Below are 57,671 nucleotides of genomic sequence, written 5' to 3' on the forward strand. Positions count from 1 at the left end.
TTATTTTTTATGTTATAGAAAATGAAGATAAATTTTTGGATTATCATTTAAAAGCAGTCAAAGGAACTCTTATTGTACATAGCGAAAGATGGTTAAATCATTTTGAAGAACTTACACCAAATGAGGCTTTGATTTTACATAAAGTGTTAAATACTTAGTTTTAAAAATCTTAAAATATAAAAATCAAATATGATATAATCAGCAACTTAATTTAAAAAAGGATTTAAAATGTTGGCATTAAATCAAAAACAACTATTAGATGAAGTAGAACTTTTACCAATAGATATAAAAACAAAAATTGTTGATAAAATATTATCTAGCTTAAATCCAACAGATAAAACAATAACTGATTTATGGATAAAAGAGGCAAAAGAGCGAAAAAATCAAATTGAATTAAATCAAACAGAGCTTATAAATGGAGATGAAGTTTTTAGAAAAATTTCTAAAAAGTTTGATAAATGAAATAATTATCTTGGCTATTATGCATCTTAGAAAAAAACCAGATTATTTCTTGAAAAGAAAGCGATAAAAAATTGTCAGTATTTTTGTAAAGAAACCTTAACTACAAAAAACTTTAAAATATAAAAATCAAAATTTATTTACAAATTGCAATATTTCTTTCTATTTTGACTCTCTTTTGCTAAGATTTAAAAAATCTTTCAAGCAAGGAAACAAAATGCAAGATTTAATCATAAATGAAAATAGCATAAAAGATAAAATATACACTATACGAAATATGCAAGTTATGTTAGATAGAGATTTAGCACTTTTTAAATTTGGATGAGATTTTACGTAAGCTAGAGTTATGATTTATGTATCTTTTATGGAGATTTTAGTTAAATCAAGAGAATCTTTAGTTGGAATATCTTTGGGGATGTTTATGATGGCTATAAGCCTTGTATTGTTTAAGTTTATCTAAATAAAAAAAGCCCAATTCCTAGGAACTGGGCTTTTACTTGGAAAATAATAAATCTTATAACCTAGATTCGTATCTTCTAAGCATATATAATTTTTTAAGCATTTTCTTTCTAGCAGAAATTTTTTGTTTTTTTCTAATTTCCGTATTTGGCTCAAAATATCTTCTAGCTCTTGTTTCTGTAACTATAAGGTTTCTGTCGCATTGCTTTTTAAATCTTCTATACGCTTCGTCAAAAGATTCATTATCTCTAACTTTAATGCCTGGCACTAAAATCACCCACTTTCTTTTTAAATTTGAGCTTGGATTATAATTAAATAAACTTAATTCCTATTTAATCTATATTAGAATAGAATATTTTTTTTAAATATTAAGGAAAATGCTATGAATTTAACACATATTGATGATAATAATAGACCAAAAATGGTAGATGTTTCAGGAAAAAATGAGACGCATAGAATTGCAGTTGCAAGTGGAAAGATTACTATGAGTAAAGAAGCTTATGATGCAATTATTGGAAATATTGTGAAAAAAGGTCCAGTTTTGCAAACAGCAGTAATAGCGGCGATTATGGGTACAAAAAAAACAAGTGAATTGATACCTATGTGTCACCCGCTACTTTTGAGTGGAATTAATTGTGATATAGAAGAGTTACCACAAACAAATAGTTTTAAACTTTTTGTTACAGCAAAACTAAATGGACAAACAGGTGTTGAGATGGAAGCTTTAACAGGTGTTAGTGTTGGACTTCTTACAATTTATGATATGGTAAAAGCTATTGATAAAAGTATGATAATTTCAGATATTCAGCTTGAAAGTAAAAGCGGTGGAAAAAGTGGAGATTTTAAAAGATGATAGATTTAAGTGATAAAAAATTAGAGTTAAACTACCCTTGTAGTTGGGAATACAAACTTGTTGTGTTGGAAACTTGCGATATTAAAAAAAGTGTAAAAGAGGTAATTTTTGAGCGAGAACATAATCTAAAGTCATCAAGAACTAGCTCAAAAGGTAAATTCAAAAGTTATAGCTTGGAAATGCTAGTTCATAATGAAGATGATAGAGTTGAACTTTTCAGACTTCTAGGTGAACATAGTGATATAAAAATGGTGTTGTAGATTTTTATAAATCTACCAACTCCCTTTTTAATATCTCTTGATTTAGCTTTTTGATAGCAGTTTTATAGATTTTTTCTACCTCTTTTATATCGTCTTCTTTTAAAAGAGTTTTTATTTCATCTATATTTTTGCCTTCTTCAAAAGCTATGAAAGTTTTGTACTCTCTTTTTGTAAATTTTCTTTTTAATATTTCTTGAAGTTCATCTTCACTTTTTAGAGTTCCTACAAGTTTTGTTATATGTTTTGTAATTGAATTTGTTAAATTCATAGTTTAATCTTTCCTTTTTTTAATTTTTTCTTTTTAGTTTTCTAGCCAATTTTCTAAATTTTGTATATCGCTATGTGATGTCATATCTAGCATTATTGGACTTATTGATACATAGCCATTTTTTATAGCTTCAAAGTCACAAGAGTTATCAAGACTAGGTTTCCAACTTAATGGATGAAGTCCAATCCAGTAGTACTCTTCACCTCTTGGATTTGTATGTCTATGTGCATCATTTCCGTACTCTCTGTATCCAGCTTTTGTGATTTTTACACCTTTGCAATCTTTTGCTTTTAAAGGTGGAATATTAACATTTAAAAACTTTCTTTCAGCTAGTGGGAAAGAGCCACTTTCTATTCTAGATACAAGTTCCAAAATTACATTACAAGCTAGCTCAAAATTCCAATCAACAATAATACTTCTACCCATATCTTCACAAACTTGCGATACAGCAATCGCTGGAACTCCATGAATTACAGCTTCCATTGCAGCACTAGCTGTTCCACTATATGTGATATCTTCTCCCATATTTGCACCGATATTTATACCACTTATTACTAAATCAGGTCGGTAACCATTTTTAAAAAGGTGACCTAAAGATAGGTATATACAATCTGTTGGTGTTGCATCATCTATTTTATAGTATTCATCATCAACACTTATAAGTCTTAATGGCTTATCCAATGTTAAAGAGTGACCACATGCAGATTTATTTTTTGCAGGTGCAACTACCATAACTTTTGCAATAGGACTTAAAGCTTTTATTAAAGCTTTTAAACCAACTGCATCGTATCCATCATCATTTGTTAGAAGAATTTTCATCATCTATTATATATGCTCCTTTTATATTGTGAATTAGTTTTTCAACTGCATTTGATACTTTTATTCCACTTTCAAGTTCTAAGTCGGCTAATTTTGATTTTATGATTATTTTTAACTCTCTTTTTCCTTGATTATTTATTATTAAATCAAATAGGCTGTAAATAGAGTTTTCATCTTCTGAAAATGGAAGAGCAATAGTTAATGGTGGTTCTATTATCTCTTTTGCTTTAATTTTTAATTTCTCTTTTTGAGCGTCGAAAATCGTCTCTATTTTTAAAACATTCATTCTTGTAAATTGGTCGTTTTTTGAAATTCTAACCTTAAAAGCTATTGGTTCATTTAAATCAAAATTCTCTTGAAGATCTTTTAATTTATCTTCAAATAACATAAATTCAACAGTTCCATGAAAATCCAAAATTGATACAATTCCAAATTTAGAACCTTTTTTTGATATTTTTTCAGATATTGTTTCAATCTTTCCAACAATCAAAATCTGGCTACCATCTGCTATCTCATCTATTTGAGAAGATAAAGTATAGTTTATTTTTTCTATTTTATCTTTGTATTCATCAAGAGGATGACCTGAAACATAAAAACCAAGACTAGCTTTTTCAAGCTCTAAAATCTCTTTTTTTGAATATTCAGGTAAATTATCAAGTTCAATTTCTATATTTGTAAGCTCTGTGCTATCGCCAAACAGAGAACCAAGTGACATTTTTTTTGCACTTGAAGCTTTTGAAGCACCATCAACTATTTTTTCTATTTGACTTAATAGTGCATTTCTTGAATATCCAAAACTATCAAAAACACCTGCTTTTGCTAAAGATTCTATAACTCTTTTGTTTACTTTGCTAGCATCTATTCTTGATACAAAGTCTGATAAATTTGCAAAATTACCATCTTCTCTTGCATTTAATATTGAGTTTATAGCAACATCTCCAGCACCTTTAATTGCACCCATTCCAAACATAACAACTTCTCTATCATCGACTACTCTTGCTGCAAATACTAAATCTGATTTATTTATATCAGGTGGAAATAGCTCAAGTCCTAATCTTTTTACTTCATCAACATATCTTACAACTTTATCTGTATTATCTTTTTCAAGTGTTAAAAGTGCTGCCATAAATTCGGCTGTGTAGTAACATTTTAAGTAAGATGTATAAAAAGTAATTAAAGCATATGCTGCTGAGTGAGATTTATTAAATCCATATCCAGCAAATTTTACAATCAAATCAAAAAGCTCTTCTGCATAGGCTTTTGTAAAACCTTTTTCTACAGCACCATCTGCAAATTGACCTTTTAGTTTATCCATCTCTTCTTTGATTTTTTTACCCATAGCCCGTCTAACTAAGTCAGCACCTCCCAAAGAGAAACCTCCAACACTTTGAACAATTTGCATAACTTGCTCTTGATAAACAATAACTCCATAAGTATTTTCCAAAATAGGTTTTAGTGCAATTTCTAGCTCATCATGGAAGTAATCAATCTTTGCTCTTCCATGCTTTCTTTCTATAAAGTCATTTAACATTCCAGATTCCATAGGTCCTGGTCTGTAAAGTGCAAGAACGGCTACAATATCCTCAAAATTTGATGGTTTTAATCTTTTACATAAATCTTGCATACCATCTGATTCTATTTGAAATAGTCCTAAAGTATCACCTGTTTGAATTAAATCATAAACACCTTTATCATTTACATCAACAGTTGCAAAATCTATTTTTCTTCCATGTCTTTGCTCTATTAGTTTTAAAGCTTCATCAATTACTGTTAAAGTTTTAAGACCTAAAAAGTCGAACTTAATCAAATCTACATCTTCAATATATTTTCCATTGTATTGAGTTGCAAGAGTATCAAGTCCGCTTGGTTTAAAAAGTGGAGTTTTATTCCAAAGCGGCTCATTTGAGATAACCACTCCAGCTGCATGTGTTCCTGCATTTCTATTTAATCCCTCAAGTGCAAGAGCATATTCCCAAACTCTAGCTGCAAGTGGGTCTGCTTCGCAAAGCTCTTTTATCTTTGGCTCTTTTTCCCAAGAGTTTTTCAAATCAATTCCCAACTCATCAGGTATTAGTTTTGCCATAGCATCAGCTTTTGCATAAGGCATATCTAAAACTCTTGCAACATCTCTTATAACTCCTTTTGCTAAAAGCTTACCAAAAGTGATAATTTGTGCAACGTTGGCACGTCCGTATTGTTGAACTACATAATCAATAATTTCACCACGACGGCTTTGGCAAAAGTCCATATCAATATCGGGCATTGAAACCCTTTCTGGATTTAAAAATCGCTCAAAAAGTAAACCATAAGGAATTGGATCAATATCTGTGATTTTTAAACTAAATGCAACTAAACTTCCAGCAGCACTTCCTCTTCCTGGACCTACAGGAATTTGCATATCTTTTGCAACTTTAACGAAATCCCAAACTATTAACATATATCCTGGAAACTTCATATTATTAATTATCTCTATTTCTGTTTCTAGTCTATCTTTGTACTCTTGATGTTTATCTTCAGGGACAAGTTTTAATCTATCTATAAGTCCAACTCTACACTCATGGGCAAATAAAATTTTATCATTTTCCAAAGAGTACTCATTTTGTGGTTCTGGAATTTCAATATTGAGCTCTTTTGATTTATCTCTTGTAAATTTAAAGTTTGGTGGAGTTGGATTTCCTAGCTTTATTGTTAAATTACATTTATCTGAAATTTCTTGAGTAGCTTCTATGGCTTCTGGAATATCAGCATAGAGTTTATATATTTGCTCAGGTGATTTTAGATAAAACTCATGAACGCTATGTCTTAATCTATTTGGATCATCATAAAGTTTATTCATAGCAATACACATAAAAGCCTCATGTGCATCTGCATCTTTTTGCTCTAAATAGTGAGTATCATTTGTTGCAACTACTTTTATTCCTGTTTCTTGTGAAATTCTTAAAATCTGGTCATCTACAAAATGCTGGTCACCAATACCATGTCGCATAATTTCTAAATAAAAATCATCACCAAATATCTCTTTGTATTCAAGTGCTATTTTTTTTGCTTCTTCATACCCTTTTGCACCATTTTTTACATTTCGTTCATTTTGAGTATTTAAGTGCCAGTTTACTTCACCTTGTAAACAAGCAGCACTACAAACAAGTCCTTGTGAATGCTTTTTTAAAAGTTCTTTATTTATTCTAGGGTAGTAATAAAAACCATTTATATAAGCTTGGGAACTAAGATACATAAGATTTTTATATCCTATTTCATCTTTTGCATATAAGCATAAGTGAAATCTTTGTCTATTTGTCTTATCGCTTAAATCTTCACTATTATGAATATAAGCTTCCATTCCAATAATGGGCTTTATTCCCTCATTTTTCATTGCATTATAAAAATCTATTGCTCCAAACATATTTCCATGGTCGGTCATTGCAACACTTTTCATGCCAAACTCTTTTAGTTTTTTTGCAAGAGGTTTTATTTTGTTTGCACCATCAAGTAGTGAATATTCTGTGTGTAAGTGTAAATGTGTAAATTGTGGTATTTGTGACATATTTTATAAATCTTCTATTTTATTTTTTAAGTAAAGATTTTATCTAAAATTTTATTGAGAAGATATTAATATCACATAAGCTCTAAGAGAGCTTATATTAATTATGCAAGAAGACCTGTTTTAACTTGATGATAAATATCATCACCTTTTAAAGTTTTTACAATTTCAAGTGCAAAATCAATAGCAGTTGCTGGTCCTCTTGATGTAATTACATTGTTATCAGTAACCACATTTTTATCATCTTGGTAGCCATCATCTTTTATTTTTTTCTCAAAACTAGGATAACAAGTATAATTTTGATTTAAAACTCCTGCTTTGTGAAGAGCATAAGGAGCTGCACAAATAGCTCCAATTTTTTTGTTTTTCTCTTCAAATTCTTTTAAAAGTCTTTGAACATTTTCATCTTCTGCTAAAGTAAAAGCATTTGGAAGACCACCTGGAAGAACTATCATATCAAAATCGCTTGAATATACTTCAGTTATTTTTTTATCCATCTCAATTTTTATATTATGAGCACCTATTAAAACTTTATCTTCAACTCCAGCAGTTACAACTTCTATTCCTGCACGGCGGCAAATATCAATAACTGAAATTGCTTCTATCTCTTCAAATCCATTTGCCATTGGAACTAAAATTTTTGCCATAAATCTATCCTTTTTCAATAGTTCCTACTTAAAAAGGAACTAACATTTTTTAACTATTTTTAACACAATTTATAAAAAATTGTTAAAGTAGCAAATCCTAAAGAGCTTCAATAATGAAGCTTAACTCAAATTTGAAGCTTATTATATTGAATTTTGGTTTATATAAGCTTTTATAAAGGATATATAAGTAAATTTTAAATAAAATCTTAGGAATTTAAAAAGGGGATTGTAAATGTCTAAACAGATTTTAAAATTTGCTATTTTTGTATGTTTTATAACTATTCTTTCAGGTTGTACTCAAAAAAACAAAGAGGTTCAAACTGAATCAGATAAAGTAAATCAGATGAAAGCTGGTATGAATGTTGCGAACTATAAACAAGAGAATATTACAGTTCAAAATAGTTTAGAAGCAACTATAGCTTCTCTTGCAACACAAATGATGATAAATAAAAAACTCGATACAAGCAAGCCATTAATTGTAACTTCTTTTGTAAGATTAGATCAATTCAAAACAACTTCAGAGTTTGGAAGAGTTGTTGGTGAAAGTATGATTGATGAGCTATCAAATAGAGGCTTTAATCTAATTGAGTTTAGAGGTCAAATGGCTATTTCTATAAATGATAAGGGTGAATATTTTTTAAGTAGAAAACCACATGAACTAAAAAAAGAGGTTCCTAGTACTTATGTTGTTGTAGGAACTTACTCAAGACAAAATGGTAAAGTGATTTTAAATGCAAGAGTTATTGATAATATAACTGGAAAAGTAATCACAAGTGCAAGATCTACTTACCTTCATGGTTTAGCTCATGATTGTACAATGTTTGGAGATTGTCCCCCTATGAGAACTATCAAAATTGTAAAAGAGAAATAGTTTTATGACTTTTGAAAAATTAAGAGTATTTAGGTTTTATCTATCTTTAATACTCTTAACACTTTTTTTAGCCTCTTGTGGAGCATATAAAGACCCAATTTCAAAAAATACAAATTTTGATTCAATGATAAACGATATGGTAAAAAAATCGGCTATCAAAATAAAGAGAAATGTATCTTACGATGAGGTTGTTTTGGTATCTGATTTTGTAAATCTTGATAACTTGAAGAATAGATCTCAACTTGGTTTTTTATTATCAAATCTTTTAAAAGATAGGTTATCATCTTTAGATGTTATTGTAAAAGAGATAGAGCTTGGGAAAGAGTTTGAATTTGGACCATCTGGTTTTAATCTTTTAACTAGAGAAAAAAATAGAATTTTAAGTGATAATATTAAATCAAGATATGCAGTTGTTGGAACTTACTCTATTTCTAATAAAAGTTTAAATCTTTTTATAAAATTAATAGATATAAATAGTGGAAATATACTTAGCTCATCTTTTGCAAGAACAGACCTTGATAGCGAAATATTAGATCTTGAAGGAATATCTCAAAATAGAGATACTGAGTTTAGAAATAGTATTAGAAGACCTATGGTCTTATAAAAACTCTTGAATTAAAAAAGATGGAGTAATTACTCCTCTAAACTCATTTTTTGAAATTGATATTATCAAATCCAATTTATTATTTAAGTTTGTATTTGAGTTAAAAAACTTTAAGGCTTCAAACACAAATCCATCACTACTTAAAGTTAATTTTAGATGATTTTTATCTTTACCTATAAGTTCTGATTTTATAAGATTTGCATTTGAAACTCTAAAAAATGGTCGATTATTTTCAAGTCCATAAGGTTCAAAACTTTCAATAATAGAGATAAATTCTAAATCTACACTACTAACATCAAGTTCACCCAAAGTTATAAACTCATTGTGTAATATATCGTCCGATGCTTCAAGCTCTTTGTTTATTATCTCTTTAAACTCATTTAAGTTTTTTTCCAATAAAGATAGACCAGCAGCATTTTTATGTCCACCAAAACCTAAAAGAATATGAGAAGCTTTTGAGATTAAATCATATAAATTTATATTTGAGTTTGCTCTTGCACTACCTTTTGCAATGCCATTTTGTATTGAAAATATAAAGGCAGGTTTTTTTTGACTATTTGATAGCTTTGAAGCAACAATACCAATAATTCCCTCATGCCAATCTTCAGCCCAAACAATTACAGCTCTATCTTCTTTATTTGATTTTTGTTCTGCTTCATTAGAAATTCTTTCTTGAATAGTTTTTCTGTAATTATTTAATTCATCTAAAACAGCTAAACTTTCATATGCGCTAGATTGGTCTTTTGACAATAAAAACTTTAATGCAAGAGTTGCATCATCCATTCTTCCTGCACTATTTAACTTTGGAGCAATTGTAAATCCAATATCATCAGAAACTAAAATATCCTTCTTTAGGTGCAAATTTAAAAGCTTAAAAGCTTCTCTAGAAGAGTTTTTTATCTTTTTTAATCCTTGTCTTACCATAGTGTAGTTAAGGCTAGTCATTGGCATAATATCTGCAATTATTGCTAAACATAAAAGGTCTAAATATGAACTCATATTTATATCATAGTTCATCTCATTTTTTATTGCAGCACAAAAATACCAAGCAACTTGAGCACCACAAATTTCTTTAAATTCAAAATTACAATCTTTTTGTTTTGGGTTAATAATTGCAAGAGCTATTGGAACTTTATCTCCAACAGTATGGTGATCTGTGATTATTAAATCAATGTTTTTCTCTTTTAGTTTTAAAGATGCTTCATATGCAGTTATTCCATTATCAACAGTAATTACTAAACCACTATCAATCATATCAACAATTTTAACAGATAAACCATAACCATGTTCAAATCTATTTGGAATAATATAATCAACTTTTATGCCCAAAGAGTTGAAAAAATCTATCATAATAGTAGTAGACACAATACCATCTACATCATAATCCCCAACAATAGTTATTTTCTCACCATTTAAAATAGCTTGTTTTACTCTTTTTGTAGCAATATTTATATCTTTGAAGTTATTAAAAGATGGAATAGATGCAAGTTTTGAATATGGATTATTCAAATGTCTTGCATTTAAGATTTCAAAAAGTCTATCCTTTGTGATTTTCGACATTATTTAGAAGAATTAGCTTTTCTTACAAAATCCAGAATTATAGGATTTGGTGTCTCTAAATGAGATGTAAATTCAGGATGAAATTGAACTCCTACAAACCAAGGATGATCTTTTAATTCAACCGCTTCAATTAAACCATTTGATTGACCTGAAATAATCATTCCAGCTGTTTCTAATTGTTCTTTATATTTAGGATTAGCTTCATATCTGTGTCTATGTCTTTCAAAATATACATCTTCATTTCCATATGCTTTTTGTAGTTTTGAACCTTTTAATGGCTCAAATGGATACTCTCCTAATCTCATAGTTCCACCCATTGGTGATTTGCTAGTTCTTAGTTGTTTGTTTCCACTTTGATCCATAAATTCATCAATTAAATAGATTAAAGGATTTTTTGTTTCACTATTAAATTCAATAGAGTTTGCATCTTCAATTCCTAAAACATTTCTAGCAAATTCGATTATTGCTAGTTGCATTCCTAGGCAAATCCCTAAAAATACTATTTTATTTTCTCTCGCATATTTGATAGCATCAAGTTTTCCTTTTACACCTCTTGCACCAAATCCACCAGCTACTAAAATAGCATCTACATTTCCAATAACCTCATAAGCTCCTAAATCTTCTATTCTTTCGCTATCACACCAGTGAATATTTATTTTTGTATTTAGATGAGCTCCTGCGTGAATTAAAGATTCCGTTAAAGATTTATATGACTCTTTTAAATCAAGATATTTTCCAACAAAAGCAATAGTAACTTCATCTTGAGGAACTAGAATATTTTTTACAAGTCTATCCCATTTTTCCATATTTGGTTTGATTTTAATATTAAAATGCTCTTGAAGAGGAGTTAAAATTCCCTCTTTTATAAAATGAAGAGGAACTTGATATATAGACTTTGCATCTCCTGCTTCAATAACTGCATTTCTATCAATATCACAAGATAGAGCTAATTTGTCTTTAAGTGCTTTTGGAAGTTCCTGTTCTGTTCTGCAAACAAGCATATGAGGAGTTATTCCAATTCTTCTTAACTCTTGAACTGAGTGTTGAGTTGGTTTTGTTTTAAGCTCACCAGCCGCTTTTATAAAAGGAACTAAGCTAACATGAATATTCATAGTGTTTGATTTTGGAAGTTCGTGTCTAATTGATCTAATAGCTTCTAAGAATGGAAGACTTTCAATATCTCCAACAGTTCCACCAATTTCAATTATTAAAAATTCATTTCCATCCGCAGCTTGATAAATTCTATCTTTTATCTCATCAACAACATGAGGAATTACTTGAATAGTTTTTCCTAGATATCCACCTTCTCTTTCTCTTTTTATTACGCTTTGATACACTTGACCTGTTGTAAAACTATTTATTTTTGTTAAAGTTATATCAATAAATCTTTCATAATTTCCTAAATCAAGGTCAGTTTCAGCTCCATCAGCTGTTACAAAAACTTCTCCATGCTCTAAAGGACTCATAGTTCCTGGATCTACATTTAAGTACGGGTCGATTTTTAACATACTTACTTTAAACCCAGATTGCTTTAATATTGTAGCAATTGAAGCTGATGTAATTCCTTTTCCTAAAGAGCTTAAAACTCCACCTGTTACAAAAATGAATTTTGTCATTAAAATACTCCATAAAAATTATTAAATTTGTAAAATATATAAGCTGTGATTTTATCTAAAAGTTTATAATAAGCAATTTAAACAAGCATCGTGCCGAAGCACTTTGCTTATGTTATTTAAGTTTATCTGATCTTGGGAAGAAAAAAGTAGCTTTTCTAAATACTTTTACTTTTTCTGGATCCTCTTTTGCATAAGCTTTAAGAGTTACTGTAATAGGAGTATCTTTTAGATTATTATCTACTAAAAGTTTATCTGTTTCAAGAATTACAATTTTTTTTGCCATTTTTCCAGGACTTAAAGTAAATGGTTCAAATCTTGTGATTTTTATATCAGGATTATCTACTATTTCTAATTCATAAGTTAAAGTTTTTGACTCAGTATTTTGGAAAAGTAATAAATAGTTATTTGATACAACATTTCCCTCTTTTATTTTATAAAGTTCTGTATCTTTATTCACATTTAGAAGCATATACTCTTTTTCTCCACTCATAACAAAAAGCAGAGCAAAAGTAATAGCAATAGATATAAAATACATAATTGTTGTTTTTCTAAGAAGTTTTGTTGGTTTATTTTCAACAATAGTGTTTGTATTTGACCATTGAACCAAAGAAGGTTTTCCAAGTTTTCCCATAACTGTTGCACAAGCATCTACACACTCAAGACAGTTTATGCACTCAAGCTGCATTCCTTTTCTAATATCAATGTGAGTAGGGCAAACAGTAACACAAGCTTCACAAGCAGTACACTCATTTGCTGGGTCTGGTAAATCTTTTATTTTCCAAACAACTTTTTCTTTTTTTTCATCGTATATTTTTCCACCTCTGTTCGTAGAGTAGATTGCTTGATATGTATTGTCATCATATAAAACAGATTGCACCCTTGAATATGGACAAATATATACACAGAAATCTTCTTTTAAAATAATTACATCGTAGATTAAAAATGCAGTTATACTTAAAACAATTCCTATTAAAAACATATGCTCAAGAGGGTCTTGAATATATGCAAAGAAATCTTGTGGCGGTACGAAATACCACATAAAGTTTGATGCAGCAACTAAAGATAAAATAGACCATAAAATAACACCAATAAATTTTTTGAATTTATTTCCATTTTTACTTAAATCAATATTTTTTTGTTTATTTTTTATTCTTCTAAGTTTTAAAAGTGTAGATTCAATTAAATCTCTGTAAATTACTCTAAAAATTGTTTGAGGACATGCCCAACCACACCAAGCTCTTCCACCAATTGAAGTTATTGCAAAAATTCCTATAAATAACAACATTAATAAAAATGGCATTAAGTATAACTCTTGCATATCAAAAGAAGTTCCCATAAGATGAAACTGTTTTTTATCAAAAGATAATAAGAATAATTGATTTCCATTTACTTTAATAAACGGAATTACTAATGATACTATTGAAACAATAGCATAAACAAAATATCTCTTTTTACGATAAGAAGTTTTTTCTACAAACCCGTCTTTTTCGCTCATTTTAAATCCTTTTACATAAATTTTTTTTAAGATTTCATATAAACACAATTTATTCTTATAGATTTTTATCATAAGATTAAATTATATTTATAGTAAATTTTTTTTTATAAAAAGAATTCTATCATTTTTAGATTAAAGAATTCAAATTTATAGCTTTTTATAATCATAATTTGAATAGAATCAAATTTATTTTAAAATAGGAGAGATTATGAAGTTTGTTTTTAGTCGTTTATTTTTAATTTTTGTTGCAATACTCGTTGCTTCAAATTTAAATGCAAAAGAGGGTAAAGTTATTGGGTCTTCAAGTCATGAAATACCTAGTTGGTTTAAGGATAGTTTTTTAGATATAAGTGAAGATATTGAAGAAGCTAGCGAAAAAAATAAGCATTTTATGATATTTTTGGATTTTGAAGGTTGTCCATATTGTTCAAAAATGCTAAAAGAGAGTTTTGAAGAAGATAACAAAACTAGCCAATTTATCAAAAATAATTTTGATGTTATTGAACTAAATGTTAAAGGAAGTCGTGAATTAACTTGGGTTGATGGAGATGTTTTAACTGAAAAAGATTTAACAGAAAAATTAAAAATTCAATACAGTCCAACACTTATTATTTTTAACTCAAATAAAGAGATAGTAGCTAGAGTAAATGGATATAGAAATAGTACAGATTTTCAATATATTTTGGATTTTATACAAACAAAATCTTATGAAAAAATCGATTTTACAACATACTTAAGTAGTGTAAATAAAAAAGATACATACACTTTTATTCCAAATAAAATGTTTAAAGAGTTAAATGATTTATCAAAAATAAAAACTCCTGTTGCAATTATTTTTGAAGATAAAAGTTGTATTCAATGCGACCATTTTCATAATAAAATCTTAACAAACAAAGATGTAATTGATGAGTTTTCAAAATTTACAATTATTAGAGTTGATGCAAATAGTACAAAAGAGTTAATTTTACCAACAGGTGAAAAAACTACACCAAAATCTTTGGTTGAGAAAATGAATTTAGATTACAGACCAGGAATTTTGCTTTATAATGATAAAAAGTTAATTTCAACAATAGATGCTTTACTTTTTCCTTTTCACTTCAAAGAGGTTTTAAGATATGTTAGTGGAAAACACTATGTACAGTATCCAAAAACTTATTTGGATTATTTAAGAGTTAGACAGGATGAACTTTTAAAGCAAGGTATTGATATAAATGTAGCAGAGTAAAAATTAGCTCCTAATAAAAGTGGGAGCTAATTCAACACCTTTGAGATTAAATCTTCTACTTCATTTTGAAGATGTTTTAAATCTTTTGAGTTGTCTATTATATAAGTACCCAAAGATTTTTTTTCTTCAATATCCATCTGATTTGAAATTTTCAATATAGCCTCTTCTTTGGTAATATTATCTCTATTTTGTAATCTTTTTATTTGTAAATCTTTTGGAGTGTAAATAACAATTGATTTAGAAATAGGGTAGTGCATTTTTTCAAAAAATAGAGGAATATCAACAATATAAGGTTTATTTTGTTCTTCAAAGACTTTTGCCTCTTTTTCAATTTTCTGAAAAATTAGTGGATGAAGTAGTGCTTCAAGTTTTAGTTTATTTTTTTCATTAGAAAATATTATTTTACCTAACTCTTTTCTTAAAACTTTTCCATTTTCAACATATTGTTTTCCAAAAAGTTGTTCTATTTTTTGACTATTTTCATCTAATAGTTTATGAGCTATTTTATCAGCATCTATTATCAAAAAACCATGAAGTTTTAGAAGGTTGCAAACTGTACTTTTACCAGTTGCAATTCCTCCTGTTAGTGCAATTGCATTTTTAAAACTATCTTCTTGTGATTGTTTCATACTATCTTTTTGCAATACCAGTTAAATCTTTATGTTGTTTTGCTGGGAAAACAAAAGAAGCTGTATGAATTTCACTTGAATAATATTCTAAATCATCAAGAAAATCTGCTCTTTGAAGATTTAAGTCAGCCGTTGGGTGATATTTTTTTGAAGCAATTATTGAAGCTTGATGCCCAAATTTATAAGGCATTGCTATCCAAAATTTTTCACCTACTAGCTTTAAATCATCAATTAATCTATTATCATCTCTTGAAAAAACTTTTGAAGCAAAGGCAATAAGTCCATCATCTTTTAAAACATCAAAAAGCTTTCCTACAATTTTTATATCTAGTTTTGTATTTGGTAAAATTACTACGTCGTAAGATTTGTTTTCAATTTTTTCTAAATCGTTTAGTTCTATAAACTTGTAATTAGACTCTTTTTTATGTCTATCAAGCTCATTTATTAAATCACTATTTTCTTGTGATACTACTAAAATATCTTTAGCAAGTTTATGTGTGCAAAGTGGTATATGTACCATCATTTCACTAAATGCAATATTATCTTTCATTTTTGAATTCCTTAAAATTTATAAATAGTCTGCTATAATACCGAAAAATTTTTAATAAATCTTAAGATTTAAGAATATTACGAAAAAAGGTAAAAAATGGCAACAGTTAGTTACAAAGATGCAGGAGTTGATATAGATGCAGGAAATCAATTTGTAGAGAATATCAAACCTTATGTAAAATCTACAATGATTCCTGGAGTTCTTGGAGGAATTGGCTCTTTTGCTGGTGCTTTTGAACTTCCAAGTGGTTACAAAAAACCTGTGATTTTAGCTGGAACAGATGGTGTTGGAACAAAATTAAAATTAGCAATTGATGCTAAAAAATTTGACACTGTTGGGATTGATTTAGTTGCCATGTGTACAAATGATTTGCTTTGTAACTTTGGAGAGCCACTATTTTTTCTTGATTACTATGCAACTGCAAAACTTGAAGTAAATGAAGCAACTCAAGTTGTTAAAGGAATAGCTGAAGGTTGTATTAGAAGTGAGTGCGCACTAATTGGAGGTGAGACAGCTGAGATGCCTGGAATGTACAAAGAGGGAGATTTTGATTTAGCTGGTTTTTGTGTAGGAATTGCTGAAAAAGATGAGCTAGATCGTGTTTCAAAAGTTCAAGCAGGAGATGTTTTAATTGCACTTCCAAGCTCTGGAGTTCACTCAAATGGATTTAGCTTAGTTAGAAAATTACTTCTTGAAAAATTAGGAATGAGTTTAGAAGATGATTTTTTAGGAAAAAAATTAAAAGATGTTTTACTTGAGCCAACAAGAATTTATGTAAAAGAGTTCAAAGCCAACAAAGATAAAATAAATGCTCTAGCTCATATTACAGGTGGTGGAATTACTGAAAATCTTCCTAGAGTTTTACCAGAAAATTTAACAGCAGTTGTGCAAAGAAGTAAAATAAAAGTTCTTCCAATTTTTGAATTTATGGCAAATCATGTAGAGCAGCAAGAGATGTATAGAACATTTAATATGGGTGTTGGAATGATACTTGTAGTAAATCCTTCAAATGTAGATGCGATTTTAGCTTCAACTGATGGTTATGTAATTGGTGAGTTAAAATCTGGAGAGAGAAAAGTAGAGTTTATATAAAAACTCTTTTGTAAAAATTAAAAGGCTAGATTTTTATCTAGCCTTTTTTTATATCTATATATTTTAAAATCTCAACAACTTTAGAGGCATATCCCCACTCATTGTCATACCAAAGTAAAAGTTTTATCATATTTTGTTTAACTTCCAAAAATCTATGATCTATTATAGTTGTAAATTTCTCTTTTTTAAAATCACTTGAAACAAGTGCTTCAAAATTGTTTAAAACTATTGGAAATTTTTGATTTTTCTCAAACTCTAAAAAAAGATTTTTTATCTCATCTTTGCTTGAAATTTCTTTTGTAAAAAGTGTTACATTTATAACTCCAACTGTATCTGTTGGAACTCTTAGAGAATTTGAGCTTATTAAATTTGAATTAAACTTTTCTAAAGCATAAGAACAAGCTTTTATAGTAGTTGTTTGACTTGGAATTATATTTTGAGTTGAGCTTCTTCCAAATTCAAAGTTTAAATCAACATCTCTTGTTGCACTTTGAACAAAACTTCCATCTAAAACTCTTTGATGATTCAAAAGTGGATGAATAGTTACAATATCTCCACAAAGAATCTCTTTTTTATCATCAATTATTTTTAAAGCAGGAAGAAGTGCAGTTGCATTACAAGAGCTTGTAGATATTATTTTGTGATTTTTTATATCTAGGTTCTCTTCATTTACACCCAAAACTATATTTATATCGGCATCTTTTTGAGGATGAGTTAAAATTATTTTATCTACTTTTAAATTTCTTAATATATTTAAATCAGTTTTTTGACCACTTGCATCAATTAAAATATCAACTCCATCTAAATTTAACTCTGATATATCTTTGTAGTTTGTAATTTTGATTTTTTGTCTGCTATTTTGAATATAAGAGTTTTCAATAACTTTAAATTTATCATTTAGTTTTCCATAAGTTGAATCATAGTTTATTGAATAAACTATATTTTCAAGTGATGGATTTATCTCATTTATTGCTACAATTTCAAAATTTTCGTCATTTAAAAGCTGTTTTAAAATTGATTTTCCAATTCTACCAGCTCCATTTAAAACAATTTTTATACTCATAATTTAATCTTTTTTTTAAAGTATTTGCTGAACACGACCAACATCTCCATTTTGCAATCTTACTTTTATTCCATGTGGATGAGTTGGTGAATTTGTTAAAATATCTTTTACAACTCCTTGAGTCAGTTTTCCTGTTCTTTGATCTGCTTTTAATACAATATTTACTTTTAAACCTACTTTTACATCAAACCTTTTTTTTGGATCCATATTTTACTTCTTTCTATTTTAGTAATTTAATTTATAAAAGTTTTAAATTATTTATAAATTTAAAATCTTTTTTATTATAACTTAGTAAATTTATATTATTTTTCATTGCTGTTGCTGCGATTAAACTATCAGGAATATCCAAAGAGTGACTTTTTGCATAGTCGAAAACTAACTTTTTAGATAAATCTGATATTTCCTCATTTATATTTATTATATTAAAGAGTTCTACAAATTTTTTTAGTTTATTTAGTTCTGTTTTATTGAAAGCTCCATAATAAAGCTCCATAGCAGTTATTACACTGATATAATGAGTATCAAATTTTTGTACAAGTTCGATTGTTTCTTTATTATTTTTTAATATCTCTATTAGAATATTTGTATCTAATATTACTTCCAAGCTTTTTCTCTTATATCTTTTAAAGTTATATTTCTATCTTGCCACAAACCTGCAAAATCTTTAAATTTATCTTTTTTGTCTGAGTTATTTTTTTTAATATTTTGTTGAGATTTAATCTCTATATAATCAAGAGTTGCTAAAAAGTTTAAAAAACTATCTTTTTTACTTTCATTTTTTATATTTAATGTAATTAGCATTTTTACTCCTTAAAATTGAATTAGTATATCTATTTTGAGATTAATTTAAAATATATTATTTTTTCATTTCTATAAACAAAATATGGCTTTTTGAAATAGGATTGATTACTATTTTATCTTCATTTGTAATTTTCATTGCATCACCAAAATCCAAAATAGTTCCATTTATATTTGAGCTTCCTTCAATTTGTACAAAATAGATTTGTCTGCCTTCTTTTATTTCAAACTCTAGTTCTTTATCAAATTCACTAACATAAATATTTACATCTTGATATATCTTTATGTCACTATTTCCATCTTGACTTGATACTATATTTAAAAATTTATTATCTCTTTTCTCTTTTGTATATCTTTTTGAGCCATAAAGTCTTGGAAGCCCTTTTTTTGGTGGAATTATCCAAATTTGTAGAAGTCTTAAAATCTTATCGCTCTCATTTCTTTCACTATGGAATATTCCATCTCCAGCACTAAGATACTGAACTTCACCTTTTTTTAAAGTTTCACTATTTCCCATAGAGTCTTTGTGAGTAATCTCTCCATCAACAATATATGAAATAATCTCCATATTATCATGAGGATGAGTATCAAATCCAGTTTTTGCCTGAATTAAATCATCATTTAAAACTCTTAAAACTCCAAAGTGCATATTTGCTGGATTTCTATACTCTGCAAAACTAAAGTGAAAACGACTTTGCAACCAACCAAGATTTGATTTTCCCATATTCTCTTTTGGTAGTTTTTTTATCATTTTTCTATCTCTTTTTTATCAAAAATAAAACTCTCCATTGAGATATTTGAATATAACATCTCACTATTAAATGACTTTCCTTTTTTATTATTAGCACTACCAAATGCAATAAACATTGGTAAAAAGTGTTCAGTTGAGGGGTGATTTTTATAGAAATTTTTATTTTTAGTTATGTTTTTTAACTCTTCAACTTTTCCATTTTCTACAATATCTTTAATATCATCATTAAATTCTTTTGCATAATTTCTTATATTTGGGTTCATACTCATATCACCCAAATTATGGGTAATTCCACCACTACAAATAATCAAAGCTTCATCTTTAAATTGTTGAAGTTTTTCTCCAAGATTAAATAATTGACTTATACTATATGAAGTAGGAATACTTATTTGTAGTACTGGAATTTCAATATGTTCATACATTAATGCTAGAGTATTCCAAACTCCATGATCATAACTTTTTCTATTTTCATCGATTGAGATATCAATATTCTCTTTTTTTAATTTCTCGATTAAATCTAAAGTTAATTTCTCATCACTATTTATCTCATATTTTACTTTATATAATTCATCTTCAAAACCATAAAAATCATACATTATTTTATTTGTTTTTGGAGAAACTATTTTTAAATCCCGTGTTAAATAATGTGCTGAAAATATGATTATATATTTTGGTTTTTCTAAGCTATTTGCTAATTTTCTTATATTTTTTTTAGATTTTATATCACTCAAAATTATATTTGGAGCGCCATGTGAAATAAATAGTGTTGGATTCATAATATTATTTGACTAAAATTAATTAGTCAAATTTCCTTCAATATCAATATTTAATTTCACTTCATCGCTAACAGCAACTCCACCTGTTTCTAAAATTTTATTCCAAGTTACTCCAAAATCACTTCTATTTATCTTTCCAGTTAATGAAAAACCTGATTTTTTACCTAATGCTCCACCATTTTCAAGATTTAGTTTAATATTTTTTGTAACACCTTTTATAGTTAAATCACCATAAACTGCATCTTTTTCTACTTTTGTAGATTTAAAAATTATTTTTGGAAATTTTGCAATATCTAAAATATCATCAGCTTTTAGGTGTGCATCTCTTTTTTCATCTGCTGTATCAATAGAAGCAACATTTAATTCACCTTGAACACTCACTAAAGTATTTGCTTTTTCATCATATTCATAAGTTCCAGATACATCTTTTATCTTTCCAACAACATTTGAAACCATCATATGTTTTACTGTAAATCCAGCTGTTGAGTGCGATGTATCAACACTATAAGTTCCAGCAAATAATGAACTTGCTGAAAATATGCTTAATAATCCTAAAGTAATCTTTTTCATTTTAATCCTTTTTTTCTTTGTAAATTTTATTTAATAAATCATATAAAGTTGTTAGTTCATCATCATCTAAAATATCTAAAAACTCATTTAAATTTTTAGCATGATTTGGAAAAATCTCTTGTATTATCAAACTTCCTTTGGGAGTTATTGATAAAATTGAAGATCTATTATCATTTGGGTCTTTTTTTGACTCAATTAGTCCATCTCTATTTAGATTTTTAATAACAACAGTTGTATTTCCAGGAGTTCCCATAATAAGTTTTGTAATTGAACTTATATTTAGATCACCTCTGTGATATAAAACTTCTAAAACTTTAAATTGATTAAATGTAAGGGTATGTTTTGACAAAAAAAGTTCTGTCTTGTTATTTAAAGTATGAGCAACTCTTAAGAGTCTCATAACCGTTTTCATTGACTTGTCGGCTTTTTCACCATAAGATTTTAGACTTTTTTTGTTCATAAAAACTCCTTGGCGGAATTATACTACTAATTAGTATTAAAAGTCAATACTATTTTTTTGTTTTCTCTTTTGTGTGTTGAAAAATTAAATCATTTTGTAAAGTTGCTTCCATATTTATAGTAACTTTAATATCATTTGATACAGCACTACTTCCAAAATCTTCTAAAACATCCCAAAACAGATCAAAGTAACTTCTTTTTAAAGTTGTACTCATTGTTACATAAAGTTTATCAAGAAAGATACCACTATTTTCAATATCAAACTCAATATTTCTTTTTACACCATTTATTGTAATATCTCCAAAAACTTTATTATCAGTTATTTTTTCTGCTTTAAACTCAATTTCTGGATATTTTTTGCTATTTAAAATTTTCTCGCTTATTATCAAAGTAGCTAAATCTCCACTTTGAGTTGTTACTGAGTCTGTATCTACAGAACCTTCTATTGATTTTATTATATTTTCTTTTTCATCAAAAATTATCAATCCACTAATATCTTGAAAGCTTCCATCAATTATGTTTGTTTTTTGGTATGTTAGTTGGAAATTTGCTTTTGAATTTTTACTATTTACAACAAACTCTTTTGCACAAAGAAAAGGAGTTAATAATAGTATTGAGAATAAGATTTTTGTTGCTTTCATTTTTTACCTTATAAAATTAGTCGTGCAATTATATCTAATAAAATATATTTTAACCATTTAATAATCTTTTTTTAGCTAAAATATCCCGTTTTACTGAAATATGAAATATTTATAATAAGGATAATTAATATGTTATTAACACCAGGACCAACTCCTGTACCAGAATTTGCAAGAAAAGCTATGAGTGACATTACGATACATCACAGAACAAAAGAGTTTGAAGCAATTTTTGAGAGAACTAGAAATCTTTTAATTGAAATTTATAATATGCCAGAAGTTTTAATGTTAGCATCAAGTGGAACAGGAGCTATGGAAGCTTGCATCACTAATTTTACTAGAAAAAAAGCACTTACAGTTAACTCTGGAAAGTTTGGAGAGAGATTTGGAAAGATCTGTAAAGCTTTTAATATTGACTATACTGAATTAAAAAATGAGTGGAATACTCCTGTTAGTGTTGAAGATGTAATAAATACAATAAAAAATGATTCAAGCATTGATGCTATATTTATTCAAGTATGTGAAAGTGCTGGAGGATTAAGACATCCTGTTGAAGAAATAGCAAAAGAGATTAAAAAAATAAATCCAGAAATAATGATTGTAGCAGATGGAATTACAGCTTTGGGTGTTGAAAAAATTGATGTAACAAATATTGATGCACTTATTACTGGAAGTCAAAAAGCATTTATGCTTCCTCCAGGTCTTGCGATGATTGGATTATCACAAAAAGCAGTTGAAAAAATTGAAGAAAAATCAGCTGGGTATTATTTTAATCTTGCAACTGAATTAAAAAATCAAAGAAAAAATACAACAGCTTGGACAGCGGCAACTACATTAATTATGGGATTAAAAGCTATCTTAGTTGAATTAAAAAAAGTAGGATTTGATAATTTATATAATAAAACAGCTCTAAGAGCAAAAGCAACTCAAGAAGCTTTAAAAGCTATTGGTTTTGAAATATATCCAAAAACTCCAGCAAATGCTATGACAACAGTTTATACAGAGCAATCAAATGAGATTAGAAAACTTTTGAAAAATAAATACAATGTTGATATTGCTGGTGGGCAAGACCATTTAGCTGGAAAAATTTTTAGAATTAATCATATGGGATTAGTTGAAGATTTTGAAGCTTCTTGGGCTGTAAATGCTATTGAGTTAGTTATGGATGAGTTAAAAATTAGAACATTTGATGGAACTGCAAACAGAGTTTTTGCACAGACATTTTATAAAGGAAATTAATCAATTATGATTTTTGAGCACGAAATCCCAAAAGGTAGCAGACTTTATTTTGGTAAAACAGCAAAAGCAAAAAGAGTTTTAGAAAATAGTGTTTGTGAAATTTTGGAGAAAAATGGATTTGAAGAGATTCTAACTCCAAATTTTTCATATTCTCAGCATCAGTCTATTGAGGATAATAAGAAACTAATAAAATTTTCAGATGAAGAAAACGAACAAGTTTCTTTAAGAGCTGATTCTACTTTAGATGTTGTAAGAATTATTACAAAAAGATTGGGAAGAGCTACAAATCATAGAAAATGGTTTTATGTGCAACCTATTTTTTCTTATCCATCAAAAGAGGATTATCAAATTGGTTGTGAATGGATAGAGCACAATAATATATCTGATATTATGAATTTAACAGCAGATATTTTAAGAGCTATAAAAATAGAGCCAATTTTACAAATATCAAATATAAATATACCAAAACTAATAAGCACAGAGCTAAATATTAGTATTGATATACTTAAAAATGGTGAAATATCTGAACTTTTAAAGTTAAATTGTGATTGGCTAAATAGCCTTTTGAGAGTAAAGGATATAAAAAGCTTAGAAAGTATTATTGAAGTAGTACCAAATATTTTGAAAAAAGAGCTAGAGACTCTTTTGGAAAAATCAAGAGAGGTGAATTACTCAAATATTATTATTGCACCTATGTATTATGGAAGTTTAAAATATTATAATGGTGTTTATTATAGAGTAATAGATAAAAATTTAGTTTTATGTAGAGGCGGAATGTATGAAGCAGATGGAATTAGCTCTCTTGGTTTTGCATTATACACAGATAATTTATTAAAAATGTTAGAGGGATAAAATGAAAGCAGATGTAATAGTTGGAATTCAATGGGGAGATGAAGGCAAGGGTAAAATAGTTGATATGCTTGCTCAAAAGTATGATATGGTTTGTAGAAGTCAAGGTGGACACAATGCTGGGCATACGATTTGGGTTGATGGTATAAAATATGTACTTCAGTTAATTCCTTCAGGAATTTTAAATCCAAAGGCTATAAATATTATTGGAAATGGAGTTGTTGTATCTCCTTTGAATATATTAAAAGAGATGAGTCAATTTGGAAGCTTAGTTGGAAGATTGTATATTTCTGATAAAGCTCATTTAAATTTACCTTTTCATGCTTTAATTGATCAAGCAAAAGAGAGATTAAAAGGTGAAAAAGCTATTGGAACAACAGGAAAAGGAATAGGACCAGCTTACTCTGAAAAAGTAAGTCGTAATGGTTTTAGAGCAGGAGATTTATTAAATCCTTCAAAATTATGTGATGATATTTTGGAATATTTTGAACAAAATATAGCTATCTTTAATGTTTTAGATATTAAAACACCTACAAAAATTGAACTTTTAAATGAGCTTGAAGATTATAGTTCTAAATTAGCACCATATATCACAAATACTACAAATATGGTTTGGAAAGCACTTGAAAACAATAAAAAAGTTTTACTTGAAGGTGCTCAAGGAACACTTTTAGATATTGATCACGGAACTTATCCTTATGTTACATCTTCAAGTACAGTTAGTGGTGGAGCTTGTACAGGTTTGGGATTAAATCCAAAAGATATTGGAGATATAACAGGAATAGTAAAAGCTTACTGTACAAGAGTTGGAAATGGTCCATTTCCAACAGAAGATTTCACTGATTATGGAAAAACTATGGGTGAAGTTGGAAAAGAGTTTGGTGCAGTAACTGGAAGAAAAAGAAGATGTGGTTGGTTTGATGCTGTTGCAGTTAGATATGCAAGTAGATTAAATGGTTGTGATAAATTAGCACTTATGAAATTAGACGTTTTAGATGGATTTGATAAAATTAAAGTTTGTGTGGCATATTATTATAATGGAGAAAAAATTGATTATATGCCATCAAATATGGATAATGTAGAAGCTATTTATGAAGAAATAGATGGTTGGGATAGTGTTGTTGGAATTAGAAAATATGAAGATTTACCAATAAATGCAAAAAAATATATAGAAAAAATTGAAGAGATAACAAATGTAAAGGTTGGAATTATTTCAACTTCACCAGAACGAGATGATACAATTTTAAGGGGATAAAATGAGATTAAGACTACACCAAACTACATACCTTTCAAGAAGAATTACAAGAGATTTAATCACTTGTGATTTTATAGAAGCAAGAAAAGATAAGCCTAGTATAGAAGAGCAAGTTGAAAGAATTTTAGATGAAGATATTATTAAAGAGCAATCTTTGGATGAAAGAGTAGAGGAGATTTTAGATGCTCAAACAGATGAAATTGAGTATCTAAATGCTGATAGAAGGCAACTTTTTTGGATGACAAAAAAAAGACTTGCAAATGATTTTGGAGTTATCTTAAACAATGAAGATAGATTTTCTGATATTTCTCACAAAATATTAGATTATCTATGGGAGGAGGATTATATACATTTTACTTGCTCAGATAACCAAATAAAAAATGTAATATTTGGTTCTTTGGATGATTTCATAAAAGGGTTTGAAAAAGCAGATGGTGAAGTATTAGCTAAGCTTAAAAACTATAAGAGAAAGCTAATTCCAGGTACTGAGGACTATGATTTGGTTTATCATAGACTTTATGAAGAAGAGTTAATAAAAAGAGGATTAATTTGATGCAAAAAGTATATATTTATTTAGAAAACGGGATATTTTTAGAAGCAAATTCTTTTGGTGCAGATACAACTGCTGTTGGAAAACTTGTTTATAATAACTCAACATTTGGACAGCAAGAGATTATTACAGACCCTTCAAATAATGGTTTAATTATCAATTTTACAGCTGCAGAAATTGGTAATACTGGGGCAAATATAGTTGATATGGAAAGCTCTAAAGCTCATGCAAAAGGTATAATTGTTAGAAATTATCACGATTTTTATTCAAATTACAGAGCCGATATGAGTCTAAAAGATTTTTTAATAGAGCAAAATGTTGTTGGAATTTGTGATATTGATACAAGATTTTTGACAAAAATTGTAAGAGAAGAGGGAAGTATGATGATGATTGCATCTACACAAATCTCTTCAAAAGATGAACTAGCAAAAAAATTAAGTGAAGCAAAAAAATATGATGAAATCAATTTTGTAAAAGAGAGTTCAACAAAAGAAGCTTATATCCATAAATCAGGTGTTTGGAATCATGAAACTGGAGAATATAATAAGGCACAAATGAGTGATAAAAAAGTTCTAGTAATTGATTATGGAGTTAAAAAATCATTTTTAAATGAACTTGTTGAGTTAGGATTTGAAGTTGAAGTAGTTCCCGCTTCTACAAAATCAGAAGATATAATCAACAGCTTTAAAGCAGGTAAAATAAGTGGAGTAGTTTTAAGTAGTGGTGCTGGAAATCCAAATATTTTAACAAATGAAATAGCTGAAATAAAAATATTAATAGATGCAAATATTCCAATGCTTGCAGTTGGTCTAGGACACTATTTACTTGCAATTGCAAGTGGTGCAAAAGTAGATAAGATTAAATCTATTAAATATGGAAGCCACCCTATAAGAGGTGAAAAAACTGTAGAAATTTGTAGTATAAATGGTGATTTTAAGATAAGTGAAGATATTAAAAATATTGCAGATGTAACTCATATTAAAGTATTTAATGATACTGCTGCTGCTTTAAAATATAAAAATAAAAATGAAATAAGTAGTGAATTTACACCAACTTCAAACTCTAGTATTTGCAAAGAGTTTGCTCAAATGGCAAAATAGAGCTTAAAAATATCTCTGAGGCTTTGCCTCAGTAATAAAATAAAGTTACTTTACCTAATCTTCTATTTTGAAATCTTTTATCTCATAAAAATCTATCATAGCATTCATAAGTGCAATTTTAGAAGCATTTTTTAACATATCCAAACTTATATCTTTTTCAAATATCTCTTTTTTTTCAATCAATTTTGCTCTACAAGTTCCCTCTAATAGACAATTTTTTGAAGTAATCCAAACTCCATCATAAAATATAGCTATATTTGCAATAGATGTATCTGTAACTATTTCATTTTTTACAATAATTATCTCATCACAAGTATCTTTTTTAAAAAACAGTTCATCTAGTTTATCTCTATTTAGATATTTTTTTGAGTAATCTAAGCTATCATCAAATAATATTTTAAAGCTTTTTATATCTCTTATTTGATAAGTAAAATAATCTACACTCAAAATCTCATCTTTGTTGTAAACTATTTTACATCTTAAAAGTTTATTTGTTGGTGGATTTATATACTCTCGTAAATCAAAATTTTTACCAATAGTTCTTGCAACTCTTTTTTGATGATACTCTAAATTAAAGATTTCAAAATCATCACATTTTATTGTTTCAAAAAACATATTTTTCCTTTAAAATGGCAGATAAACTTTATTTAAAAGTTCTTCATACTCTTGTTTTGCAATGCTATCACTTGTAATTCCCCCACCACTTTTATAAAAGAGTTCTTGATTTATATTTTCAATAAATCTAATTAGTACAAAACTTTGAAGATTTATTCCATCAAAAATACCAAAAATTCCACTATAAAATCCTCTATCATAGTTTTCAATATTTTTTAAAATTTCTATTGTAGATTTTTTTGGAGTACCTGTAATACTTCCAGCAGGAAGAATATTTGAAAAAATATCTCCTATTTTTTCTTGCCAATTATTTTCTAAATCTCCAGAAATAACTGAGCTTGTCTGAAAAAGTTCACTATTTCTTGTACTTATTTTACTAAAAGTTCTAAACTCTTCCACTTTTATATTTTTTGCAACTTTTCCTAAATCATTTCTTAGTAAATCAACAACCATAGTGTGTTCTGCTAACTCTTTTTTACTATTGAGTAATAGATTTTTTGCATCATCTAAGATTGTATCAATAGTTCCTTTCATAGGATATGTATAGATTTTGTTGTTTTTAATATCTATAAATTTTTCAGGGCTAAAGCACACAAAATCTAAATCATCTATTTTTACTCTTAAGTTTAACAAAGAGCTTGATGCTTGATAAATCTCATCTAAACTTAGGTTTGTATCTATTTTTGTTTTTGTAGTTAAATTTAATAAATAGCTATTTCCATTTTTAATTTCATCTTGAATTAAATCAAACTTTATTTTGTATTCATCGAAACTAATTGGATATTTTTTTAATGTATAGTCTTTTATATATTTTTTATTTTCACTATTTATTTCAAATTTTATATTTTGTGATAGATTGTCTAGTTTTTCTATATATATTTTTTTCAAATCATATGAGATTAAAAATAAAAAAGGCTCTTTAGAAGAGCCAAATTTATTTAAATTATCTTTAAAATTAGTAAATATTTATTTATCCTCTAGGATTAATTTTTTTAAAATAGCAGCTCTTATAGCAACTCCATTTGTAACTTGTTCTAAAACTTTACATCTTGGATGTTTTAAAACTTCATCAGTTATATCAATATTTCTATTCACAGGTCCTGGATGAAGAAGTAAGAACTCTTTTCTATCCATTAATTCACTTGTAATACAAAAATCTTTTGCATACTCTTGAAGTGATTCAAAATATGTAATATTGTGACGCTCAAGCTGGCTTCTCAAACTCATAACAATATCCATTTCATCAACTATATCTTGAATATTATCAAACTGCTTAAATTCATCTCCTTCGTATTTAAAACAATCAGGAGCTACCAAATTTACATCAATTCCAAATCTTGGAAGTAATCTTCTATTACTTCCAGCAACTCTAGAGTTTTTTACATCACCTACTATTGCTATTTTTTTACCTTCTATTTTTCCATCAAAATATTCATTAATTGTAAAAAGGTCTAATAAAGCTTGAGTTGGATGTGAGTGTCTTCCGTCACCTGCATTTATAATAGGGCAATCTACATAACCTATTAAGCTCTCTGGAAGACCGTGAACACTATGTCTAATAATTATAGCATCAGGGTTCATAGCATTTATATTTGAAACTGTATCGTACATTGTTTCACCTTTTTTTTGTGAAGATGTACCAACATCGAGATTTACTACTTCAGCTCCTAGTCTTTTTGCGGCTATTTCAAAAGAGCTTCTCGTTCTTGTTGAGTTTTCAAAAAAGAGTGTAACAATGATTTTACCTTCTAAAACTTTGCTAAATTTAGTAGCTTTATACTCTCTAGCATCATCAAAAATTTTAAATATCTCTTCTTTTGTAAAGTCAGAAGTACGAATTAGGTGTTTCATTTTTTTCCTTTGATTTTAGTTTGGAATTTTAGCAAAAAGCACTTTAAAATTAAACTTTTTGTACAATCTAAGAATTTTAGTAAAACAAGGGAATTTTATGAAGCTTCAACTCTTTATTATATTAATTTTATCATTTTTATTTTTTGGATGTTCAAGTAAACCACTTGACCCAGTAAATTTTGATAGAGTTAATAAAGATATATCTTTTACAAAAGATATAAAACCTATTTTAGATAATAGATGTGTATCTTGTCACTCTTGTTATAACTCACCTTGTCAGCTAAATTTAGGTTCATTTGCAGGTCTTGATAGAGGAGCTTCAAAAGATTTGGTTTATGCTACAAGAATAAAATCTGTAAATCCAACTAGGCTATTTGTTGATGCTTTAAATACTAAAGATTGGAGAGATAAAGGCTTTTTTTCTATGACTGATAAGATGGAAGATACAAATGCTTCTATTATGATGCAGTATCTTTTTGAAAAAGATAGAAATCCAAAATTAGAAGGTAAATATTCTCCAGAAACAGATAAGTTATCTTGTGTAAAAAATAAAGAAGAACTTGAAGATTATCTTGAAGTAAATCCACATAAAGCAATGCCTTACGGTTTTCCAGGCTTATCAAAAAATGAATACAATACTATTATGACTTGGCTTGATAATGGAGCAATAGATGATACTTTAAAAGATACTATAAATGACTTTGAAAAAGCCCAAATTCAAAAATATGAAGATTTTTTTAATGATAAAAGTATAAAAAATCAAGTAACTGCAAGATATATTTATGAGCATCTGTTTTTGGCTCATATATCTTTTGACGATAATAGTAAAAACTTTTTTCAAATAATTCGATCTAGTAGCCCATCTGGATATGAGCCAAAAATAATTCCTACTAGATTTCCTTATGATGAGATAAAAGAGAAGTTTTATTATAGATTGCAAAAAGTTGAAGGTACAATTGTTCATAAAACTCATATGGTTGTTAAGTTTAATGATGAGAAATTAAAATTTTATAATGATACTTTTATAAAACCAAATTGGGAAGAAAAGCCTTATATAATCTCTTATAATGAACATTTAGCTCCAAATGCATTATCAGTGTTTGAGCAAATTCCAGCAAAAAATAGATATGAGTTTTTACTAAATGATATATATTTTTTTATAAATACATTTATAAAAGGTCCTGTTTGCAAAGGACAAGTTGCATTAAATGTAATACAAGATCACTTTTGGATAATGTTTATGGATCCAAAATATGATGTTAGTGTAATAGATAAAAACTTTTTAAAAGATAATTTTGAATACCTTAAAATTCCAAATCAGCTAGGAGAAAATCCGAGTTTATATGAAACTTTTAAAAATCTAGCTCATGAAAAAGAGACAAAAAAATATCAAGAAGATAGAGCAAATATTTATAAAAAATATTATCCAGAAGGAATGAAGCTAGAGCATATTAGAAAAAGTAATAATCCAAATCATAATGATTCTATCTTAACTGTTTATAGACATTTTGATACAGCCTCACTTGAGTATGGAGCAGTAGGAAGCGTTCCAAAAACTCTTTGGGTTATAGATTTTCCTCTGTTAGAAAGAATATATTACTCTTTAGTTGCAGGTTTTGATGTATTTGGAAATACTGCTCATCAGTTACTAGTAAGAACCCATATGGATAGATTAAGAGTAGAAGGAGAGAATAATTTTTTAGAGTTTTTACCAAAAAAAAGTAGAATGGATTATTTTAACTCTTGGTATATTGGTTGGTTAGCAAAATATCTTACAGTTTATTCTCCCTCAAAAAATGAAACAGGAATAAAATATTATTCAAATGATTATAAATATGAGTTTACAAATATGGTACTTGATTATACAAAAACAAAAAGAGATAAAATTAATTTTTTAGAAAAAGCATATAAACCAACTCCTTTGAGGGATAGCTATAATACAAAAGAGGAGATTGAAGAGAGTTTTAAATCTTTAGCAGCTCCTGGTAGCACAAAAATTACAAAGCATTTTACAGATAGAGATGCAAATGCTATTTTAATTAGAATTATTATGGATAATGGTGAAAATCTTATATATTCAATGATTGTAAATAGATGGCATGATAATGTCGCTTTGATGTTTAATGAAGAATCAAGACTCGACCCAACAAAAGATGATATAGATTTTATTGAAGGTTTTGTAAGTTCTTATCCTAGTATGTTTATAGTTTTAAAACAAAATGAAATATTAGATTTCTTTAATACTATAAAAAATTATGAAAGCAAAATAAAATTAAAAGAGCATATTAGATATTACACAATAAATAGAGCAAATCCAAATTTCTGGGAACATTTTGATTGGTTTGATAGAGAGTTTAAAAAATCAAATTCTTTGGAGTATGGATTGTTTGATTTAAATAGATATTATTCAGCAGCAATAAATGATGATAACTAGTAAGATTTAATTATTTATAGTTATAATTCATAAAAAATTATTGATTAATCAGGAAGAATAATGAAAGATATAGAAAAATTAGATAAAGATTATGTGCTACATACATATGCAAGAAATTATGTAAACTTCAAAAAAGGTGTAAATGCAACACTTTATGATGATGAAAATATAGATTATATAGATTTTACATCAGGAATTGGAGTTACAAGTGTAGGTCATGGAAATGCTAGAGTTGCAAAAAGAATTTTCGATCAAGTTTCAAATCTTACACATACTTCAAATTTATACGCAATAGAACCTCAAGCACTTTTAGCAAAAAAAATAAAAGAGCTTAGCGGATACGATGTAAGAACTTTTTTTTCAAACAGTGGAGCTGAAGCAAATGAAGGAGCTATAAAAATAGCAAGAACTTATGGAGAGTTAAATTTTGAGAAGAAAAGATACAAAATCATAACTTTGGAAAACTCTTTTCATGGAAGAACAATCACAACTGTAAAAGCAACAGGTCAAAGCTCTTTTCATCAAAGCAAGTTTGCTCCATACCCAGATGGATTCTCATTTAATGCAATAGATGATGTTTATAATGCAATAGATGATGAAACAGTTGCTGTTATGATAGAGCTTGTGCAAGGTGAGGGTGGAGTTTTTCCATTTGATAAAGAAAAAATAGAAGAGTTGGCAAAATTTTTAAAAGAAAATGATATTTTATTAATTATTGATGAAGTTCAAACAGGAGTATTTAGAACTGGAGAGTTTTTAGCTTCAAATTTATATGAAATAGAGCCAGATATTATAACTTTGGCAAAAGGTATAGGAGGAGGTGTTCCTATGGGTGCTGTTATTACAAAACATAAAGATATTTGGACAGCTGGTGACCATGGAAGTACTTTTGGTGGTAACTATTTGGTAACCGCTGCTGCTTTGGAAGTTTTGGATATTTTGGAAAACTTAAAAGATAGTGGAACTTTGGATGAAACTATTATATATTTTACAAAAAAACTAAACGATACCTTTGAAGCAAATAGAGATATTTTTATAACTCATGTTGGATTAGGTCTTATGAGAGGATTAAGAGTAAAAGATGCTGATACTTTGGCAAGCTTAATAAAAACTGCTTTTGAGTGTGGAGTTATGGTTCTTAAATCAGGGAATAATACTTTAAGATTTTTACCAGCTTTAACAATATCTAAAAGTGAAATAGATGAAGGATTTGTAAGACTTCAAAAAGCTATATCTAAGATAAAAGCATAAAAAAGTGGATTATTCCACTTTTTGTTTTCTGCTCTCTTTTATTTGCATAACTATAATTATAACAACTGCTAAATCTATCATAACATCTGCAAAATTAAATATTGCAAACTCAAACATATAGTGCCATGCAAAATAGTCAACAACTGCACCATAAGTAAATCTATCTAAAATATTAGATAATCCACCAGCATATAAAAGTGCAATAGGAATATGGTATTTATAAAAAACATCTCTATTTTTAAGAAGATAAATAGTTCCCAAAATTACTATGAAAAGCTGTATGTACTTTAAGTATTCAGCTAAAAACTCAAGCATAGAAAATGCTACTCCATAGTTATATGCAAGTTCTAAATTCATAAAACTTCCAGTAGCACCCCATCCTAAATTTGCAAAACCAAATTTTACAACTTGATCTATAATAAAAATAGTTGCAAAAATAAACAATGCAATTTTTAACTCTTTTTTCAAATTATTTCCTATTTATAGTGTTTTTTTGAAAAATTCTACTAAAGTTTTCATAGATGATTCAACATCTTTTTTATTTTTACCTTCAAGTAAAAGTCTAATTTTATTTTCAGTTCCAGAGTATCTTATCAAATCTCTTATGCCTTTTTCTCTAATTGGCTTTAAAATTTCATCTAAACCTTTTATATCTTTTAATGGTACTTTTTCACTAACTTTTAAATTTTCTAATATTTGAGGGTATAAAGTAAATGGATTTAAAGCAACACTTGCTTTTTTATTTGATTTTAGTATCAAAGCTAAAACTTGAAGAGCTGAAGCCAAACCATCTCCTGTTTTTGCAGCATCTGAAAATATTATATGTCCACTTTGTTCTCCACCAAAATTTACACCATTTTTTTTCATAACTTCAAGTACATATTTATCACCAACATCACTTCTTAAAAGTTTGATTTTATGTTTTTCTAAGTAGTCTTCTAAAGCTTTATTTGACATAACTGTTGCAACACAAGCATTTCCTTTTAAAAGATTCTCCTCTTTTAAATATACACTTAAAGCTCCTAAAAGATTGTCACCATCAACTATATCTCCATTTTCATCAATAACAACTAGCCTATCAGCATCACCATCAAGCGCAAGACCAATATCAGCTCTATATTCACGAACTAAATTTGAAACGTTTTCAGGATGCATAGCTCCACAATTGTCATTAATATTAAAACCATTTGGTTTATTATTTATTGTAATAACATCAGCTCCTAACTCTTCTAAAATTGTAGGAGCAACTTTGTATGCAGCACCATTTGCACAATCAAGAACAATTCTTAATCCTTTTAGAGTTAAGTCTTTTGGAAAAGAACTTTTGATTACAACAATATATCTTCCAATCACATCATCTATTCTTTTTGAAGAACCAATATCTTTTTCAACTGCTTGATTTTGTTGTAGCAAATCATCATTGTTGAAAATTTTCTCAATCTCTTTTTCGCTTTCAACGCTTAGTTTATCACCATGATTATCAAAAAATTTAATTCCATTATCTTCAAATGGATTATGTGAAGCACTTATCATAATTCCAGCATCACATCTCATACTCTCTGTTAAGTATGCAATAGCAGGAGTAGGCATAGGTCCTATTTGAATTACGTTGTAACCAACTGAAGTTAAGCCGCTAACAAGTGCATTTTCTATCATATATCCACTTCTTCTTGTATCTTTTCCTACAATAATTTTGTTTGTTGTTGAGTGTTTTCTAAAATGAATCCCAGCTGCTTGTGCTAATTTTATAACCGTAATTACATCTAAAAACTCTCCAGCCTTTCCTCTAACTCCGTCTGTTCCAAATAGTTTCATTAAATCTTCCTAAAATTAAACTCTATTTAAGTTATTTTTGATAGTATTCTATCCTTTAAAAATTTATAAAGAGGTTAAATAAAATGGCAAATCATAAATCTTCTGAGAAGAGAGCTAGACAAACATTAGTAAAAACTATGAGAAATAGATTTTACAAAACAAGAATTAAAAACATCACTAAAGATGTTATTGCAGCAGTAGAAAGTGCTGATAAAGAAAAAGCAGTAGTTGCTATGAAAGTTGCAAATAAATACTTCCACCACTGCGTTTCAAAAGGTATTTTAGCAAAAGGTACAGCTTCTAGAAAAGTAAGCAGACTTCAACTAAAAGTAAATGCTATATAATTTATGTTAAAAGACAAACTCCAACCTTTTATTGCTAGATCGCAGGAGATTACAAATCTATTGATGTCTCCTGATATAACTAGTGATATAAAAAGAATGACAACACTGTCAAAAGAGCAATCAAGTATAGAACCAATTGTTAGAAAAGCAAAAGAGTATATAAAAGTTCTTGAAGATATTGAAGAGAACAGAAGTATGCTTGATGATTCTGAGCTGGGTGATTTAGCAAAAGAAGAGTTAAAAGAGCTTGAGCAGAAAAAACCTATTTTGGAAGATGAGATAAAACTTCTTATGATTCCAAAAGATCCAAATGATGATAGAAATATATATTTGGAGCTTAGAGCTGGAACAGGCGGAGATGAAGCTGCACTTTTTGTTGGAGATTTGTTTCGTGGTTATTTGCGATATGCAGAAAACAATGACTGGAAAGTTGAAATAATGAGTTCAAGTGATAGTGAAGCTGGTGGCTATAAAGAGATTGTAATACTTGTAAAGGGTGACCATGTTTACTCAAAGCTAAAATTTGAAGGTGGAACTCACAGAGTTCAAAGAGTTCCAGCAACAGAGTCTCAAGGTAGAGTTCACACTTCTGCAATTACAGTTGCTGTTATGCCAGAAGTTGATGATGTTGAAGTTGAGATAAATGAAAATGACCTTAAAATTGATGTAATGCGTGCAAGTGGAAATGGTGGACAATCTGTAAATACTACCGATTCTGCTGTAAGAATTACTCATATTCCTTCAGGTATTGTTGTAACAAATCAAGACCAAAAATCTCAACACAAAAATAAAGATAGAGCCATGAAAGTTCTTAAAGCTAAACTTTTTGAAATTGAGATGCAAAAAAAGATGGAAGCTGAGGGTGCAAATAGAAAAGAGCAAGTAGGAACTGGAGATAGAAGTGGAAGAATTAGAACTTATAATTTTCCACAAAATCGTCTAAGTGACCACAGAATAAATCTAACTTTATATCGACTTGACTATATTCTTCAAGATGGTCTGTTTGATGAGGTAATTGATCCTCTTATTGCTGATCATCAATCAAGACTTATCGAAGCAAATGGGCTATAAAAGCCCTTTTTGTTTTAATCTATAAATTCTATTTTTTAAATAACAAATTTTTCAATTAATTGCCAAACTCCAGCTGTACAAATTCCAGCAAAAATTCCAGCAACAACATCATCGCCCATTACTCCTAATCCACCTTTTACATCTCTATCTATTTTCCCAATAATAGATGGTTTCCAAATATCAAAGATTCTAAAAAATATAAAAGCAACAGGAGCTAAAATGAAAACATTTTCACTATTTATTCCACAAATAGCTAAAGCTATCCACATACCAGCTAATTCATCTATTACAATTTCACTACTATCGTGTTTCCCAATCTCTTTTTCATAAAGATCTATTTGTTTTATAGCTATTATAGTTATTAAAATAGATAGTAGAAATAGAGATGATGTGTGTAAAAACTCAAGTAAAATAACTCCTAAAATTAAAGATACAAAACTTCCAACAGTTCCAGGTGCTTTTGGACTTAATCCACTAAATCCAACAGTTAAGAAAAATTTTCTAAAATTCATAGTTACTTCTTTTTATCAATTTCTAGTTTTTTTCTCTTTTCCCAAAGAGATTTTCTAGATATTCCTAACCTTTTTGAAAGCTCAGTATCAGGGTATCTATTTTGATGATTTATTACTATAGTTTTTATATAATCGTTTATTGACATAATTTGACTATGATCTAAAGATTTATTTTTACTATTAAAAACTACTTTTTTGTGAGTAAATTCATCATCGCTCTCTAAAGAACAAATTACACATTTTTTATCTAGAATCTGTTTTATTAGTTGATCTTTTACATTTCTTTTCAAAGTATGATAATCAGTAAGGTAAATAATAGTTCTTTCAAAATTATTTGTTATCTGTTTTTGCCAATTTGCTGAAGATAAAGAGATAAATTTTATTGGTAAATCTACTTTTTTTGCAATTTCAAAAACAAGTTTATCAGCATAACTTTGAAAATTTGTCTCTATTAATAAAGGGAATGAAAGAGGAACTAATACATCTTTTATATCAATATCACTCATAGTAAATTCGAAATAATCTTTTAATACCTTAAGCTCTCTTCTTATAGCTCTACACTCTTTATAGTGATAAATCTTTCTAACTAATTCATCCATTAAAAATGGCTTCATAATATAATCTTTTGCCCCATCTTTAATAGGGTTTGTTACAGTTTCATCTGAAATATAAGATACTAAAAGAAGTATTATTGAATTTTGACCATATTTTTTAATAACACCTTTTACTATAGAACTTGAGATTGATGTTGAAAGAAGTACAATATCATACTCTTTTGTTAAATTTTCAAGATTTACATTTTCTACAAAATCGCAGTTATGACCATCATCAAGAAGTCTTGAAACAACTTTCTGTGCTAGGTAAACCTCATTTTCAATTATTAATATATTCATTTTATTTAGTCCAATCGTAATATCTTAAATTTGCCATAGCTTGCACAACTACACCTTCTTCTCTTCCAACAGCACCTAGCTTTTCAGCTGTTGATGCTTTTATGTTTATAAACTGCTTTGGAAGATTTAAAAGTTTTGATAAACTACTTTTTATTTCATTTTTGTGTGGATTAATTTTTGGTTTTTGTGCAATTATTGTAATGTCAATATTTATAACCTCATATCCAACACTATTTACAAAGTTTAGAATGTTTTTCAAGAGTATTTTAGAGTCAATTCCTTTGAACTCATCACTAGTATCTGGAAAAAACTCTCCGATATCGCCAGCTCCAATAGCTCCTAAAAGTGCATCAATTAAAGAGTGGATTAAAACATCGCCATCACTGTGGGCTTTAAATCCATAATCATATGGCAATTTTACACCACCTAAAAACATCTCTTTTTTATCTTCAAAGCTATGAATATCGTATCCCATTCCAACAAATTGTGTTTTAGCTGGAGCTTTTAAGCATGGAATTTGTGAAATATCTTCTACAAAAGTTAGTTTTTTACTAGAAATATCACCTTTTATATAGAAAATATCTTCACCTATATTTTTTATAGCACTGCTTTCATCTGTAAATTCAATATCTTTTGAAATTGCTTTTCTTAGAATATTTGTATTTGATAATTGAGGAGTTTGAATAAGTTTTACATCTTCTCTTTTTATAGTATTTTTCTCAAATATAACTGTATCACTTACATCTAAAATTGGAACTACACAAGATGCTTTATTTTTATTTTTGATTAAATCAGAAATAATATTTTGGCTAATACAAGCACGAGCAACATCGCTTATCATTACATATGGAGTATCAACAAATTCCAAAGCATTTTTTATAGAATTTTGTCTTGTATCTCCACCTTCGGCAAAAATAAAATCATCACTAAAGTTTTTCATATAGTTTAGCTCATCTTTATGTGAAACTACAATAGTTTTTGAAAAGTTAGAAAAAGAGTTTAATCTATTTGTGACATTTAACCACAGAGGCTCATTATCAACTCTAATCCACTGTTTTTTACATAAATTATCAAATCTTGTAGAGTTTCCAGCACATAAAATAACTAAAGTAATATCTTTCAATTATAGACCTTTGAGTAAAAAAGTTACATATACTAGCTGAATGTTACTTATAATACTTTTAATAATTACTCTTTATATTGTCATTTATGTTACTTATTGTAGTTAAAAATGTATTACTATTTAATCCAAATAACTCAATTTCGTTAATAGCTTTTTTTATGTTTTGCTCCAACAATGGTTCTCTTAAATTTGAAACAAGACTAACAATATCCAATATAAGAGCTTTTAATCTAAACTCATTTGGGCAATTTTCTAAATCCTTTGAAAATAAAATTGGAAATATAATATTATGACTTAAGCCCCATTTTTTAAGTATATTTGAGCTTATTCTTTGGGCATTAAAACCTATGAATTTCTCTTCAGCTTTGCTCATACTTGAGTTATTTATTTCACTTAAAAACTGTTCAGTTAGTTTATTTTCGCTTATTGCTTTAGAAATAAGAGGTTTTGATAAATCTTGTAAAAATGCTGGTATAAGAAGCTCATCTTTTAGTTTTTTGTCACTATTTTTTAACCACATTTCAACAATTAGCATCGAAAGTGTATTTGAATATAAAAAATCATCAAAAGTAACAGCATATGAAAATAGATTTGTTTTTATAGTTCTACAAAAAGATAAAGATGTTGCCAATGCACAAACAAACTCTAAACTAGTAATTGAGATAAAATTTTGTATATTTTTTGGTTTATTCAAAAAGTCAAATATTTGAAAATCCATAGTTTTTAAAATATCTAAATGAAGATTCTTATCTTTTTTTATAATCATAGCAAGTTGTTTAAAATTTCTATTTTTTGATTTTCTAAAACTATCTAAATCTATGATAATTTCTGGTAAAGCTGGTATATTTTGTATATATTTTGGGAAATTTTTTATCATTTTGTCTAAAAACCTAATATGAAATAAGAAAGATTATATAAAATTGTAACTTATACTATAGGTATTAAATATAATTAAACTATAAAATAAAATTAATATGCTTTTAAACATTCTTTATGATAGAATATTTTTTTTATTGCAGGGGGACGCTTTGGCGTTGAGAAGGTAAAACCTGACCCTTTGAACCTGATGGTTAAGACCAGCGTAGGAAGTAAGTTTTAAAAATTAAATTTATAAAGTTAAAATAGATAAAATTTAATAAAAAGTACTTTCTTTTAGAGAGTACTTTTTTTTTGCTCAAAATTTGTCTTAGCAATAAAGAAAATAATATTAATTTAGGAGCAAAAATGCAAGATATACACAAATGGTTAGAAGAGCACAAAAACGATGAAGTAAGAACACAAATGTATTATGCCAAACAAGGCATTATTACTCCTCATATGGAATTTGTAGCAAAAGTTGAAAACCTTGATGTTGAGTTTATAAGAAGTGAAATTGCTCGAGGAAGACTTATAATTCCTGCAAATGTAAATCATACAAATCAAATTCCGATGGCTATTGGAATTGCAAGTTCTTGTAAAATAAATGCAAATATTGGAAGCTCAGCACTAGCAAGTGATGTTAGTAAAGAGATTGAAAAAGTTGATGTTTGTTTAAAATATGGTGCTGATACTATTATGGATTTAAGTACAGGTGGAGATTTGGATATGATTAGAAAAGCTGTTATATCTCACTCTACAGTTCCAATTGGTACAGTTCCTATTTATCAAATTTTACATGATGTAAAAGATAAAATAGAGGATTTAAGTATTGAAAAAATGCTTGAAGTAATTCAAAGACAAGCAGAACAAGGTGTTTCATACTTCACAATTCACGCTGGATTTTTGCTTGAATTTATGCCTCATATTGCAAAAAGAAAGATGGGAATAGTTTCAAGAGGTGGAAGCTTGATGGCTGCGTGGATGATGCATTATCATAAAGAAAATCCATTTAATACAGCCTTTGATAAAATCTTAGATATTTGTAGAAAGTATGATGTATCTTTATCTTTGGGTGATAGTTTAAGACCAGGATGTTTAGCAGATGCTAGTGATGAAGCACAACTAAGAGAGCTAAAAGTTCTTGGAGATTTGACACTTAGAGCTTGGGAAAAAGATGTTCAAGTTATGATAGAAGGTCCAGGACACGTTCCTTTAAATCAAATTGAGAGAAATATGAAGATAGAAAAAGAGTATTGCCATGAAGCTCCTTTTTATATCTTAGGACCACTTACAACTGATATTGCTGCTGGATATGATCATATCTCAAGTGCAATTGGTGCAGCTGTTGGTGGATGGCATGGAGCAAGTATGCTTTGTTATGTTACTCCAAAAGAGCATTTAGGATTACCAAATGCTGAAGATGTTAGAAATGGAATTATTGCATATAAAATTGCAGCTCATAGTGCTGATATTGCAAGAGGAAGAAAAGGCGCACGTGATATTGATGATGAAATGAGTGATGCAAGATATGCGTTTAATTGGAATAGACAGTTTGAACTTTGTTTAGACCCTGAACGAGCACGTGAATATCACGATGAAACTTTACCTCAAGATGTATTTAAAGAAGCAGAATTTTGCTCAATGTGTGGACCAAAATTTTGTTCATATAAGATAACTCAAAAAATTGTAAAAGAGCATGGTGAAGCAATAGATAATATGGTAGGGTGATTTAAGATAAAAATTATCCTAATTAAAATATAATACTCTTCTGGTTATGAGATGGTTCCTTTTTTTATAGGGAACCTCTGAAATAAGGCTTCGTTCTCGAAGCCCTTTAGGATTTTGCTACTTTTTAGCTTCACTGCGTTTGCTACAAGACTACGCTATGAAGAGGAATTTTTTATAAATTCCGATGAAAAGTAGTTTATGTGATATGGTTCCTTTTTTATAGGGAACCTATAAAAAAGGATTTAAAATGAATATAGAAGATATTAAAAAGTCATTAGAAAATGTAAAATACCCTGGTTTTTCAAAATCAATTGTTGATTTTGGATTTGTAAAGGATATTAAATTAGATGCAAATTCTTGCACAATATTATTAGATATTACTTCAACATCAAAAGAGGTTGAAGATGAATTAAGAAGAGAGATTCCAAAAGCTCTTTCTAATTTAAATGTTACTTTAGTTTTTAATAAGCCAAAAGAGGAACAACAAAAAAGCAATAGCGTGAGTGGTCAAAATATTGCACCACAAATAAAAGATATTGTAATGGTAAGTAGCGGAAAAGGTGGAGTTGGAAAATCAACTACAACTGTAAACCTTGCAATTGCAGCAGCTATGCAAGGTAAAAAAGTTGGTATTTTAGATGCTGATATTTATGGACCAAATATTCCTAGAATGATGGGAGTAAATGGACAAGAAGTTGAAGTAATAGGAAATAAAGCAAAACCTCTAAACGCTTATGGTGTAGATGTTATGTCTATGGGAATTTTGATGAAAGAGGGTGAAGCTGTTATTTGGAGAGGCGCTATGGTTATGAAGGCAATCCAACAGCTTTTAAGAGATATTTTATGGGAAGAGTTAGATATTTTATTTATTGATATGCCTCCAGGAACAGGAGATGCACAATTAACACTGGCTCAAAGTGTGCCTGTTAGTGCTGGAATAAATGTTACAACTCCTCAACATGTAGCTCTTGATGATAGTAGAAGATCTTTAGATATGTTCTCTAAGCTTCATATTCCAGTTGCTGGGATTGTTGAAAATATGAGTGGATTTATCTGTCCATCATGTAATACTGAATCTGATATTTTTGGAACAGGAACATGTGATGAGTTAGCAAAGGAGTACAATACTCAAGTTTTAGCTCATCTTCCAATTGAACCTGCTATTAGAGTTGGTGGAGATAGTGGAAAACCAATAGTTTATTTTGAACCTGAATCAATAAGTGCAAAAAGATATATGATGGCTGCTGATAAACTTATATCTATGCTTGACAATCAAGATAAAGTTTCAAATGAGGCTATTCAGCCAATTATGCCAGCAGGAGTAAGTGCTTGTTCTACTGAGGGACAAAAGATTAAAGCTGAACATGAAGCTAAAAAAAGTGGTGGTTGTGGCTCTGGATGTGGTTGTCACTAAAAGTATGATTGGATAGGTAGAGCACCTATCCAAATTATAATTTAATCAACAAGCGGATAAACGCCATTTTCATCGTGATTTTCAGTTCCTTTAATTGGTGGATTAAATACACAAATAAGTCGCATATCCTCACTTCCACCATATAAATTATGTTCATCATGATTATTTAAAGCATACATAACTCCATCATAAATTTCATGAACAACTCCTGTTTTTAAATCCTCTATTTTCCCATTTCCAGCCACACAATAAACAGCCTCAAGATGGTTTTGATAGTGTATATGTGTTTTTGTATTTGCTTTTATGATTGTTTCATGAAATGAAAATCCCATGGCATCATCTTTTAAAAGCATTCTTCTACTAAGCCATTGACCATCTTTTGCAAAAACCTCTTTTGAAGTTCCAATTACATCTTTTTTTATATCTCTTACTATCATTAAAACTCCCCTTTTAAATTATTTTTTCTTTCAATAATTAATCTATCAACAGCATTTTCAAATCTTTTAAGTCCTTCAATAAGTAACTCTTCATCAATTAATAATGGAGGCAAAAATTTTACAACTTGGCTTTCACTACCACAAGTTTCGATTATTAGTTGTTCTTGAAATGCGTAAGCTGAAATATCACTTGCCATTGATTTGTCATTTTTAATTTCAAAACCATAAGCTAATCCTCTTCCTCTTATTTCAATTTCATAATCATCTTTATATTTTGTGGCAATTTTTTCTAAAGTTTCTTTTAAAATTTTCTCTTTATAAAAGACAGCTTTTGAGATATTGTCATTTTGCCAATAATGGTCTAATGAAACTTTTGAAGCAACGAATGCCAGATTATTTCCTCTAAAAGTTCCTGTATGTTCACCTGGTTTCCATTGGTCCAAATGTGGCTTGAATAGTAAAAGTGCCATTGGTAAACCTCCACCTATTGATTTTGACAAGGTTACCATATCAGGATTTATTCCTGCAAATTCAAAAGAGAAAAACTCTCCACTTCTTCCATTACCCACTTGAATATCATCAACAATTAATAAAATATCAAACTCTCTACAAATAGATTCAAGCTCTTGCAACCACTCTTTTGAAGCTACATTTATTCCACCTTCACCTTGAATAGTTTCAAGTATAACAGCAGCTGGTAAATCCACACCACTACTTCCATCTTCCAAAAACTTTCTAAAATATGTTAGTGTATTCACATCTCCAAAATAGCCATCAAATGGCATAAAAGTAGCATTTGTTCTACTTATATAACTCTCATCTCTATACTCATTGTTTCCTGTAACTGCTAGTGAGCCTTGCGAAAGTCCATGGTAACCATTTGTAAAAGCAACAACATTACTTCTTCCTTTTACAAGTCTTGCTAATTTCAAGGCAGTTTCAACGGCATTTGTTCCTGTTGGTCCTGTAAATTGTAGTTTATATTCAAGATTTCTTGGTTTTAAAATTAAACTTTCAAAAGTTTGTAAAAACTCTTTTTTTGCAGTTGTTGCCATATCTAAACCATGAACTATTCCATCTTCTTGTAAATACTCAATCAATGCTTTACTTATATGTTCATTATTGTGTCCATAATTTAAAGTTCCTGCTCCTGCAAAAAAGTCGATATATTCAACTCCTTGCTCATCTGTTAAAATAGCACCTTTTGCTTTTTTAAATATTGTTGGGAAACTTCTTATGTATCCTCTTACTTCTGATTCTAAATTTTCGAATATTCTCATTTTTTCTCCTTTATTTTATTGGTCCAATTTTAAATTGAACTTCCTCTTCGTGTGCATTAATAAAATCTTCTATAAAAAATAGTGTATTTTTTTCTATATTTGCTTCATATTTTTTTGCAAACTTTTCAAAAACTCTTTGCGATGAGATGTTTGAAGGTGATACAGTTGAGATTAAATATTTTATATTTTTTCTTGAAACTATATTATCTATTAAATTTAAAGCTAGATTTTTTCCTCTATGATTTTCATCAACAGCTACTTGCCAAATAAAAAGTGTGTCATTTTCATTTGGTAAATAATATCCTGAAACAAAACCAACAATCTGGTTTTCAAATAGAGCAACACTACAGCTATTTTTAAAGTGAGTTGTTTGAAGAAGGTACAAATACTGCGAATTTAAGTCTAAGACTTTACTTCTTTTCACTAAATCATATATATATTTAGCGTCATTTTTTTCTGGTTTTCTTATGGTGTATCTGGATTCCATAATACTCCTTTTTAGTATAAATTATGTAAATTTTTTACAGATTCTATGTAAAATATTTACAAACTATGAGTAGAATTTATACCATTTTAAAATAAGATATAGCTTAATACATAAATATTTTTAAACTATTTGTAGCAATAAATATAGGTTTATAGGGGGTTGTGAGAAATTTGATAAATTAAAAGTTATCTAGTTTTTCTGAATCAGAACTTGATAGAGTTTCAAGCTTTTTTTCAATAATTTTTAGAAATTCTTGCTTATGTTTTGAATCCATATTATCTTCTAATATTTCTAAAATATAAGAGATTCCATTTGAGTTTATTTTTTTAATTGTTGCTAGATAGTGAACAAATGCTATCATTTTTATATCATCAATAGAGTATAGTTTTTTGATAGTTTTATCTTTTTCTAAAGGTAGAAGAAGTTTTTCTTCATACATTTTTAAAGTTCTTGTTTTTGTATTTAGAAGTTCTGAAATACTACTAAGCGGTAAGATATTTTTTTGATTATTTAAAAGTGCCATTTTTTATTTTGAAGAAGTGTGGAATTTATCCACACTTATAATACTCTTGAAATAGTTCTTCTACTTTTTCTATTACTAGCTCTTCATGCCAATTGTGTCTTTTAGCAAAAGTTTTGATTTCATAGCTTTTCTCCTCTTCTGTACAAAAAAAGTATAATTTTTTTACAAAAGGTTTTGGAACTGAAATTGCAATTTTTTGAAAATAGTTCTCTTTACAAGCTGGAGAGCAAAAAACTTTTGAAATTGGTATTTTCTTAGAGCAGTGTTGACAGCTATTTGTCATTTAAACTCCTTTTTTTAGTTTTTGTTGCGAGCATTATAACAAGCAATTATTAAATGCAACTTAGTTGTATAAGAAATATTAATAATTTTTATCTGTTTCTTGAGTTTTTTTCTTCTATTCCTGAGATTTCAAATCTTCTTGCTAATTCTTGTTTTACTCTATCAGGATTTATGTTAAGACTTGCAAGAGCTACTAAAACATGATATGTAATGTCGGCTGCTTCGTATATTGCTTCATTTTCATTTTTATCTTTTATTGCAAAAGTGAATTCACCAGCTTCTTCTACAATTTTTTTAAGCATAGAGTTTTGGTTACCATTTAAAAGTTTTGCAGTGTAAGATTTTGTAATATCTTCATTTTTTCTTTTTTGTATAGTGTGGTATAAATTATCTATTACACTATAAGTTTTTGAAGTATCAACTAAAACCTCTTCAACAATTTTTTCATTTTGTAGATTTGTAAAAAAACAAGATTTTCTTCCTGTGTGACAAGCAACTCCTTCTTGAATTACTTTAAATAAAAGTGTGTCATTATCACAATCAAGAAAAATATCTACAATTTTTTGAGTGTGATTTGAGCTTTCACCTTTTTTCCAGATTCTTTGCTTACTTCTACTAAAGTAGTGTGCATATCCAGTTTTTAGTGTAATTTCTAAAGCTTCTTTGTTTGTGTATCCTAGCATTAAAACTTCATTTGAACTACTATCTTGAGTTATAATAGGTATTAAATTTCCCATTTTTTCCCAATCTATTTTTTCTATATCTTTCATCTAATTAATACCTTTAAATTTTGTTCCAACATCGATTTTTAATCTATCTATTGTCATAAGCTCTTGATCTATACCAATATCAAATCCAAAGTCATATTTATTACCATAACTATCAGTTTGGTTATCGCTATATTTTTTTATTTTGTCATATTTTTGACTTTGATTATATTTTATTGGAGGTTTTATTTTAAGAACAGATTCAATAGAATCAGCAAAAAGGTGGTTAAAAGAAGATAGTAGTAATAAAATTAAAGTTACTATTTTCATTTTCCATCCTTTTTGAAGTCTATATACTATTTTTGATTAACTACAGTGTCTCTACTTTTATCTTTTGTATCAACCCAGATATTTGGAGTTGAACCTCCTGGTGTTAAGAAAATCTTAGCATCTTTGTTTTCTCTTAGGGCTTCGTTGAATTTTCCTTGAACTTCAATTTGTTGCATTTGAAGAAGACTAGGCGTTAAAGATTCAGCAATAACTTTATTTGCAACAGATTGTGCTTTCGCTTCAATAGCCACAGCATCAGCTCTACCTTGTGCTTCAATTCTTTTAGCGTCAGCTTCTCCAGTTGCAAGTGCAGCTCTTTTTTCAGCTTCTTGTTTAGCTCTTTGAACTTCGTATCTTACTCTTTCAGCTTCTTGGTTTGCTATTTGAACTTTTTCAATTTGTTCTTTTATTTTTTCAGGAAGAACAATCTCTTTTAATTGAACAGATTCAACAATAACTGCACCTTTAGATCTTTCATTTACTTTTTCTTTGATTAATCTATCAAGACTTTCAGCAACTTCATTTCTTTTCATAGGAAGAACTTCGGCATTGTATCCACCAAGAACACTTCTTGCAACTTCTCCAACAACTTGATTTACAATTTTATCTTCCCACGATGGTCCCCAAGTTGCAATAGTTTCAGGAACTCCACTTGCAATAATATTGTATTGAACAGTTAATTCAATAGAGATTGGTAAACCTCTTGAATCAAGAACATTAATAGCAGGGCTATTTTTGATACTTTGGTCAAATGAACCTACAGATTGTGTATTCATATATGTTAAAAGTCTAACTTTTGTATCAACAACAATAACTCTTTGAATTACAGGAATATAAAAATGGAATCCTGGATTTAAAGGTTCTTTATCATATTTTCCTGTTGTTGCTTTAATACCAACTTGTCCTGATTCAATAATAACAAATGGTTTAAACAAAAATAGTGCACCAATTAATATAATTACAAGGTATAGCAATCCTGCTTTTTTACCAAAATTTTTGAAAAATTCTGGAGTTTCAAATGGTGGTTGAAAATTTCCACCTCCTCCACCGTTAGGTTTATTTCCCTGCTGTCTGTTCTTAAAATAGTCGTTATCTATTGGCATAATCTTCCTTATTTTTTTTTAATCTAATATATTATTTAAAATTAGTTAATATATGTTAAATACTTAATGTATTTTGGATTTTTTCCAGTTACCACATCAAAATATGCAGATTGGATTTTTTCTGTAATAGGACCTCTACATCCAGCTCCAATAACTCTTGCATCAACTTCTCTAATAGGAGTTATCTCAGCTGCAGTTCCTGTAAAGAATGCTTCATCAGCTACATAAATCTCTTCTCTAGTTATTCTTCTTCTAATAACTTCAATTCCCATGTCATGTGCTAAATCAATTGCAGTTGCTTGAGTAATTGATTCTAAAGAGTTGTCATTTGGTGGAGATATTAATTTTCCATCTTTAACTATAAAGAAACATGCACCCGATGCTTCTGCAATATATCCTTGATCATCTCTTAGTAAAGCTTCATCATATCCAGCTTCAACAGCTTCAAATTTTGCCATTTGAGAGTTCATATAGTTTGCAACTGATTTTGCTTTTCCCATACCTGAAGTATTTGGAGTTCTTGTAAATGAAGAGATTTTTACTCTAACACCTTTTTTAAGACCTTCTTCTCCCAAATAAGCTCCCCACTCCCAAGCGGAAATTGATACTTGTACAGGTGCATCTTTATGATAAAGACCCATAACACCATAACCTAAATATACAAGTGGTCTAATATATGCTCCATTTGTTAACTCATTTTTTTGTAGTAACTCTACTTGAGCTTTGTTTAACTCTTCTAGTGAAAATGGAACATTCATTAATGTCATTTTTGAAGAGTTTAAAAGTCTTTGTGTATGCTCATTTAATTTAAAAATAGCACATCTTCCATCAACAGTTTTATAAGCTTTTGTTCCTTCAATAGCACCATTTCCATAGTGTAAAGTGTGACTTAGTACATGAACTTTTGCATCTTTCCAAGGAGTAAACTCTCCATCCATCCAAATATATTTTGATTCAGTCATTGCTTTTATTATCCTAAAATTAGATTTTAATCAATAATATTATCAAAAAGATAATTAAAATAAGTTCTAAGATTAAAAAATGTACTATTCGTAAAATATTTGGAAATAAAATGATAAAAAACCTGATACTAATTTTTATATTACTACTTTTTAGCTCTTGTGCAGTAAATCAAAATAGATTAGAGCCAATAAAAAAAGAGCCAATAGATGAAGAGCTTTTAAGCCATATTCGATATATATTATATTTAATTCAGATAAATGATTTGAAAAATCTAAATGAAACTTATATAAATAAAAACTATGGTTATTTTGAAGTAAATCTAAATGAGTTGGAAAATAAACCACAAATAATCAAAAAATATACAATTGAAGAAATTGATACTTATATTGAGAGTTTTGATATACAAAATATTGAAGTTTCATTTAATTGTAGCCCATATAATGATGCATTTTATGGGTGGAGTAAAGATGGAATTTTTATTTTTGAACCAAACACAAACTACTTAGATAGTTTTTTAAATGATAAAACTAAAGAAGAAAAAGAGTTTACAAAAAAAGTTAAAACTATTAGTTATGAAGTTGTTGCGACAAATAACACTATATTTTATATTACAAAAATTGATAAAAAATATTATATTACATTAATCGATAATTTAAAAACAAATTGTAGTAATGCTTTGATTCAAGCTTTTTAGCAATTTTAAAATATAATATAAACTTTAAATAAATATAAGAAGATGATATGAAGCAAAAAATAGAAGATTTAATAAAAGAGAAAGTTTTAATAATTGATGGAGCTATGGGAACACAGCTTCAAGCTTGTGAGATAGAAAAAGAGTTTTGGCAATTTGAGAATAAAGATTTAGAAGGTTGCAATGAGCTTTTAAATCTTACAGCTCCTCATATTTTGGAGACAATTTATGAAAACTATGCAATTGCTGGTGCAAATTTTATTAGCACAAATACATTTGGAAGTATGCCATGGGTTTTAGAAGATTATGACATAGGTCATATGTCTTATGAGTTGTCAAAATTAGCAGCACAAAGTGCAAAAAAGATTTGTGAAAAACATAGCACAAAAGATGAGCCAAAATTTGTTTTAGCATCTATTGGACCTGGAACAAAACTTCCTAGTCTTGGACATATTACTTATGATGCAATGTATGAAGGCTATAAAACTATGGCTTCTGGTTTAGTTGATGGTGGAACTGATGTTTTTTTACTTGAAACTTGTCAAGATCCACTTCAAATAAAAGCTGCACTTCATGCTTTAAATGACATTGCACCGCAAATTCCAATTATGGTTTCAGTGACAATTGAGTTAAATGGAACAATGCTAATAGGAACAGATGCACAAACAATTGCAGCTATTTTAAAACCATTTAATATTTTATCTTTGGGTTTTAACTGTGGAACTGGACCAATTCAAGTTCAAAAACATGTAAAAGCTTTGAGTGAAGTATCAAAATTCCCAATCTCAGTTCACGCAAATGCAGGACTTCCTCAAAACAAAGGTGGAAAAACTTTTTATCCAATGGGACCTGATGAGTTTACAGCTTTACAAAAAGAGTTTTTAAATATTAATGGAGTTGCATTTTTAGGTGGATGTTGTGGAACTACACCTCTTCACATAAAAACTTTAAGCGATGCAGTTAAAGAAATGATTCCAAAAAAACCAAATGGATTTTTAAAAGCTTCATTGGCATCACTTTTTAATATAGTTCCACTAAAACAAGAGCCAGCACCACTGCTTATTGGTGAAAGAAGTAATGCAACTGGAAGTAAAGCTTTTAGAGAGCTTTTAAAAGCAAATGATTATGAAGGAACTTTAAGTGTTGCTCAACAACAAGTTCGAGCTGGGGCTCATGTAATTGATGTTAGTGTTGGATTTGCTGGTCGTGATGAAACTGGCGATATGAATAAAGTTGTATCGCTGTATTCTCAAAAAATTTCACTTCCACTAATGCCTGATTCTACTCAAATAAAAGCACTAGAAGCTGCTTTAAAACAAATTGGTGGAAGATGTATAATAAACTCAGTTAATCTTGAAGATGGTGAAGATAAATTTGATGAAGTTTGCAAATTGGCAAAAAGGTTTGGAGCAGCTTTAGTTTGCCTTGTAATCGATGAGATTGGAATGGCAAAATCAAAACAAAGAAAACTTGAAGTTGCAGAGCGAATTTACAATTTATGTGTAAATAGACACGGTTTTGACCCAGCTGATTTAGTTTTTGATATGCTTACTTTTACAATTGGAAGTGGTGATGATGAGTATAGAACTGCTGGAATTGAAACTTTAGAAGCTATAAAAGAGTTTCAAATTCTTCATCCAGAAGTAGGAACAACTTTGGGGCTTTCAAATATCTCATTTGGTTTATCTCAAAATGCAAGAATTTATCTAAACTCAATATATCTTGACCACTGTGTAAAAGCAGGGCTAACGACTGCTATTGTAAATGTTAAACATATAATTCCACTAAATAAAATAAGTGATGAAGATAGAAAAGCTTGTGATGATTTGATATTTAACAACCAAGAAAACGGGGATCCACTATTTAAATTTATTGACCATTTTTCAAATGTTGAGTCACAAGATGAACAAAGTGATGAAGAGTATCAAAAAATGGAACCTATTGAAAAAGTTAAAAAACTTTTATTAGATGGTGACAAAGATAGATTACTTCCTTTAGTTTTAGAGTTAAAAGATGTTGTACCTCCTGAACTGATTGTAAATGAGTGGTTAATTGATGGAATGAAAATAATTGGAGAGCTTTTTGGAAGTGGTCAAATGCAACTTCCATTTGTCCTTCAAAGTGCTGAAACTATGAAAGCTACTGTTGATTCTTTAAATCCATTTTTACCCAAGCAAGAAAAAGATAGTGAAACAACTATGGTTATAGGAACTGTAAAAGGCGATGTTCACGATGTTGGTAAAAATTTAGTTGATATTATTTTAAGTAACAATGGTTTTAAAATTGTAAATATTGGAATAAAAGCAGATTTAAATCAGTTTTTAGAAGCTGCAAAAGAACACAATGCAGATGCTATTGGAATGAGTGGATTACTTGTAAAAAGTACAGCTGTAATGAAAGAAAACCTTGAAGAGATGCAAAAACTAGGAATTAAAATTCCAGTTATGCTTGGAGGTGCTGCTTTAACAAAAAGCTTTGTTGATGATTATTGCAGACCAATTTATGATGGTCCGATTTTTTATTGTCGTGATGCTTTTGATGGTGTTGTATCTATGCAAAGAATTGAAAAAGGTGGAGAGATTGATACAAAACTAGCTGCTGATTTAATTGAAAAAATTGATACAAGCGATAGAGTTGAAAAAGAGGAGGCTGTAATTCCTCCTTATGAAGAGATTTCTATGCCAAAAAGAGAGTTTATAGTTCCTCCATATTGGAATAAAGTTGCAAAAACTGGAGATGAACTAGATAAAGAGCTAATATTTTCTTGGATAAATCACAGAGTTTTATTTAGACAAAGATGGGGATATAAAAGAGGAAAACAAACTCCAGAAGCATTTATGAAATATGAAAAAGATGTTGTTGAGCCTATTTACTACTCTTTAAAAGATGAACTTATTTCAAAAAATATATTTGAACCGATTGCTATATATGAGTATTATCCATGTATTTCTTATGATAATAAACTATATATTTTTGATAAAAAATATCTTTACAACAATCTTGAAGAGGCAAAAAAAGTTCCACCTTTAAGTGAAGCTATAAAAGTTTTAGAGTTTCCAAGACAAAAAAGAAAACCTTTTAGATGTATAGCTGACTTTTTTGCAAATGATAGATTAGATGTTGTAGGATTTACACTTGCAAGTGCTGGACTTAAAATAAGTGATTATGAAAGAGAGTTTTATGATCGTGGTGAGTTTACAAAATATTATCAAGTTCACGGACTTGGAGTTGAATTAGCTGAAGCATTGGCTGAAGTTTTACATAAACAAATAAGGCTTGATTGGGATATTGTTCCTAAAGAGGGGCATAGATTAAGCGATGTTCAAATGAAGCAATATGTAGGTTGTAGATATTCACCTGGTTATGCAGCTTGTCCTGAGTTATCACAAAATAGAGATATTTTTGATTTGTTAAATCCTGAAAAATATGGAATTGAGCTTAGTGAAACATTCCAAATGCATCCTGAGCAAACTACTTGTGCAATTGTAGTTCATAACAAAGAAGCAAACTATTACAATGTTTAGATTTAAGAATTTAATTCTTAAATCTATTTTTGTTCAATTTTAATAGGCAATAAAATAGTAAATTTTGCGCCTTTGTAATTTATATTATTGTAAAAGAATTTATGGTTTTCTACAAAAATATTACCTTTTAGGTTATTATCTACTAATATTTTTGACATATATAGACCAATTCCTGTACCTTGAGATTTATGTTTTGTTGTGAAATATGGTTCAAAAATCCTAGATATAATCTCATCTTTTATACCCATAGCATTATCAAAAATTTCAATAACTATATTTTTTTGATTTTTTGAAATATTAATAAAAATATATCTTGGTTCTTCAGCTTTTAAATTTTTTAAAGCATCTTTTGCATTTGTAATGATATTCATAAAAATTTGAATCAAATCATTTTCAATAGTTAAAAACTCAAAATCATCTATATTTTTTATAACTTCAATATTCTTAGACTGCAAAGATGGATTTAAAATATCTAGTACTTTTTGTACTAAATGATTTATATTTATATTAGATGTAATTTTATCTTTATCCAAAAAGCTTCTAAAATCTTCAATAGTGTTACTTAAATATGATACAGAAGATTTTATATGATTTATTGAATCATATAAATCTTTATCTTCTAGCATATTTAGATTTTTTTTAAGCTCCATTCCTGAAGTACAAATACTAATAGTTGATAGTGGTTGTCTCCATTGATGAGCTATATTTTCAAGCATTTCACCCATTGCTGCCATTTTTGATTGTTGTAAAAGAATTTTATTGTTCTCTTCATTTTGTTTTATCTCAAAAGCGACTCTATTTTCTAGCTCTTGATTTGTTTTTTTCAGTAAATAAGCTCTATAAATAATAGCTAAAATTAAAAATATAGCTAAGATAATAATAAATAGCTTAAGAACTGTATCTTTATCAATACTATTTTGATAGTTTATATATACCCATTTATTAAAAAAATCATGTTTCTGATTTTCGTTTATTGAATTCAAAGCTTTATCTAAAATTGATGCAAGAGTTTTATTTTCAATATTTGTTGCCATATAAAGTTTTAGATTTTCATCTATTTTTCCAGATACTTTGATATCTCCTACAAAATGATTTTGTATCTCATATCCAATAACAGCAAGAGAGTCAATAGCAGCATAAACTTCACCTTTTCTTACAGCTTCTAAAGCTTGATAAAGATTTGCATACTCTACAAAACTAATATTTTTATATCTGTTTTTTATTATATTACTTGTTGCAAAATCTTTAACAAGAGCAATTTTAACTCTTTTTAGAGTTTTTAAATCTTCAATAAAAGGTTTAGAAATATCTGTAGCAATCACAAAAGGGAAATCCAGATAAGGATTTGTAAAATTTAAAAGCTTTTCTCTATTTTTCTTATCTGCAATTGTTGTTAAGATATCACACTTATTTTCTACAACTTTTTCAAAACTTTCGTGCCAATTTAAAGTTGGTACAAAATTTAATTCTATATCTAAATTTTTTGAAATTTCTACAAGATACTCTTCTATAATTCCAATATGTTTATTATTTAAAGTAGCTTCAAATGGCATTAAATCGTTATGAGAACAATAAGTAAAAGATTTTTTTGTTTTTAAATACTCTTTTTCTTCACTATTTAGTTCATTTTGAAAATTATTATGTAAAATAAAACTATTTAAATCTATATCATTTTTTATTAAACCCATTACTTTATATGTATTTATGATTAGATTCATTTTTTCATCAGAAATGGTTCCAATATTTCCATTTTTATCAAAAATAATTTTTTTTATCTCATTTGCTTCAAAAAGTAGTGCTTCTTTACTTTTATTTAGTGGATTATATTTCTCAAAAACAATATCAACACTTTTTTCAATATTTTCAAATGCCCATTTCCAACCATCTATTGAAGCTTTATAAAAATCATATACAATTTTTGGGTTTTTTTGTGCAAATTCACTATTTGTAAACATAATATTTTCGTAAAAGTCAAATCCATAATCTTTTGGGTAGAAAATTTTGCTTTCATAACCTTTTTCTTTTAATAAAAAAGGTTCATTTGTAGTATAAGAAGCCATTAAGTCTGTTTTTTTAGTTATTAAATCATCAATATTAAAAGAGTGAGGAATTAGTTTTACATATTTAATATCAAAGTTTTGACTACTAAACATAGCTTGTAAATTTGCAAAATTTAGCTGCTCATCTGCAATCATCAAGTTTTTATCTTTTAAATCTTTAATTGAGTCTATATTTGAATTTTTTAAAGCCAAAATCACAAGAGGTGAAGTTTGAAAAATAGCTCCAAATATAGATATATCTGCACCATTTGATTTATGAACTATTAAAGAGCTAGAACCAAGTCCAAAAGTTGCTCTATTTTGTGTAACTTCTTCTAATACATTTGTTTCATTTTGAAATTTTTTAAACTCAACATCAAGTCCAACTTTTTGATAAAAGCCTTTCTCTTTTGCTATGTAAAATCCAGCAAATTGAAACTGGTCAAGCCACATAAGTTGAAGTGAAACTTTTTGCAAATCTGTTGCATATAGGTATTTGAAAAGTAAAATAAAAATAAATATCTTTTTCAAAATCAACCTTAAGTTTAAAATTTTAACAATTATTATAGCAAACTAAGGTAGAATTATCACAATTTATTTGAGGAAATATTATGAATAGAGAAAAAAATATCAAAAATTATATATTAAATTACATTTATACAACTTCAAAGCAGCCAATTTTATTAAAAGATATGTTGGTTGCTTCAGTTCAGTTTAGCAATGATATGGAAGTTGATAGTTCAAGATTAGGTTTTAGATTAAGATTAACAAGAGCATATCTTGTTTATGTTTGGTTAGTTTTAGCAGTTCTTTTACCTATTTCTCTTCTTACACATAAATTGCTTGCAAAGATAGATGCACATATATCAATAGTTGGTGGAATGGTTATCACAGCACTTATATTTATGGGATTTAACTATTTTAAAGATATTATAAAAAAGGAAATGACAAAAAGTAGGCTTAAAAAGGCTTGGAATTTACATTTTCCATTTTTTGATTATGAAGAGTATTCTAATAAAGTAAATGAAATTTTTGAAGAGGCTATGAGAGAAGAGATTTCAAAAAGAGATTTACAAAAATATATTTTAGATAGATTGACTAATATTTAGTAATCTATCTTTTATCTAAAACAGCATCTAAAGCTAGTTTTGTATTTTCCCATCTATTTTGAGAATTTAGCATTACTAGTAAAATATCTTTTTTCCCATCTTTTGCACGAGCAATTAAACAAGGTCCAGCTTTACTTGTATAACCAGTTTTAACTCCAATCATATATTTCTCTTTTGGAAGAAGTTTATTGCTTGTATGTGCAAAGTAAGATCTTTTTGTATTTATTGCTTTAAAGCTATAACTCTCTTTTTTTACAATATTATTAAAAGTATTGTTTTTTATAGAGTATTCTGTAAGTTTTAATAAATCACTTGCAGTACTTTTGTGATTTGGAGCATCAAAACCACAAGGATTTTGAAAGTTAGTATTTTTCATACCTAGTTTTTTTGCTTTTGTATTCATCATAGTTACAAATTTTTGTTTGCTCCCATTTCCAAGATAAATCGCAATTGCATTTGCTGCATCATTTGCTGATTTTATCATAGCAGCATTTACTAAATCTCTTAAATAAAATTTCTCACCAACTCTAAAATTCATAATTGTAGGTTCAACTTTTTTCATCTCAGCAGTAATAGTAACAATACTATTCATTTTACCACTTTCAATCGCTAAAATTGATGTCATAATTTTTGTTAAACTAGCTGGTCTTATTAGCTGATTTGCATCTTTTTGGAAAATTAACTGTTTTTTGTTTAAGTCTTTTACTATAATTGAGTCTAAATCTTTTTCGATTTTTTGAAAAACTTTTGCATCATTGTACGCAAGGGCAAGCAGTGGGCTTAAAAGCAAGACAAATATTTTTAAAAAGTTTTTCATGAAGTTTCCTGTGTATTTTTTAGAATTTGCATTATATTGAAAAAAAAATTAAATAAAGCTATCAAATAGGGCTTTTGACTCTTTATTCCTTATTTTCTTTAGCTCCATATCTATATATTTTCCAATAATCATCTGTTCTTGTTTAAAAGCCAAAGTTATTTTTCTTTTTGTTGGTCGTGATTCATATATAAAAAAACCTGCTTCATACATAGATAATCTTATATTTGTAGAGATTGCATAAGTTGTAATAATTGTATTTTTTTTACATATTTTATAAATATCAAGAAAATACTCTTTTGTCCAAAGCTCTTTATTTACATCACTTGAAAAAGCATCTTGATATACTATGTCAAAAAAGTTTTTTGGAAAAGTTCTTATGTATTTTCTTGCATCACCTATAAAAATCTCTATTTTTATTTTTTCATCTTCATATTTTTGATTATTTGAGAGTTCATTTATTATATTTTTAAACTCTTC

62 protein-coding genes and 1 riboswitch (2 of these 63 cut by a window edge) are annotated in these 57,671 nt (G+C 28.2%); of the genes, 22 read left to right on the forward strand and 40 right to left on the reverse strand.

All coding sequences use genetic code 11. The features are described from left to right. Positions 1–158, forward strand: the 3' portion of a protein-coding gene (locus CJ670_RS10775) for a hypothetical protein (protein ID WP_165785163.1). 7 nt of this gene lie to the left of the window's left edge; 158 of the gene's 165 nt are visible here — the last part of the coding sequence; its start codon lies off the left edge, out of view; it ends in the stop codon at positions 156–158. A 70-nt stretch (positions 159–228) separates the two neighbouring features. Next, positions 229–462 (forward strand): addiction module protein, encoded by a 234-nt coding sequence (locus CJ670_RS00955; RefSeq protein ID WP_105938527.1) that lies wholly within the window; start codon positions 229–231, stop codon positions 460–462. A gap of 511 nt (positions 463–973) precedes the next feature. Here CJ670_RS00955 and rpsU read toward each other — a convergent pair. Then, on the reverse strand, positions 974–1,186 hold the full coding sequence (gene rpsU / locus CJ670_RS00965) for a 30S ribosomal protein S21 (RefSeq protein WP_105911410.1): 213 nt from the start codon (positions 1,184–1,186) through the stop codon (positions 974–976). Positions 1,187–1,300: 114 nt separating this feature from the next. On the opposite strand from rpsU, the gene moaC reads away from it, so the two are divergent. Next, on the forward strand, positions 1,301–1,771 hold the full coding sequence (gene moaC / locus CJ670_RS00970; protein WP_105908169.1) for a cyclic pyranopterin monophosphate synthase MoaC: 471 nt from the start codon (positions 1,301–1,303) through the stop codon (positions 1,769–1,771). After that, the gene (locus CJ670_RS00975) at positions 1,768–2,031 is read left to right on the forward strand and encodes an HP0495 family protein (RefSeq protein WP_105911357.1); all 264 of its coding nucleotides are present in this window, start codon (positions 1,768–1,770) and stop codon (positions 2,029–2,031) included. Before moaC ends, CJ670_RS00975 begins: the two co-directional genes overlap by 4 nt. A 4-nt stretch (positions 2,032–2,035) precedes the next feature. Here the strand turns inward: CJ670_RS00975 and CJ670_RS00980 are convergent, their stop codons facing one another. The 4 genes from CJ670_RS00980 to CJ670_RS00995 all read right to left on the reverse strand — a co-directional run bounded on the left by CJ670_RS00980 (position 2,036) and on the right by CJ670_RS00995 (position 7,303). After that, positions 2,036–2,299, reverse strand: a complete 264-nt coding sequence (locus CJ670_RS00980; protein WP_105938528.1) for a hypothetical protein — start codon at positions 2,297–2,299, stop codon at positions 2,036–2,038. 33 nt (positions 2,300–2,332) lie between these two features. Then, positions 2,333–3,121 carry a 5'/3'-nucleotidase SurE gene (gene surE, locus CJ670_RS00985; RefSeq protein ID WP_105938529.1) on the reverse strand — a complete coding sequence of 263 codons (789 nt, stop codon included), beginning with the start codon at positions 3,119–3,121 and terminating at the stop codon, positions 2,333–2,335. Further along, positions 3,096–6,659 (reverse strand): DNA polymerase III subunit alpha, encoded by a 3,564-nt coding sequence (gene dnaE, locus CJ670_RS00990; RefSeq protein WP_105938530.1) that lies wholly within the window; start codon positions 6,657–6,659, stop codon positions 3,096–3,098. Before dnaE ends, surE begins: the two co-directional genes overlap by 26 nt. A 101-nt stretch (positions 6,660–6,760) precedes the next feature. Continuing rightward, the gene (locus CJ670_RS00995; protein ID WP_105911361.1) at positions 6,761–7,303 is read right to left on the reverse strand and encodes a DJ-1 family glyoxalase III; all 543 of its coding nucleotides are present in this window, start codon (positions 7,301–7,303) and stop codon (positions 6,761–6,763) included. Between the two features lie 232 nt (positions 7,304–7,535). On the opposite strand from CJ670_RS00995, the gene CJ670_RS01000 reads away from it, so the two are divergent. Both CJ670_RS01000 and CJ670_RS01005 read left to right on the forward strand, forming a co-directional pair. Next, the gene (locus CJ670_RS01000) at positions 7,536–8,174 is read left to right on the forward strand and encodes a FlgO family outer membrane protein (protein ID WP_105938531.1); all 639 of its coding nucleotides are present in this window, start codon (positions 7,536–7,538) and stop codon (positions 8,172–8,174) included. A 4-nt stretch (positions 8,175–8,178) separates the two neighbouring features. Continuing rightward, complete coding sequence (locus CJ670_RS01005; protein ID WP_105911363.1) at positions 8,179–8,778, forward strand: FlgO family outer membrane protein; 600 nt, start codon at positions 8,179–8,181, stop codon at positions 8,776–8,778. Here CJ670_RS01005 and recJ read toward each other — a convergent pair. The 3 genes from recJ to ccoG form a co-directional block, all read right to left on the reverse strand. Next, the gene (recJ, locus tag CJ670_RS01010; RefSeq protein ID WP_105911364.1) at positions 8,773–10,338 is read right to left on the reverse strand and encodes a single-stranded-DNA-specific exonuclease RecJ; all 1,566 of its coding nucleotides are present in this window, start codon (positions 10,336–10,338) and stop codon (positions 8,773–8,775) included. The genes CJ670_RS01005 and recJ overlap by 6 nt on opposite strands. Then, on the reverse strand, positions 10,338–11,954 hold the full coding sequence (locus CJ670_RS01015) for a CTP synthase (protein WP_105911365.1): 1,617 nt from the start codon (positions 11,952–11,954) through the stop codon (positions 10,338–10,340). Before CJ670_RS01015 ends, recJ begins: the two co-directional genes overlap by 1 nt. Positions 11,955–12,066: 112 nt before the next feature. Continuing rightward, positions 12,067–13,449 carry a cytochrome c oxidase accessory protein CcoG gene (ccoG, locus tag CJ670_RS01020; protein WP_105938532.1) on the reverse strand — a complete coding sequence of 461 codons (1,383 nt, stop codon included), beginning with the start codon at positions 13,447–13,449 and terminating at the stop codon, positions 12,067–12,069. Positions 13,450–13,657: 208 nt separating this feature from the next. Here ccoG and CJ670_RS01025 point away from each other — a divergent pair, with 208 nt between their 5' ends. After that, on the forward strand, positions 13,658–14,674 hold the full coding sequence (locus tag CJ670_RS01025) for a thioredoxin family protein (RefSeq protein ID WP_105938533.1): 1,017 nt from the start codon (positions 13,658–13,660) through the stop codon (positions 14,672–14,674). A gap of 26 nt (positions 14,675–14,700) precedes the next feature. On the opposite strand, the gene coaE is transcribed toward CJ670_RS01025, so the two are convergent. Further along, on the reverse strand, positions 14,701–15,303 hold the full coding sequence (coaE, locus tag CJ670_RS01030; RefSeq protein WP_105938751.1) for a dephospho-CoA kinase: 603 nt from the start codon (positions 15,301–15,303) through the stop codon (positions 14,701–14,703). A gap of 1 nt (position 15,304) precedes the next feature. Then, the gene (locus CJ670_RS01035; protein WP_105938534.1) at positions 15,305–15,853 is read right to left on the reverse strand and encodes a class I SAM-dependent methyltransferase; all 549 of its coding nucleotides are present in this window, start codon (positions 15,851–15,853) and stop codon (positions 15,305–15,307) included. A 96-nt stretch (positions 15,854–15,949) separates the two neighbouring features. Between CJ670_RS01035 and purM the strand changes: the two genes are divergently transcribed. Then, the gene (purM, locus tag CJ670_RS01040; protein ID WP_105938535.1) at positions 15,950–16,945 is read left to right on the forward strand and encodes a phosphoribosylformylglycinamidine cyclo-ligase; all 996 of its coding nucleotides are present in this window, start codon (positions 15,950–15,952) and stop codon (positions 16,943–16,945) included. 37 nt (positions 16,946–16,982) lie between these two features. On the opposite strand, the gene CJ670_RS01045 is transcribed toward purM, so the two are convergent. Genes CJ670_RS01045 through CJ670_RS01085 form a run of 9 tightly spaced genes read right to left on the reverse strand, consistent with a single transcriptional unit; the run spans position 16,983 to position 22,003 of the window. Next, on the reverse strand, positions 16,983–18,008 hold the full coding sequence (locus tag CJ670_RS01045) for a glyceraldehyde 3-phosphate dehydrogenase NAD-binding domain-containing protein (protein ID WP_105938536.1): 1,026 nt from the start codon (positions 18,006–18,008) through the stop codon (positions 16,983–16,985). 15 nt (positions 18,009–18,023) lie between these two features. Continuing rightward, positions 18,024–18,215 carry a YwbE family protein gene (locus CJ670_RS01050; RefSeq protein ID WP_066156723.1) on the reverse strand — a complete coding sequence of 64 codons (192 nt, stop codon included), beginning with the start codon at positions 18,213–18,215 and terminating at the stop codon, positions 18,024–18,026. Between the two features lie 31 nt (positions 18,216–18,246). Beyond that, a complete protein-coding gene (locus tag CJ670_RS01055; RefSeq protein ID WP_105938537.1) occupies positions 18,247–18,612 on the reverse strand; it encodes a type II toxin-antitoxin system VapC family toxin in 366 nt (121 codons plus the stop codon). Next, positions 18,603–18,809 carry a hypothetical protein gene (locus CJ670_RS01060; RefSeq protein ID WP_105911373.1) on the reverse strand — a complete coding sequence of 69 codons (207 nt, stop codon included), beginning with the start codon at positions 18,807–18,809 and terminating at the stop codon, positions 18,603–18,605. The genes CJ670_RS01055 and CJ670_RS01060 overlap by 10 nt, the downstream gene beginning before the upstream one ends. A 55-nt stretch (positions 18,810–18,864) precedes the next feature. Beyond that, positions 18,865–19,557 carry a pirin family protein gene (locus CJ670_RS01065; protein WP_105938538.1) on the reverse strand — a complete coding sequence of 231 codons (693 nt, stop codon included), beginning with the start codon at positions 19,555–19,557 and terminating at the stop codon, positions 18,865–18,867. Then, positions 19,554–20,333, reverse strand: coding sequence for a DODA-type extradiol aromatic ring-opening family dioxygenase (locus tag CJ670_RS01070; RefSeq protein ID WP_105938539.1), 780 nt, complete (start codon positions 20,331–20,333; stop codon positions 19,554–19,556). The genes CJ670_RS01065 and CJ670_RS01070 overlap by 4 nt, the downstream gene beginning before the upstream one ends. Positions 20,334–20,351: 18 nt before the next feature. Beyond that, positions 20,352–20,903, reverse strand: coding sequence for a YceI family protein (locus tag CJ670_RS01075; protein ID WP_105938540.1), 552 nt, complete (start codon positions 20,901–20,903; stop codon positions 20,352–20,354). Position 20,904: 1 nt separating this feature from the next. Beyond that, the gene (locus CJ670_RS01080; protein WP_105938541.1) at positions 20,905–21,363 is read right to left on the reverse strand and encodes a MarR family winged helix-turn-helix transcriptional regulator; all 459 of its coding nucleotides are present in this window, start codon (positions 21,361–21,363) and stop codon (positions 20,905–20,907) included. A 49-nt stretch (positions 21,364–21,412) separates the two neighbouring features. Then, on the reverse strand, positions 21,413–22,003 hold the full coding sequence (locus CJ670_RS01085; protein WP_105938542.1) for a YceI family protein: 591 nt from the start codon (positions 22,001–22,003) through the stop codon (positions 21,413–21,415). Between the two features lie 129 nt (positions 22,004–22,132). Between CJ670_RS01085 and CJ670_RS01090 the strand changes: the two genes are divergently transcribed. From CJ670_RS01090 to CJ670_RS01110, 5 genes are read left to right on the forward strand one after another with little or no spacing between them, the layout of a single operon-like run. Then, positions 22,133–23,239, forward strand: coding sequence for a pyridoxal-phosphate-dependent aminotransferase family protein (locus CJ670_RS01090; protein WP_105938543.1), 1,107 nt, complete (start codon positions 22,133–22,135; stop codon positions 23,237–23,239). A 6-nt stretch (positions 23,240–23,245) separates the two neighbouring features. Beyond that, positions 23,246–24,091 carry an ATP phosphoribosyltransferase regulatory subunit gene (locus CJ670_RS01095; RefSeq protein ID WP_105938544.1) on the forward strand — a complete coding sequence of 282 codons (846 nt, stop codon included), beginning with the start codon at positions 23,246–23,248 and terminating at the stop codon, positions 24,089–24,091. A 1-nt stretch (position 24,092) separates the two neighbouring features. Next, a complete protein-coding gene (locus CJ670_RS01100; RefSeq protein ID WP_105911381.1) occupies positions 24,093–25,343 on the forward strand; it encodes an adenylosuccinate synthase in 1,251 nt (416 codons plus the stop codon). A gap of 1 nt (position 25,344) precedes the next feature. After that, positions 25,345–25,896 (forward strand): DUF507 family protein, encoded by a 552-nt coding sequence (locus tag CJ670_RS01105; RefSeq protein ID WP_105938545.1) that lies wholly within the window; start codon positions 25,345–25,347, stop codon positions 25,894–25,896. Continuing rightward, complete coding sequence (locus tag CJ670_RS01110) at positions 25,896–26,993, forward strand: carbamoyl phosphate synthase small subunit (protein ID WP_105938546.1); 1,098 nt, start codon at positions 25,896–25,898, stop codon at positions 26,991–26,993. Before CJ670_RS01105 ends, CJ670_RS01110 begins: the two co-directional genes overlap by 1 nt. A 54-nt stretch (positions 26,994–27,047) precedes the next feature. Here the strand turns inward: CJ670_RS01110 and CJ670_RS01115 are convergent, their stop codons facing one another. From CJ670_RS01115 to CJ670_RS01125, 3 genes are read right to left on the reverse strand one after another with little or no spacing between them, the layout of a single operon-like run. Next, a complete protein-coding gene (locus CJ670_RS01115) occupies positions 27,048–27,608 on the reverse strand; it encodes an aminotransferase class IV family protein (protein ID WP_105938547.1) in 561 nt (186 codons plus the stop codon). A gap of 9 nt (positions 27,609–27,617) precedes the next feature. After that, the gene (locus CJ670_RS01120; RefSeq protein ID WP_105938548.1) at positions 27,618–28,574 is read right to left on the reverse strand and encodes an aminodeoxychorismate synthase component I; all 957 of its coding nucleotides are present in this window, start codon (positions 28,572–28,574) and stop codon (positions 27,618–27,620) included. Next, positions 28,575–29,459 carry an aspartate carbamoyltransferase catalytic subunit gene (locus CJ670_RS01125; protein WP_105938549.1) on the reverse strand — a complete coding sequence of 295 codons (885 nt, stop codon included), beginning with the start codon at positions 29,457–29,459 and terminating at the stop codon, positions 28,575–28,577. It abuts the gene before it with no gap. A 97-nt stretch (positions 29,460–29,556) separates the two neighbouring features. On the opposite strand from CJ670_RS01125, the gene CJ670_RS01130 reads away from it, so the two are divergent. Both CJ670_RS01130 and CJ670_RS01135 read left to right on the forward strand, forming a co-directional pair. After that, entirely contained in the window at positions 29,557–31,893 is a 2,337-nt protein-coding gene (locus CJ670_RS01130) for a fatty acid cis/trans isomerase (protein ID WP_105938550.1), read from the forward strand. A gap of 60 nt (positions 31,894–31,953) precedes the next feature. Next, positions 31,954–33,144 carry an aspartate aminotransferase family protein gene (locus CJ670_RS01135; protein WP_105938551.1) on the forward strand — a complete coding sequence of 397 codons (1,191 nt, stop codon included), beginning with the start codon at positions 31,954–31,956 and terminating at the stop codon, positions 33,142–33,144. Positions 33,145–33,153: 9 nt separating this feature from the next. Here CJ670_RS01135 and lspA read toward each other — a convergent pair whose 3' ends face one another. Together lspA and glmM are read right to left on the reverse strand one after the other, a co-directional pair. Continuing rightward, complete coding sequence (gene lspA / locus CJ670_RS01140; RefSeq protein ID WP_105938552.1) at positions 33,154–33,612, reverse strand: signal peptidase II; 459 nt, start codon at positions 33,610–33,612, stop codon at positions 33,154–33,156. Positions 33,613–33,624: 12 nt separating this feature from the next. Beyond that, positions 33,625–34,959: a phosphoglucosamine mutase gene (gene glmM / locus CJ670_RS01145; RefSeq protein WP_105938553.1), complete on the reverse strand. Its 1,335-nt coding sequence runs from the start codon at positions 34,957–34,959 to the stop codon at positions 33,625–33,627. 83 nt (positions 34,960–35,042) lie between these two features. Between glmM and rpsT the strand changes: the two genes are divergently transcribed. Continuing rightward, on the forward strand, positions 35,043–35,303 hold the full coding sequence (gene rpsT, locus CJ670_RS01150) for a 30S ribosomal protein S20 (RefSeq protein ID WP_105911391.1): 261 nt from the start codon (positions 35,043–35,045) through the stop codon (positions 35,301–35,303). Between the two features lie 3 nt (positions 35,304–35,306). Continuing rightward, positions 35,307–36,374 carry a peptide chain release factor 1 gene (gene prfA / locus CJ670_RS01155; RefSeq protein WP_105938554.1) on the forward strand — a complete coding sequence of 356 codons (1,068 nt, stop codon included), beginning with the start codon at positions 35,307–35,309 and terminating at the stop codon, positions 36,372–36,374. Positions 36,375–36,409: 35 nt separating this feature from the next. Here prfA and CJ670_RS01160 read toward each other — a convergent pair whose 3' ends face one another. Genes CJ670_RS01160 through CJ670_RS01175 form a run of 4 tightly spaced genes read right to left on the reverse strand, consistent with a single transcriptional unit; the run spans position 36,410 to position 39,779 of the window. Beyond that, entirely contained in the window at positions 36,410–36,886 is a 477-nt protein-coding gene (locus CJ670_RS01160) for a phosphatidylglycerophosphatase A family protein (protein WP_105914015.1), read from the reverse strand. Positions 36,887–36,888: 2 nt separating this feature from the next. Continuing rightward, positions 36,889–37,779, reverse strand: coding sequence for a DNA-binding transcriptional response regulator (locus CJ670_RS01165; RefSeq protein WP_105924793.1), 891 nt, complete (start codon positions 37,777–37,779; stop codon positions 36,889–36,891). A 1-nt stretch (position 37,780) separates the two neighbouring features. Further along, positions 37,781–38,902, reverse strand: a complete 1,122-nt coding sequence (locus tag CJ670_RS01170; protein ID WP_105938555.1) for a bifunctional 2-C-methyl-D-erythritol 4-phosphate cytidylyltransferase/2-C-methyl-D-erythritol 2,4-cyclodiphosphate synthase — start codon at positions 38,900–38,902, stop codon at positions 37,781–37,783. Between the two features lie 58 nt (positions 38,903–38,960). After that, positions 38,961–39,779 (reverse strand): HDOD domain-containing protein, encoded by an 819-nt coding sequence (locus CJ670_RS01175; RefSeq protein WP_105911396.1) that lies wholly within the window; start codon positions 39,777–39,779, stop codon positions 38,961–38,963. A 130-nt stretch (positions 39,780–39,909) separates the two neighbouring features. Then, a riboswitch (TPP riboswitch) is annotated at positions 39,910–40,007 on the forward strand. A gap of 119 nt (positions 40,008–40,126) precedes the next feature. On the opposite strand from CJ670_RS01175, the gene thiC reads away from it, so the two are divergent. Together thiC and CJ670_RS01185 are read left to right on the forward strand one after the other, a co-directional pair. Next, positions 40,127–41,488: a phosphomethylpyrimidine synthase ThiC gene (gene thiC / locus CJ670_RS01180; protein ID WP_105938556.1), complete on the forward strand. Its 1,362-nt coding sequence runs from the start codon at positions 40,127–40,129 to the stop codon at positions 41,486–41,488. Positions 41,489–41,735: 247 nt separating this feature from the next. Next, entirely contained in the window at positions 41,736–42,902 is a 1,167-nt protein-coding gene (locus CJ670_RS01185; protein WP_105938557.1) for an Mrp/NBP35 family ATP-binding protein, read from the forward strand. A 41-nt stretch (positions 42,903–42,943) separates the two neighbouring features. Here CJ670_RS01185 and CJ670_RS01190 read toward each other — a convergent pair whose 3' ends face one another. The 9 genes from CJ670_RS01190 to CJ670_RS01230 form a co-directional block, all read right to left on the reverse strand. Continuing rightward, on the reverse strand, positions 42,944–43,339 hold the full coding sequence (locus CJ670_RS01190) for an ectoine synthase (RefSeq protein WP_105938558.1): 396 nt from the start codon (positions 43,337–43,339) through the stop codon (positions 42,944–42,946). Next, positions 43,339–44,619, reverse strand: a complete 1,281-nt coding sequence (gene ectB, locus CJ670_RS01195) for a diaminobutyrate--2-oxoglutarate transaminase (protein WP_105938559.1) — start codon at positions 44,617–44,619, stop codon at positions 43,339–43,341. The genes CJ670_RS01190 and ectB overlap by 1 nt, the downstream gene beginning before the upstream one ends. Positions 44,620–44,629: 10 nt before the next feature. Further along, on the reverse strand, positions 44,630–45,106 hold the full coding sequence (ectA, locus tag CJ670_RS01200) for a diaminobutyrate acetyltransferase (RefSeq protein ID WP_105938560.1): 477 nt from the start codon (positions 45,104–45,106) through the stop codon (positions 44,630–44,632). Positions 45,107–45,284: 178 nt separating this feature from the next. Further along, positions 45,285–45,629 (reverse strand): MerR family transcriptional regulator, encoded by a 345-nt coding sequence (locus CJ670_RS01205; protein ID WP_105911402.1) that lies wholly within the window; start codon positions 45,627–45,629, stop codon positions 45,285–45,287. 25 nt (positions 45,630–45,654) lie between these two features. Next, positions 45,655–45,912 carry a hypothetical protein gene (locus CJ670_RS01210; protein ID WP_066156814.1) on the reverse strand — a complete coding sequence of 86 codons (258 nt, stop codon included), beginning with the start codon at positions 45,910–45,912 and terminating at the stop codon, positions 45,655–45,657. Between the two features lie 88 nt (positions 45,913–46,000). Next, positions 46,001–46,681: a bifunctional phosphoribosyl-AMP cyclohydrolase/phosphoribosyl-ATP diphosphatase HisIE gene (gene hisIE / locus CJ670_RS01215; RefSeq protein WP_105938561.1), complete on the reverse strand. Its 681-nt coding sequence runs from the start codon at positions 46,679–46,681 to the stop codon at positions 46,001–46,003. Continuing rightward, complete coding sequence (locus CJ670_RS01220) at positions 46,682–46,948, reverse strand: hypothetical protein (RefSeq protein WP_105911404.1); 267 nt, start codon at positions 46,946–46,948, stop codon at positions 46,682–46,684. Positions 46,949–46,974: 26 nt separating this feature from the next. Then, positions 46,975–48,051 carry an SPFH domain-containing protein gene (locus CJ670_RS01225; protein ID WP_105938562.1) on the reverse strand — a complete coding sequence of 359 codons (1,077 nt, stop codon included), beginning with the start codon at positions 48,049–48,051 and terminating at the stop codon, positions 46,975–46,977. Positions 48,052–48,092: 41 nt separating this feature from the next. Further along, the gene (locus CJ670_RS01230; protein ID WP_105938563.1) at positions 48,093–49,013 is read right to left on the reverse strand and encodes a branched-chain amino acid transaminase; all 921 of its coding nucleotides are present in this window, start codon (positions 49,011–49,013) and stop codon (positions 48,093–48,095) included. A gap of 110 nt (positions 49,014–49,123) precedes the next feature. Between CJ670_RS01230 and CJ670_RS01235 the strand changes: the two genes are divergently transcribed. Together CJ670_RS01235 and metH are read left to right on the forward strand one after the other, a co-directional pair. Beyond that, a complete protein-coding gene (locus CJ670_RS01235; protein ID WP_105938564.1) occupies positions 49,124–49,708 on the forward strand; it encodes a hypothetical protein in 585 nt (194 codons plus the stop codon). A 47-nt stretch (positions 49,709–49,755) separates the two neighbouring features. Then, on the forward strand, positions 49,756–53,229 hold the full coding sequence (metH, locus tag CJ670_RS01240; protein WP_105938565.1) for a methionine synthase: 3,474 nt from the start codon (positions 49,756–49,758) through the stop codon (positions 53,227–53,229). 23 nt (positions 53,230–53,252) lie between these two features. Here the strand turns inward: metH and CJ670_RS01245 are convergent, their stop codons facing one another. Further along, a complete protein-coding gene (locus CJ670_RS01245) occupies positions 53,253–55,799 on the reverse strand; it encodes an ABC transporter substrate-binding protein (protein WP_105938566.1) in 2,547 nt (848 codons plus the stop codon). An 80-nt stretch (positions 55,800–55,879) separates the two neighbouring features. On the opposite strand from CJ670_RS01245, the gene CJ670_RS01250 reads away from it, so the two are divergent. Then, positions 55,880–56,377 carry a hypothetical protein gene (locus CJ670_RS01250; protein ID WP_105938567.1) on the forward strand — a complete coding sequence of 166 codons (498 nt, stop codon included), beginning with the start codon at positions 55,880–55,882 and terminating at the stop codon, positions 56,375–56,377. Positions 56,378–56,381: 4 nt separating this feature from the next. Here CJ670_RS01250 and CJ670_RS01255 read toward each other — a convergent pair whose 3' ends face one another. Continuing rightward, positions 56,382–57,194 (reverse strand): D-alanyl-D-alanine carboxypeptidase family protein, encoded by an 813-nt coding sequence (locus CJ670_RS01255; RefSeq protein ID WP_105938568.1) that lies wholly within the window; start codon positions 57,192–57,194, stop codon positions 56,382–56,384. A 48-nt stretch (positions 57,195–57,242) separates the two neighbouring features. Beyond that, positions 57,243–57,671, reverse strand: the 3' portion of a protein-coding gene (locus CJ670_RS01260; protein WP_228154179.1) for a tRNA (5-methylaminomethyl-2-thiouridine)(34)-methyltransferase MnmD. 321 nt of this gene lie beyond the right edge of the window; 429 of the gene's 750 nt are visible here — the last part of the coding sequence; the start codon falls outside the window, past its right edge; its stop codon occupies positions 57,243–57,245.

It is taken from the genome of Arcobacter cryaerophilus gv. crypticus, from assembly GCF_002993025.1.
Lineage (GTDB): Bacteria > Campylobacterota > Campylobacteria > Campylobacterales > Arcobacteraceae > Aliarcobacter > Aliarcobacter cryaerophilus_B.

Bases quoted from the DNA above. Each gene is read 5' to 3' on its own strand.
- CJ670_RS01225 (WP_105938562.1), bottom strand. From the start codon at position 48,051: ATGCCAATAGATAACGACTATTTTAAGAACAGACAGCAGGGAAATAAA.
- CJ670_RS01090 (WP_105938543.1), top strand. From the start codon at position 22,133: ATGTTATTAACACCAGGACCAACTCCTGTACCAGAATTTGCAAGAAAA.
- CJ670_RS01190 (WP_105938558.1), bottom strand. From the start codon at position 43,339: ATGATAGTAAGAGATATAAAAAAAGATGTAATTGGAACTTCAAAAGAG.
- CJ670_RS00995 (WP_105911361.1), bottom strand. From the start codon at position 7,303: ATGGCAAAAATTTTAGTTCCAATGGCAAATGGATTTGAAGAGATAGAA.
- CJ670_RS01000 (WP_105938531.1), top strand. From the start codon at position 7,536: ATGTCTAAACAGATTTTAAAATTTGCTATTTTTGTATGTTTTATAACT.
- CJ670_RS01115 (WP_105938547.1), bottom strand. From the start codon at position 27,608: ATGTTTTTTGAAACAATAAAATGTGATGATTTTGAAATCTTTAATTTA.
- CJ670_RS01025 (WP_105938533.1), top strand. From the start codon at position 13,658: ATGAAGTTTGTTTTTAGTCGTTTATTTTTAATTTTTGTTGCAATACTC.
- CJ670_RS01060 (WP_105911373.1), bottom strand. From the start codon at position 18,809: ATGCTAATTACATTAAATATAAAAAATGAAAGTAAAAAAGATAGTTTT.
- CJ670_RS01100 (WP_105911381.1), top strand. From the start codon at position 24,093: ATGAAAGCAGATGTAATAGTTGGAATTCAATGGGGAGATGAAGGCAAG.
- CJ670_RS01160 (WP_105914015.1), bottom strand. From the start codon at position 36,886: ATGAATTTTAGAAAATTTTTCTTAACTGTTGGATTTAGTGGATTAAGT.
- thiC (WP_105938556.1), top strand. From the start codon at position 40,127: ATGCAAGATATACACAAATGGTTAGAAGAGCACAAAAACGATGAAGTA.
- CJ670_RS01095 (WP_105938544.1), top strand. From the start codon at position 23,246: ATGATTTTTGAGCACGAAATCCCAAAAGGTAGCAGACTTTATTTTGGT.
- surE (WP_105938529.1), bottom strand. From the start codon at position 3,121: ATGATGAAAATTCTTCTAACAAATGATGATGGATACGATGCAGTTGGT.
- moaC (WP_105908169.1), top strand. From the start codon at position 1,301: ATGAATTTAACACATATTGATGATAATAATAGACCAAAAATGGTAGAT.
- CJ670_RS01125 (WP_105938549.1), bottom strand. From the start codon at position 29,459: ATGAAACACCTAATTCGTACTTCTGACTTTACAAAAGAAGAGATATTT.
- dnaE (WP_105938530.1), bottom strand. From the start codon at position 6,659: ATGTCACAAATACCACAATTTACACATTTACACTTACACACAGAATAT.
- CJ670_RS01235 (WP_105938564.1), top strand. From the start codon at position 49,124: ATGATAAAAAACCTGATACTAATTTTTATATTACTACTTTTTAGCTCT.
- ectA (WP_105938560.1), bottom strand. From the start codon at position 45,106: ATGGAATCCAGATACACCATAAGAAAACCAGAAAAAAATGACGCTAAA.
- CJ670_RS01050 (WP_066156723.1), bottom strand. From the start codon at position 18,215: ATGGATCCAAAAAAAAGGTTTGATGTAAAAGTAGGTTTAAAAGTAAAT.
- recJ (WP_105911364.1), bottom strand. From the start codon at position 10,338: ATGTCGAAAATCACAAAGGATAGACTTTTTGAAATCTTAAATGCAAGA.
- ccoG (WP_105938532.1), bottom strand. From the start codon at position 13,449: ATGAGCGAAAAAGACGGGTTTGTAGAAAAAACTTCTTATCGTAAAAAG.
- CJ670_RS01230 (WP_105938563.1), bottom strand. From the start codon at position 49,013: ATGACTGAATCAAAATATATTTGGATGGATGGAGAGTTTACTCCTTGG.
- CJ670_RS01005 (WP_105911363.1), top strand. From the start codon at position 8,179: ATGACTTTTGAAAAATTAAGAGTATTTAGGTTTTATCTATCTTTAATA.
- CJ670_RS01130 (WP_105938550.1), top strand. From the start codon at position 29,557: ATGAAGCTTCAACTCTTTATTATATTAATTTTATCATTTTTATTTTTT.
- CJ670_RS00980 (WP_105938528.1), bottom strand. From the start codon at position 2,299: ATGAATTTAACAAATTCAATTACAAAACATATAACAAAACTTGTAGGA.
- CJ670_RS01220 (WP_105911404.1), bottom strand. From the start codon at position 46,948: ATGAAAATAGTAACTTTAATTTTATTACTACTATCTTCTTTTAACCAC.
- CJ670_RS01035 (WP_105938534.1), bottom strand. From the start codon at position 15,853: ATGAAAGATAATATTGCATTTAGTGAAATGATGGTACATATACCACTT.
- CJ670_RS00955 (WP_105938527.1), top strand. From the start codon at position 229: ATGTTGGCATTAAATCAAAAACAACTATTAGATGAAGTAGAACTTTTA.
- CJ670_RS01175 (WP_105911396.1), bottom strand. From the start codon at position 39,779: ATGATAAAAAATTTCCCAAAATATATACAAAATATACCAGCTTTACCA.
- CJ670_RS01185 (WP_105938557.1), top strand. From the start codon at position 41,736: ATGAATATAGAAGATATTAAAAAGTCATTAGAAAATGTAAAATACCCT.
- CJ670_RS01105 (WP_105938545.1), top strand. From the start codon at position 25,345: ATGAGATTAAGACTACACCAAACTACATACCTTTCAAGAAGAATTACA.
- coaE (WP_105938751.1), bottom strand. From the start codon at position 15,303: ATGAAACAATCACAAGAAGATAGTTTTAAAAATGCAATTGCACTAACA.
- CJ670_RS01210 (WP_066156814.1), bottom strand. From the start codon at position 45,912: ATGACAAATAGCTGTCAACACTGCTCTAAGAAAATACCAATTTCAAAA.
- CJ670_RS01085 (WP_105938542.1), bottom strand. From the start codon at position 22,003: ATGAAAGCAACAAAAATCTTATTCTCAATACTATTATTAACTCCTTTT.
- CJ670_RS01075 (WP_105938540.1), bottom strand. From the start codon at position 20,903: ATGAAAAAGATTACTTTAGGATTATTAAGCATATTTTCAGCAAGTTCA.
- CJ670_RS01165 (WP_105924793.1), bottom strand. From the start codon at position 37,779: ATGAATATATTAATAATTGAAAATGAGGTTTACCTAGCACAGAAAGTT.
- CJ670_RS01080 (WP_105938541.1), bottom strand. From the start codon at position 21,363: ATGAACAAAAAAAGTCTAAAATCTTATGGTGAAAAAGCCGACAAGTCA.
- CJ670_RS01045 (WP_105938536.1), bottom strand. From the start codon at position 18,008: ATGAGTATAAAAATTGTTTTAAATGGAGCTGGTAGAATTGGAAAATCA.
- CJ670_RS01205 (WP_105911402.1), bottom strand. From the start codon at position 45,629: ATGGCACTTTTAAATAATCAAAAAAATATCTTACCGCTTAGTAGTATT.
- ectB (WP_105938559.1), bottom strand. From the start codon at position 44,619: ATGAGAATATTCGAAAATTTAGAATCAGAAGTAAGAGGATACATAAGA.
- glmM (WP_105938553.1), bottom strand. From the start codon at position 34,959: ATGAAACTATTTGGAACAGACGGAGTTAGAGGAAAGGCTGGAGAGTTT.
- hisIE (WP_105938561.1), bottom strand. From the start codon at position 46,681: ATGAAAGATATAGAAAAAATAGATTGGGAAAAAATGGGAAATTTAATA.
- CJ670_RS01250 (WP_105938567.1), top strand. From the start codon at position 55,880: ATGAATAGAGAAAAAAATATCAAAAATTATATATTAAATTACATTTAT.
- purM (WP_105938535.1), top strand. From the start codon at position 15,950: ATGGCAACAGTTAGTTACAAAGATGCAGGAGTTGATATAGATGCAGGA.
- CJ670_RS01135 (WP_105938551.1), top strand. From the start codon at position 31,954: ATGAAAGATATAGAAAAATTAGATAAAGATTATGTGCTACATACATAT.
- CJ670_RS01110 (WP_105938546.1), top strand. From the start codon at position 25,896: ATGCAAAAAGTATATATTTATTTAGAAAACGGGATATTTTTAGAAGCA.
- CJ670_RS00975 (WP_105911357.1), top strand. From the start codon at position 1,768: ATGATAGATTTAAGTGATAAAAAATTAGAGTTAAACTACCCTTGTAGT.
- CJ670_RS01015 (WP_105911365.1), bottom strand. From the start codon at position 11,954: ATGACAAAATTCATTTTTGTAACAGGTGGAGTTTTAAGCTCTTTAGGA.
- rpsT (WP_105911391.1), top strand. From the start codon at position 35,043: ATGGCAAATCATAAATCTTCTGAGAAGAGAGCTAGACAAACATTAGTA.
- CJ670_RS01070 (WP_105938539.1), bottom strand. From the start codon at position 20,333: ATGAATCCAACACTATTTATTTCACATGGCGCTCCAAATATAATTTTG.
- prfA (WP_105938554.1), top strand. From the start codon at position 35,307: ATGTTAAAAGACAAACTCCAACCTTTTATTGCTAGATCGCAGGAGATT.
- metH (WP_105938565.1), top strand. From the start codon at position 49,756: ATGAAGCAAAAAATAGAAGATTTAATAAAAGAGAAAGTTTTAATAATT.
- CJ670_RS01065 (WP_105938538.1), bottom strand. From the start codon at position 19,557: ATGATAAAAAAACTACCAAAAGAGAATATGGGAAAATCAAATCTTGGT.
- CJ670_RS01255 (WP_105938568.1), bottom strand. From the start codon at position 57,194: ATGAAAAACTTTTTAAAAATATTTGTCTTGCTTTTAAGCCCACTGCTT.